Genomic DNA, 57,671 nt, shown 5'->3' on the forward strand with positions numbered 1-57,671 from the left:
CAAAGTGTGACTGGCTTTAGCGCCACCGGTCTTGTCAATGGTGAAACCGAATCCGTCTTAGCTCAAGTGAGCGCAGGAACAACTGGCACCAATGCCGGCAGCTATACCAGCACCGCTAGCGGTACCGACAACAACTACGATCTCACCTTTATCGATGGCAGCTTAGACATCGCCAAAGCACAGATTAAACAAGTCAGTGGTATCACAGCAGACAACCGTATCTTCGACACCAGCACCAACGCCACTCTAAACACACAATCTGCACAGTTCGACGGCATATTTGGTACAGATGAGTTAACGGTCGGCTCTGCTACTGGACAATTTGAGAATTCGCTTGTCGGCGTTGATAAAACCGTCAATATCACAGGGATCAGTTTGAGCGGTGCGGATGCGGCAAACTATGACTTGATCAATACCACAGCGACAGCACGTGCGGATATTTATACTTTAACGCCAACTGATTATCTGCAAGCCCTACCAACCAGACAAGTACAGGCACGACCTGTCGCTTCTAGCCTTACCATAGCAGCCATAGACGTCATCAATGGCGGTGTTAATTTGACTGGCCTTACTACGCTAACTGGAGTGCGTTAATCCATGAAATCACATTATCAATACAGCACCCTTGCTTTATCCATCACGGCTTGTTCTATGCTTATGAGTACCATGAGTCACGCAGCGCCCGTACCTAATTCAGGCCAGTTGCTACAGCAGCAGCAACCGCCTGTCTTTGCGCTACCACAAACTGCTGTCGATGTTGAACGCACACAATCTATCCCAAGTACAACAGACTCCACTTTACAGATACCCGTACAGAAGATTACCATTGAAGGCAATCGCCAGTTTAGTACTGCCCAACTACACGCACTTGTTACCGATGCCGAAGGTCAACGTATGAGTCTGGCCAGTCTTCAAGCCTTGGCCCAGCGCATTACTGACTTCTATCAAAGCCAAGGTTATATCTATAGCCAAGCGTACTTACCACAGCAAACACTGAGTGACGGTGTGGTACGCATTGCTGTCCTAGAAGCCGTGTATGATCAGACCCAAATAAACAATCAAAGTCGAACGCAAGACTGGCTGCTTGATGCCACGGTTGCACCTCTAACACCTGGTAGCCATATCGAACAGCAACAGATGCAGCAGCAGCTCAAAGGGCTCAATCGTCTGAACGGTGTCACCACTCGTAATGTACTAATGCCTGGCACCACCACGGGCAGTAGCCAGTTGAACATTGACGTGCAGAACACCCCTTTAGTGACAGGCTATGTGGGTGCAGATAACTTTGGTAACGAGTACACCAACGAAGCCAGACTAACCGCAGGTATCGCAGCCAATAATCTTGCCGGACTGGGTGATCAGCTGAGCGTTGAAGGTTTGACCACAGGGTCAGCGCTTAACTATGGCAGAGTTGGTTACGAGTTTGTCTTTACAGGTATGGGGACACGTGCAGGTGCAAGTTACTCTTATCTAGATTACGACCTAGGTGATGAGCTTGAGGATATTGGGGCCGAAGGCAGTGCGGCTCAAACCAGTGTTTGGTTGTCACAACCTGTCTTACTCAGCAACTCAGCTGAGTTGTCAGTGTCATTACAATATGATTATAAGCAACTCGAAGATGACATCAATGTCAGCCAGTACTATAAACACCGCGACATCGATCTGATTACAGCTCGTTTAGACGGGTCGCAGTATGATCAGCTCTTTGGTGGTGGTCTGAGTCAATATGGGGTGTTTAGCAGTTACGGACAGGTTGACTTTAAGAACGATGATGCTAAGGCGTTAGATGCGCAAGCCGCTGATACTCAGGGCAGTTTTTATCGCATCGGAGCCAACCTTTCTCGTTTACAAAATCTCGGCAGTAAGGGTACCCAAGCTTATGTAGGAGTGTACGGCCAATACAGTCCTTATAATTTAGATACGTCAGAACAGTACATTGGGGGTGGGCCATTTAATGTCCGTGGTTATGACTCTAATGTATTGGCAGGCTCAAGTGGTTATTATGCCACCTTAGAGCTGCGTCAAATGCTCATAAGTGATGCAAGCAATCAGCTTGGTGCCAAAGTCTTTGTCGATACGGCCGATGTGACGCTCAATGCTGATAAATGGACGGGATTAACGGGTAGTAATACAGGCCGATTAAGCAGTGCTGGAGTGGGATTCAATTGGGATAGTGCCTCAAACATTCAGGCCAGTGCTGAGGTAGCTTTTCCTATCGGTAGTTTACCGGACCAACTTCAAAGCCGTGATGATGGGCAATACTGGCTGAGTGTGCGTAAGACTTTTTAGGTAGGCTGTGGGTGAAGGGATGCCAATAGCTATAGCATGGTTATTGGTAGGTCAGTTAGGGACATCGATTGTTTCTATAAATCAGAATTATGTCAAAGCAGTTGCCTTTAGCGCTCATTGAGCCTGTAAACTAATGCTGCCTGATAATCTTGTGATACGCACGGCTGCAGTGCTGATCACCTCTATCAGAGTGAACGATTAGCCCTTTGCTTGGACGTTTGTTTTCGATCACCATATTAAGAGCACCGCAGACCAAATCTGCGGTCATACGTTTATTGATGGCATAGCTAACTAGCTCTTTGGTGTACAAGTCTTTAATTCCTACTAAGTACAGCTCATCCTCGTTTGTCCAGATATAAGTATTATCACTGACTCAAGCTTGATTCGGTCTTTGCATATCAAACTGCTGATCTAAAACATTGTCATAAACTAACTTATTATGGTGTGAGTCGGTGGTTACTTTCAAAGCGCTTATGACGAGGGCCTTTGATGCCATGTTCTTCTTTGTTACTTCTGACCATATAAGAGCTGATATCATGCCCATGCTCGGTTAGGTGAGCATGCATATGATCTATGACATAGCGCTCACACGTCTGGCTATGAGCTGCTTTGACAAGTAGTTCACACTGGTTGCGATGTATCTGCTGGTCGCTAATGCCGGGCTCTGACTAGTCGTGGTAGCTTGATGCTTTTACATGTAATACAAGGCACATACAAGTGATACTAAAGAGCTGCTGGTTGTCTTTGATAAAGGCTTGATAAAACGTCTCGTAGAATGAAGTAGATATTGTAGTTTTTAGTAAATAGTATATGGTTCAATTTCCTTAGAAAGCAGTATCTTAATCTTTGTTTTTCAATAGCTCTAAAACCTTATCCTCTCCCAGCTGATCGATCAATGCTTTCAGTTGCGCGGTAGAGTCAGCTTTATTCTGTGCATCTGCTCTAAACTCTGTCGTATCTCTACCTTCTCTCAGCGCATCTAAGTAGTCTGCCCATTTCTGCATCATATCACTACGATCATCAATGTATTCAAATCGACCATATGCCGTGCCATTAGGATCCTTAGTCGTATGACCCAATGCCATCTCTACAAGCACAAGCGGATACTTTAATTGCTCTTGTAAGAGTGTTTTTGCTGTTGCTCTAAAGCCATGAGCACAATGTATGTTTTGATAGCCTAAATCCTTGAGGCGTTTGTTTGCCGTATTTTCAGATATGATCTGGTGCTTTTTTGCCGTCTGACTAAAGAAGACATATTCGGTATGCCCGTTTATTTTTTGTTGTTTATGTAATATAGCTACGGCTTGATCAGGTAGGGGAACTACCTGATCTTTGACCATGTTTACCTTACCTTGGCCTTTTAATGGTTTTAATTGCCATCTACCAGTCGCCAACTCTACATCAGCCCATCTCATACGGCGTAGATCACCGTTACGCACGAATAGTAATGCCAATAGCCTAAGGGAGTTAATCGTGTTTGGATCGCCTACGATTGTTTCAATAGCTCGCAGTAGCTTAGCAAAATCTTTAGGATGAGTGATGGCAGGACGATGACCATAGCTAGACTTAGCCAACTGACTCTTGATAAGCGCCGCAGGATTGCTGCTACAGAAGCCTCGTGCCCCAGCATAGATAAACACATCACTAGCAATGCCAGCACAGCGTTCAGCCTTATCCGTGGGCTTGCCAGCTTTATTTAATGAGTTAGCTTGGATGTCTAGTAACACTTCGAGCATTCTAGGTGAGCCAATTTCGCTAATAGGTTCATTACCAATATAGGAGCATATAAGCTCTAAACGGCCTTTCTTGCGAATCAGCGTATTACCTTTTTGAGTCTTCTCTAATCCTTCAAAATACTCCCAAGCAAAATGATTAAAAGAGTTTTTAGTTTTACTAATAAGACTATTTTTTTAATTCTTCACGATGATTTTTGGGGTCAATGCTACGGCTTAGTAGCTCTTCATAATCACGCCAAATTTCACAGGCACGAGCGAACGATACGTTTGGATACACGCCAAGCGATATGCGTTTGTTTTTTGAATGAGTAGGGGACAGGTAGCGATAAACCCAAGACTTAGTGCCATTAGGTCTGACCATGAGATACAGCATGGGATGGTTTCTGACAGAGACTAGGTATTCTTTGTCATCGGCTTTATGACTACTGATGCTGCGATCGGAGCTGATAGGTTTACGTGCTTCCATGACTGATACCCCAATGTACATTTAAAAACCAGTGTACATAGTAGTGTACATCAGATGCATGGATTGGGATAGATAGAGCAGGACAGTATAGAACACCAGATACAACAAAGCCCCTGATATCAGGGGCTTTAGCTATTCTATAAGATAGTATAGAACTATGTATTGGTACCAGTGGTCGGACTCGAACCGACACGCTTTTAAAGGCAACGGATTTTGAATCCGTCATGTCTACCAATTCCATCACACTGGCATGTTAGGTGATAATAGTTATTGACTAAATATTATCTAATTGGGCTACAGTGTTGACTGTATAGGCTGCGTATTATAGCAGCCTATTTACATGCGTCAAGTATTATTTTATACAATTTTTCATTTATTCTAATGATGCTAAATAGCATCATTCTAGCCGACAAAGGCACGCTCAACTGCGTAATCTGCTTGCACACCCATACGTGGTGAAACAGTCAAGCCAAAATCATCTAAAATAGCAGAAACCTCAGCATTAAATGGCATGCTGCCACAAAGCATGACACGGTCGTCATCTTTATTCATTGGCGGTAAACCAATATCTTCGAACAGTTTACCTGATTTCATCAAATCAGTGACACGACCTTGGTTTCTAAACTCTTCACGCGTAACGGTTGGATAATAGATAAATTTTTCGCGATACCATTCACCAAAGATTTCATCATTAGGCAGCTCATTTTCAAACATTTCACGATAAGCCAAATCATGAACATGACGTACGCCATGTACTAAGATGATTTTGTCAAAACGTTCATACACTTCAGGATCACGTGCTAGTGACAAGAATGGAGCAAGACCAGTACCAGTAGAGAGCATGTAAAGGTTCTTACCTGGTAGCAGATCGTCCAATACTAGTGTGCCCGTTGGCTTTTTGCTGACTAACAGCTCATCACCTACTTTGATATGTTGCAAGCGCGAAGTTAATGGACCATCTTGAACTTTAATAGAAAAGAATTCTAAATGATCTTCATAGTTAGGGCTAGCAATTGAATAAGCGCGTAATAGTGGCTTGCCATCAACAACAAGTCCAATCATCGCAAATTCGCCATTACGAAAGCGCAAGCCATCGTCACGAGTGGTTTTGATACTAAATAGAGAGTCATTCCAGTGATGAACCTCTGTGACCGTTTCGGTGCGAAGTTTTGACATAAAGTCCTCGTTAATAAGTTGTTATTTGTGTGTTAAGTTTGAATAAGTATTAAATCAGAATTTTCAATGTTAAATTGAACATTATAAAAACGTATCAGTCTTTTAATCGTTGTCGAAACTGCTATTTTTATGAACGAGTAAATGATGAGTAAGCGTAATACAGCTGGTTTATCAGCTTATATATAGCCAACTATTACGTCATTAGACATAGTAAATTTGCGTCAACGATGACAGCATTAACGGTCATATCGCCCAAATGTAAATGACTCTCATCAAATTTCTTGCTCATAATACCAAACTTTAAAATAAAAATCCGTCTAGCAGTGATTGTCTAGCATGATAAAATGGAATATCGTTAGTGAGTAATTTTGTATCATTTGGCAAAACTGCTTTATAAGGGCAGTTTTGTATTACTGGAGTTGGTCTATGCTTGATGAGAACCCCCTGTTAGATAACTACCATCAAGCTCCTGTTATTGGCTATCATCGTGCGCCGCTTTCGCAAAAATTTGGTGCGCCACGCCAGCCAAACCTGGTCGCTTTGACTAGTGTCATTGAGATGTTAGCGCCATATGATACGCCAGCTGCATTTGATGGTTTGGATAAGTTTAGTCATATATGGGTGAGTTGGCAGTTTCATCATAATTATCGATATAAAAATAACAATGAAACCAGTAGTGGCTTTCGCGCTCAAGTACGCCCACCAAGATTGGGTGGTAATCAAAAAATAGGGGTGTTTGCCAGTCGCAGTATGTATCGTCCTTCAGGACTAGGCCTATCTGTTGTCAAGCTCGAACAGGTCAAAATAGTTCAAGGCCGTGTGTTATTGATTATCAAAGGTGCTGATATGATAGATAGCACGCCAATCATCGATATAAAGCCATATGTGGCCTATAGTGATGCGCTGACACAAATAAAAAATGGATTTGCGCCAACCGCTCCAGAGTTATTAAACGTAACCGTGACCGATGTTGCTAACGAACAGTTTATGATGCTAGTAAGCGCAGGCGGGCCTAGTAATGCTAACAATGATACAAGTATCAAAGACGCAAACACTGGATTGAGTAACACGACAGTTGCGTCTACGATTCATCGTATACAAAATCAACTAGTAGCCTCAGATATGAGCATTATCAAAGCATTAATTGCCCAAGACCCGCGTCCAGCTTATCGTCGGACAGAGATAGCCATGCCATTTGTTATGCGTTATAAATCCGTTGATGTGAGTTTTCAGTTGATAGAATCAGGACAGCTACAGATAATCGCTGTGGTTACGGTGTAGCTGGCTTGCATCGATATCGTTTTTAACAACACGTTTTAAAATAATAGAAGAAGAGAGATATGTCTGCTCAACAGTACTCGATAGTGATTGATTTGCGTTGGTGTCTAGATGAGCTATTGGCAGATAAAGTGATTGACCAACGCGGCTATAACCTAGTCATCACTAGCCGTCGCGACAAAGCGCAGCATCCTTTACTAACGATTAGTGAATTTGGCTTGCCTAATGGCCATGCGACGGACAATAGCGCTGAAAATAAATTAACTTTGGCTTGGCTCAACCAGTGGTTGGCGGCTAAAGCAGATATGTCTCTCATTCGTATTGACCCTCTAAAAGTTGATGTCCCTGCAGTCACACAATTGATGTCATTTGAATATGCACGTTCACAGCATATTTTACCGATTGAGGTCGCTATAGACGAAGTGGTTATCGGAACGGATCAGCCTTTTTATACTGACTGGCACTCAAGTATTGAAAAATTGATCAAATCAAAAAGCTATCGTACGGTCTATATCAATCCTGAGCAAATCAAACGCTATCGGCAAGAGTTCTATCAAGTCACCCAAGCGATTGCAGGCGCAAATAGTGTCCATAAGCGTGCAGCTGCCGATGTGACCAATGTCGAAGCATTATTGCAATTGGGTGACAATACCAACCCTGATGCCAATGACCAGCATATTGTTAGAGTCGTTGACTGGCTGTTGCAATATGCCTTTGAGCAACGAGCTAGTGATATCCATTTAGAGCCACGTCGTGAGACAGGTAAGGTTCGCTTCCGAATTGATGGTGTACTCCATACGGTGTATGAGATGCCATTGGCAATCATCGTTGCGGTAACCGCACGTATCAAAATTCTAGGACGGCTAAATGTCGCAGAAAAGCGTAAGCCGCAAGATGGCCGTTTAAAGACGCGAACGCCGAAGGGGTTAGAGACAGAGCTTCGTTTATCGACTATGCCAACCGCGTTTGGTGAAAAGTTGGTCATGCGGGTGTTCGATCCTGAAGTACTGGTGCGCTCCTTTGCTCAGCTTGGTCTATCCGGCAAGCAGCTTGAAACGTGGCATGAATTGACTGCTCATCCAAACGGGATTATTTTGGTCACTGGGCCTACAGGGTCGGGTAAAACCACGACCTTGTATAGTACCCTCAAGCAGCTAGCGACTGAACAAGTCAATGTCTGTACCATTGAAGATCCTATTGAAATGATTGAACCTGCATTTAACCAAATGCAAGTGAATCCAGGTGTCGATTTAAACTTTGCTGACGGCATTCGCTCCTTGATGCGTCAAGATCCTGACATCATTATGGTAGGGGAGATTCGTGATGCCGAAACAGCCAATATGGCAGTACAAGCCTCATTAACAGGGCATTTGGTGCTCTCGACACTACATACTAACGATGCGCCAAGTTCAATCACTCGCTTGCATGATTTGGGTATTCAGCCATTTCTGACATCAGCAACTATCTTAGGCGTAATGGCACAGCGCTTGTTACGTACGCTATGCCCGCATTGCAAAAAAGCAGTAGACGTTGTGCCAGATAGCGAGGTTGCCATTCAATGGCAGGAGTTGGTACAACCTTGGCGTGCGCCTGCCCCAGCACAAATTTATATGGCTCAAGGCTGCGAGCATTGTCGACATACTGGTTATCAGGGACGAGTCGGCCTATACGAAATTATGCCATTGTCTAACGAATTAAAAAAGCTGGTCGCAGCCGATACAAATTTAGATGTACTCAAACAACAAGCCTATCGTGAAGGTCTACAGCCATTACGTCTATCAGGGGCAAAGCGTATTAGTGAAGGCGTGACAACCATAGAAGAGGTGATGCGAGTCGTGCCTCTTAATTAGTCTCATGTATTAGGACATGTATTAGTGAATAGGTTTTTAAGAGTAGGAAATACGATGCCACTTGAAAACAGCTTCCTTCACAGCAATCAATGCAAATAAGATTTAAATTTTTAATTCCCAGACTTTTAATTGAGAAAGTTTCAACAACGAGATTATTTATGTTTACAGATACTCATTGTCACCTCAACCGTTTAGATTTGACGAAATACGATGGTAAATTATCTGGTGCGATTGACGCCATGAAAACTGCTAATGTTACCCGTGCGATGGCGATCATGTGTGATTTTGCAGAATATGACGAGATTGCCAATATTGTGAGCACCTATAGCGACGAGACACTAAATCTAGGGATGAGTGTAGGTATTCATCCCTGTGAAGATATCGATGTACTGAAATCAGCGACAGTTGAGCGTTTAATCGAGACTGCTGATAAAGACCATGTATGGGCAATAGGCGAGACAGGGCTAGATTACTACTGGTCTACAGAAAATAAAAAAGAGCAACAAGCCAGTCTTGCACGTCATATCCATGCCAGTCAGCAACTAAAAAAACCGCTTGTCATACATATGCGCGATGCAAAAGAAGATACGATCGATATCTTAAAAAGCGAAGGTGCTGAGCATGGCATTATTCATTGCTTCACTGAAGATTGGGAGACTGCGAAACGTGCTTTAGATTTAGGATTTTATATTTCCTTCTCAGGCATTGTTAGCTTTAAAAGTGCCCAAAATATCCAAGATGCTGCAAGGCACATGCCTAGAGACAGAATCTTGATTGAGACCGACAGTCCATATTTGGCGCCTGTGCCTAAGCGTGGTCGTCCCAATGAGCCTGCCTACGTACCTTATGTCGCGAGCTTTATCGCAGATATGTATGGTTGTGATAGTAACGAGGTCGGAGCATTAACCGCAAAAAACTTTGAAAATTTACTGGCACAGTATCGCTAAAATGGTTATGATATGACCAGTCAGTCATTTATGTGATAGTCGTATAGTTCAATCCCCCTTAGTATTTGATTTACTAAATGTAACTATATGATTATCAATGACTATTTGTAAATATAAGCATATCCCTTTTATGGTATTTCAGCAGTTCTTGTATAGTTTTATACGCTCATTGCCAAATGTACGCACATAATTGATGGTCATATGCTTAATCTTGTCATGTTTTAGGAGAGATTATGAGTCGTCAGCACCAGTTCAAGGCACGAGAAGAGAACATCTTAGCGATGGCAGAACAATTGCTACTTGAGTCAGGCGATGGTGATATCACTTTAGACAGTTTGGCAGATCAACTCGATTTGGCTAAAGGCACCCTGTACAAGCATTTCTCCAGTAAAGATGAGCTTTATCTGCGTATTATTATTCGTTACGAAGAGCAATTGTTTGAGATTAACCGTATTGATGACTGCCCCTCAGCAGGCGTTGCCCGTATGATTTTTCAGCAGTTATTCAACCCGCAAAAAGCCATGCTATTGAACCAAATCGAAGAGCGTTTGGCAGCATCAGTGACTGGTCTCAATCGTTTGTTTGGTGAGTTATATGATATCCGTCGCCAGCGCATGAAGCGTTTGATTGATATTATTAGCGCATACCTAAAAGATGAGCACAGTAATTTGAGTACTCGTGATTATCTATCGTCTATTTGGGCGATTGGTCAGGGCGGTGCAGGGCTCTTAAACTCAAGCTTTTACCAACGCTATTTAGGTCGCCGTGATACGCTGCGTTATGCTTTTGTTCAGCAAGTGCTAGAGTTGCCAAGCCATTATCCTGCTGATGATGAAGAGGTCATGGATGAGGATATGCAAGAGCTGGTAGAGCAAATCGATACTGAATCAGAAGAGCACCGTAATACCAATTACTAAAGTAGTTATTGGTAAAGTAGCTCTTAGTAAAGGAACTATTAATAAACTAGCAAGTAATTTTTGGGTTGTGAACCTTTCTTGGTTTTAATAAATCGTGTTGTAATGCTTACTATTGCAGCACGAATTCATATATCTTTTAATATTCTTCAAAAACTTTTTCTCATTCTGCGACAATTAAAATTGGGCTTATAGGTGCAATATGCCGGTCACTGTCAAGACTCAGTCCAGTTCAGCGGCTACTTGCTCTTTCACTTTAATTAGTCAAACGTCTCAGTCAAACTGCTTAGATATAAGACCTACAGACCGTTGTCGAAGCTGCTTCTCCATATCAACTGATATCCATCACTTATCATCATTCTCATCAATAAACAGTCGGACACAGGCTGGTTTTACATTGGTAGAAATCGTGGTGGTAGTGGTTATCTTGTCTATATTTGCTGGCATAATGAGTTTGTCTGTCGGTAGCAGTGAATCCCGCAAAAACCGCGCTTTTTATGAGCATCTGACCGATTCATTGAGTTACGTTCGCCTATTGTCGGCTGAACGTATGCAGCCGATGGGTTTGCGTATGCAGGCAGATAAGCAGGGGCAGGTAGAGCCGGTCATCGTTACATTATCAAATCCATATGTCGCATACCAGACAACGGAGATGATGTCAGATAGCACCGACAGTCAGCCTAAAAATGCTATGGAGCTGTCGGCAGAGGTTGCTGGTCTATCAGGCTCTACTGATGAGCAAAAACCAACGCCAAGTTGGGAAGTCGAGTCGGATATCAATTTGCCTGAACTGCCCACTGGCGTGAGTATTAGAGTTCAAAGTTTGGATTCTAGCGGTTTACAGAGTACGGGACGAACCCAAACGTTACAGCCTTGGTTTAGCGATCAAAATGTACCGCAGGTATTGTGGTTTGGTACAGGACAAGCAACGCCTGTCACCATTGAAGTACTTCACGATTCGCGTTTAGTGGGCGAGGTGATTACCATAATGCCAGATGGTAGCATGCGAATCGGACAGGGGTTATAGTGACTAAATTATACAAACCTCCTATGACAAGCCAGCCTATGTCACCAAAATCTATATCACTCAAGTCTGGGCGCGAGAGCGGCTTTACCCTTATCGAAGTGATGGTTGCTCTGGCTATTTTTGCAGTGGTAGCAGTCGCGGCGAGCCGTGCCAGTAGTGCATATCTGAGCTCAGTTGATATATTGCGTACTCGTACGCTTGCTCACTTCGTCGCTCAAAATGCCGCCGCTGATTTACGTATTCAAGAAACGTGGCTGACAGCCAACCGCACCCAAACCGTTAATGCACAAGGGCGCAATTGGCAAATAGAAATGACAGTCAGTGACGCCATCACACCTGCCCTAAAAGAAGTAAATATCGAAGTTTCGCCTATTATAGATGGACAGACGCGCACATCGGTCACTGATATCACTGTGATGCTAAGTAATACTGAGCAAGATACGGGCAGTTTGGATTTAAGTGGTCTAAGCACAACAGGCAATAGCGAGCAGGCCGGGGGCGGTCTGTGAGATGTCAGCGTGGTTTTACACTGCTTGAGCTAATGGTTGCGATGGCAATATTTGCGATGCTAGCCGTTGCAGGCTGGCAGGTATTTGATGGGGTCAACCGTGCCCGTGAGCGCGCGCAATTTCATGCTGACAATCTGGCTGTTCTGCAGTACGCTTATTTACAGTTACAGCAAGACATGGGTCAAATTATCCCTTATCAAGCGCCGACTACTCAAAGTGTCAGTGCGGCGAATAACAGTCCAAGCGATAGTACTAACGCGAACACTAGCTCCCAATCAAGCGAGCAAATAAACAAAATGGCACCTGAGCCATTTATGAGCTTAGATGGCGAGCATGTCAGCTTTGTACGCTTTGCCGATCCTGATCCAAGATATCAGAATAGTAATAGCATCCAACGTATCGAATATATTTTTGCGGATGAGCGTTTGATACGTCGTCAGTATACTAGTATGGAAGGCGGGCGTGACAGCGTCAGCCTAGACAGCGTATTGCTCGAAGGTGTCACAGCAGGAAGCTGGCAAGCTTATCTACCAGAGCTAAGTAGCAGATTTCCAAGCGATGACGCGAACAGTAGTACAAATACAGCGGTGAGACAATCAGCGAATACTAAGCCCACAGCTGTTTTATTACCGAAAGGAATCGCGGTCAGCTTTACATACCAAGATATGCCAATCACTTGGCAATGGGCACTCGCCCCGCAACCGATATCGCCTAGCAATAGTCAAAGCACAGCCAATAATACAGATGATAGTAGCAGCAATGATAATGCTAATAATGACAACAGCGGTAGTAGTAGTGGTAGTGACAATAATAGCAATGTAGAAACGAATAATTGAGAAGGTAGTAGTTAAAATGCATCAATTGCTCAACAACAAAGGCTATGTATGTCGATGACTGCGAACTCTCAACGCGGTGTTGCACTGCTGACTATCTTATTATTGGTAGTGAGTATTACTGTGGTTGCAGGGTCGATGCTTGCTAGCCAAAAAATTGCAATTAGGCGTAGTGGTCTGTTATTCGATCAAAATCAGTTGCTGCAAGATATCGATGCAGGTCAACAGTTAGCAGTGACGATGATTCGCGCTGATAGCAACCTCAATGATACGGATAGTGCGCAAGATATCTGGGCGCAGCCTATACCACCTTATACATTGGCTAGTCACAGTGTCAGCATCGAGCTACGCGATGAGTCTGGTCGTTTTAACATTAATAACTTGTATCAAGATGGGTCGGCCAATACCACTGCTTTAGCAGTATTCCAACGACTACTCACGCAACTAAATCTAGAGCCTGATATCGCTATTGCTATACTTGATTGGCAAGATGCAGACGGCGAGGTATATCAAGATGGTGGTGATGAAAGTACGGTATATGCGCAGCAGTCAAACGCTGTAGCAACAGATGCTCTGTCAAATCAGCCTTTTGTCAGTATCGATCAGCTACTAGAAGTAAAAGGGGTGAGCGTTGAAACTCTAGCCGTATTACGACCTTATATTACCGCAGTGCCTTATTATGTGCCTATTAATATCAATACTGCCAGTCCTGTATTGTTAGCCGCACTAATTGATGGTGCTAACAGCCAACAGATGCAAGCCTTGGTAGATATGCGTGCACAGCAGGCGCTGACGTCTATTGATGCAGTATGGCAATTACCGATATTTGGCAGTGTAAATGATGAGCAGCGAAAGGCTTTAACACCCATGCTCGCCGTTGATAGCCAAGCATTCATGGCGCTTATCACAGCGACTGATAATGCAACTGTCGGTCAAGCGAGAGAGCGTTTTGCTACTGTTTTGATTAGTAAAACTGTCGTTGATAATAATCAAGTAGTTAATAGTAGTGAGGCTGCTAGTAATAATCAGGCGAGTAACAGTAGTGAGGTAGACGGTAAAATGCCCAAGGAAGTCAAAGTAGTGACACAGCGACTATGGGCATTTCATCCGAGCTTTTAGCAGAGAGTATTGGGATCGACATTTAGTCTTTTAGGCGTGTTTCTTCGCTAGACTTCCAGTTATAAGCCCCGTAAAAAAGCATCTGTGCTTGACGAGTACAGTTATGCAGCATCAGCTGTTTGTTCTCTTCGATTTCGTTTAGATCAATCTCATCATCATGATCTTCTGTATAAGTCAGCTCTAGCCAATCGATAATCCAAGAAAAGAACATATTTACGCCAGCCTCCGCCAATAGGCGACGGTCATAAGCATTGATATGGGTAAACGCTGGCTGTAACGCTAAGTCGTCTGCCAACCCTTGAGCATGTATCTTAATCAACTCATTGATGGCTTTTCGTACTGCTTCTGACCCACCATAACGCTCACTGACCAAGAACTGCCAGTAATAAGGCTGATCGCTGACCATATACAAGAATAGCTGAATACTTTTTGCGATTTGACGATCAAAGCTACGTTTGCGCCCAATCTGCAGGCTATCACTTAACGTGGCTAACGTACCGCCCAATTCCTCAATGACCAAAGCGCGCCCGAGTGACTCCATATCATCAAAATGGCGATAAAACGCAGTCGGCACAACGCCAACCTCGCGTGTTACTTGTCTGAGACTGATAGAGCTAAAAGATTGCCCTGTCATACATAAATCGAGCACAGCATTAAAAAAGGCGTGCCGAGTTTGAAGTTTTTTTTGTTCGCGACTGCTCATAATATTTCAAAATTGTCCGGTAGGTGTTTATCATACTCATTTCAACGCATAAATACGACTGAAATACGTCATTCGTGTTAATTTACTAAACCTGTACTGGTCTTTTAAACCACTGTGCCCCAATGACCCTGCAATTCTTGCGCCAGTCGATAAGCTTCATGGTCATTCATACCTGTAATAAAATCCAAAATATTTAAGACATTATGATAGATATCGTCAGACAAGATGCGGCGATGTTCGTCAAGATGGGGCTGTAGTAATCTTAACAGACGTTGCTGCTCAAAAGACATCGGCGGCTGCATAGTAGCAGATTGCGACCCTGTCCAAGCGAGTGGCATAAAGGCATTCAATAGGCTATGCAAGCACTGATTGGCCATCAGCTCCATTCTTACTTTACTCGGATGGTTGAATATTTTTTCGCGTGCCAGTTGCTTAGCTTGATTAATACCATTCTGTACGCTGGTATCGCAATGGGCAAATAGGCTACCTTGCAACGTGCCAGCTAGCAATGCATCACTGTTGGCGACAAAAGCATCGGTAACTGTATTGACCAAACGCATCATGGCTCGTGCCCGCAGAGAGGCAAGACTTTGTCTGACAGACATATGCGCTGGCAAGTTTACGCTGCTTGGACGCTCACCAATCAGCTCATAAAATATCGTGGCAACTTCGCCATAGGTTAGCATATTCAGATTGATACCATCTTCTAAATCGATTAGCGCATAACAGATATCATCTGCTGCTTCTAGCAGGTAAGCCAATGGATGGCGCGCAAAGCCATCGTGTTGCTCCGAGCGTGGCAAATGCAAACACGCCGCTAACTCTTCTAACTGAGAAGCCTCGCTATAAAAGCAGCCGAATTTTTGCACATTATAATGGTTGTCATTGACATTGTTACTGTGAGTTGCCAACCACGGATATTTCATAAAGGCGCCTAGCGTGGCACAGGTGAGCCGCATGCCACCCTTGTCAGGATGATGCTCATTACGTGCTAATAGGCGAAACCCTTGAGCATTGCCCTCGTATGCCAGTAAATCCAGTCGCTCGTTGCTGCTTAAGTTTTGCAAAATCGCTTGCGGTTCAGGCTGCCGAAACCAATCACGAATCGCATATTCTCCAGCGTGGCCAAAAGGCGGATTGCCAATGTCATGAGCGAGACAAGCTGCTTGTACGATCACGCCGACGTCTGCAGGTGAGACTCCTGCTGGTAGGCCGCTACTTAGTGCGTCATGAATTTTTTCGGCGGCCATCATTCCCAAAGAGCGACCAATAGAAGAGACTTCTAGCGAGTGAGTCAGGCGTGTATGAATACCGAGCTGATTGGTCAATGGATGGACTTGGGTTTTCTGATTTAACTGGCGAAAAGAGTGAGAAAATACCAGTCTGTCATAGTCTTTGTGAAACTGAGAACGAGTACTGGTATTGGCGTTAAATTTTTTGGAAGCACCAAGACGTTGTGAGTTGAGAAGATGTGACCATTGTGTGGTAGGGGACGACAAGGAAGTTGGTTTATTTAGCATATTGAAACATCCGGAACCAAGGGAGCCTCTAGCATAGCAAAATAGCGCCCTTGGTACAGCTATATAGTCAGAGAACTACTAAACGGCTACGGCGTTCCCCTTCTTAGAGCTACTATTTGTACAATCTGCAGTCGGCTGCCTTGTACCTGTTTTAGACTTCTTTGACTAGAGTTGATGCCCTATAAATTGGGTACGGTGCCAGTTTTGCTTAGCCTACTATTGGTAGTGCTTTCACTCGCCTTGCTTGTATTCAAATTATATTGAATTAACTATATTAAGACTTTTGACAGTTAAAAAGTACGTCTTCTTTGTCGATAGCTACATCGCTGTCCAGTGTCTTATTGAGCAATGTGGCTTTGTCTCCATTTACTTGCCATATGATGCCGTGGGTATTGTCTAACCCAATGTCGCTGGCATAGATGCCTTTATCAGTATCAGTTTCACTATTAGCAGTAGCTGTTAAATCGTATTCGATACCGTCGATGAGCAAATGCGCTGTCTGTGGTGTACTGTCGCTATGATAAGAAACACCGATAGTAGCAGTAGGCTCACAAGAGAAAGGAGTGCTGCTGCTGGCATGAGCTGCATGATCGTGACCTGCGTGCGCATGCTCTTCGTGGCCGTGATCTTCATGCTCTTTATCATCATGCATTTCATGACCTTGTTCATGATTGGCGTGAGCGTCTACTGATTCTTCTTCAGATACCACTGCATCGGTATCGTTGTTCGGCTGACAGCCCAGTAAAGAGCCAGCCATCACACTACCTAGTATAGTAATACCTGCAAGTTTAGAAAAATAAGCCGCCATAATATAATTCCTCAAATAAGCAAAATAAAGATATGTTATAATATAACAATATAATGACAAAATAAAGCCGATGATGGAGAATATCCAACATCGGCTAATTAACTTTAAACAAGCTATACTATTTAAAGTTACACGTTAAATCTAAAGTGCATCACATCGCCATCTTGTACGATGTAAGTTTTACCTTCTAAACGCGATTTACCAGCAGCAGCAGCGCCTTTTTCACCGTTGTATTCGATAAAGTCATCATACGCAATGACTTCAGCACGAATGAATCCGCGCTCAAAATCAGTATGAATCACGCCAGCTGCTTGCGGCGCTGTCGCACCAATAGCGACAGTCCAAGCACGTACTTCTTTTACGCCAGCGGTAAAGTAAGTCTGCATATCAAGTAAGTCATAGCCACCGCGAATGACTTGATCAAGACCGGCTTCTTCCATGTCCATTTCAGCTAGGAAGTCTTTTTTATCGTCTTCATCAAGCTGGGCAATTTCAGATTCGATCTGGTTGCATAGGGCGATGACGATAGAGTCTTCACCAGTGGCATAGTCACGAACAGCGTCAAGGTATGGGTTATTTTCAAAACCATCTTCAGCGACGTTAGCGATATACATGGTTGGCTTTAGCGTAATTAAACCATAGCTTCTGATCAGTTTTTTCTCATCAGCGTCTAGGTTAGCAGCACGAGCCGCTTTACCTTCTGCTAATAATGGTTCAACTTTTTTGAACACATCAAGCAATGCTTGCGCGTCCTTATCACCACCTTTAGCCTTTTTGGTTTGGTTGTGAATTGCGCGCTCAACAGCTTCTAAATCTGCAAGTGCCAGTTCAGTGTTGATGGTTTCGATATCATCAATCGGGCTAACGCGGCCATCAACGTGTACCACATTGTCATCATCAAAACAGCGTACAACGTGAGCAATTGCATCGGTCTCACGGATGTTGGCTAGGAACTGGTTACCCATGCCTTCGCCTTTCGACGCGCCTGCGACCAAACCTGCGATATCAACAAACTCCATGGTCGTTGGTAGAACGCGTTCAGGATTGACGATATCAGCCAGTTGCTTTAGGCGTGGGTCTGGTACTGGCACGATACCCGTGTTGGGATCTTTGGTACAAAATGGAAAGTTTTCAGCGGCGATACCCGCTTTGGTCAACGCATTAAACAAGGTGGATTTACCCACGTTTGGTAGGCCGACGATGCCGCAATTAAAACCCATAACATTCTCTCAATGTATTAATAAAATCAGTTGGTATAAAGTTTGGTTAAATGATAAATCAAAATTGGGCACATTGTAGCAAATTTACCTGAATAGGGGTGAGGTTGTTACGGTATATGCTCAGGTTTTTACCTGATAATGATAAGCAGCTTTATGATAAAAGCAGGTTGTATTAGGGGCTTAGAAATGAATAAGGCGAATCAATACGAGTGACACATAGCTTATGTGGGCTAATAAACCCTATTTTTTAATATGCTAAACTGTCACGCATAGATAAGGGCTTAAAGTGCACGTAAATTCAGCACATATACTCTGCTAGGTTTAACAAGTCATACTTATTCTAAAGCTATAAACAGTCAGACATACGCTGATAATATCGCCAAAATAAAATGTAAGGCAATTTTAGACAATGACAACCTCGATTTTTGACACACGCCACTATAAATATCCGCAGAACTTCCTTGAGATGAAGCCTAAACTGACTCGACTTGAGCAGGCTATTAAGAAGCTAGAGGCAAATTTAATTGATACTGCTGAGACGACAAATATTAAGTTGTTAAAGCAGAGGCTAGATAATGGATTGGGGTTAAAGGTCGATTATGCCAGTGAGCTAAATCCCGATCAGTTAATGGCCGCGACTACGATCAAGGGCAAAGTATTGGTCATTGCTGGAGCTGGCTCAGGCAAGACCAAAACCTTGACCTATCGGACCAGTTATCTATTGGAAAACGGGGTGTCGCCTAAAGAGATTTTGCTACTGACTTTTACGCGTAAAGCTGCAAATGAAATAAAAGATAGAGCTAAGTCCTTGCTGGCTAGCAGTCTTTCAAATCAAGAACTATCAGACGAAGAGCTGGCTGAGGATAAGCTGCCAACTGATAAAGCATTAAATAGCATCACTAGTGGTACTTTTCACTCGTTTTGTAATATGTTACTGCGTCAATATTCAGGGCTGCTCGGTATCAATCCAAGGTTTACCATTTTGGATACGGGTGATAGTGAGGACGCTATCGACTTGGTGCATAAAGAAAAAAAGTATCCTGCTCAGACCAAGTCACAAGCCTTTCCACGCAAAAAAACGCTGCAAAATATCATCTCGACGTCTAGAAATAGACGTATACATATTCGCGACTTAATCGAAAGTAACTACCCAGATATTGCCGTACATATTCCTATTATCGAGCAGCTGGCAGTTGACTTTCATGAGTATAAGCGCGCCAATCACTTATATGATTTTGATGACATTATCAGCCAAGTCGTACGTCATTTAAAAACCAATGACACCTTTCGACAGCTACTGCAAAACCAGTATCGCTATATTATGGTTGATGAATACCAAGACACCAATATTCCGCAAAAGCAGCTAATTGACTTAATATGTGAGCCTGAGTCGGTATCGCTGATGGTAGTCGGTGACGACAATCAAAGTATTTACGCGTTTCGCGGTGCCAATTATGAAAACATTTTGCTATTCGGTGAGACCTATCCTCAAGCCAGACTTATTAAGCTTGAGCAAAATTATCGCAGCTCGCCGTCCGTTTTAAACTATATCAATGCGTTGTCCGCGCAAATCACGCTAGGCTATCAAAAGCAGCTGTATTCTGATGCGCCAATAGAAGGACACAAGCCAGTATTTCGACGACTCAGTGATGAGCCAAAAGAAGCGGGCTATATCACTGATAAGATTGTCGCGCTAAAGCCAGAGTATGACTACAACGACTTTGCAGTATTATGCCGTACGTCATTTCAATCCAATTACATACAGCTAGAGTTTATGGCGCGCAACATTCCCTTTATCGTCGTGGGTGGTATCAAGTTCATTGAAAGACGTCATATCAAAGACGTATTGGCCTTTGTCAAAATACTCTACAACCCAAATGACACAATTGCTTGGCATCGTATTTTGACCTTGTTCAAAGGGGTGGGTGCAGTGACGGCGACGCGCTTAACCCAAGCCATTACTGCTGACAATAATGCATTTGAATCCTTACTGGCCGCGCCTTTTGCAAAAAAGAGCAATCAGCTAGAACCTCTATATCATGCGCTTACCAAAGCACAGCAAGCTGAATCGGTCGAGACAGCTATTGAGCATATTCTTGAGTTTTATATTCCAGTGTTAAAGCTGATTGAAGAAAATTGGCGTGAGCGTACCGAAGATTTTCGGGTGCTAAAGAACTTAGCGACAGAGCACACAAGCCTTGATAGTTTTTTAGAAAATCTCGCTTTAGACCCACCTAATGATTCAGTTGCTGTGATGGGCAATTCGGATAACGGGCAAGACAGTAGCAATGACAAAGTCACTATCTCGACCATTCATAGTGCTAAAGGGCTTGAATGGCCAGTAGTATTTGTGAATTCTTTAGTAGATGGCATCACGCCGCATTATCGTTCTTTGGATGACTTTGAAGCATTAGAAGAAGAGCGTAAGCTGTTTTATGTTGCCTGTAGTCGTGCAAAGACACAGTTGTATCTGACAGCACCAAATTACTTTTCTAGTTATTCTGGATACTTTGACAAACCGTCACGTTTTATCGCTGAGCTATCTGCGGACGAGGTAACAGTTGAGACGACAAGGCGAACCATGATAGAAGACGATGATCCCATTTGGTGGTAATGTTCTATGTTTAGTTGATTATCCAATCAATTAAACATAAGCTAATAAGGCTATTCAGTAATATAGATAAGTGAGCTTTCGAATACTTGAACGTTTTATAACTAAAAACATTGGATAATTTGACAATATTTTCATCAAATTTGTTGCTAGATTATTGCTCAAAGCTAGTATTATTCCTATCAAAAATACCTTCTTAAAAAGCCCATAACCAAAAGTATGTGACGCGAAAATATTTCTCAGATAAGGGTTTCAAATTTATCCTAATGCGTTACTATTACCACCTAATTTGGTTAGACCCTTATATTTGATACTCTGTATTAACACCCTAAGAAAAGGATAGGTTATGCGCTACGAAGTTATCGTTATCGGTGCAGGTATGGTTGGCACGTCAATCGCGTGGCATCTACAAAAAAATAACTCAAATGTATTATTGTTAGACAAAAAATTGCCAGGGTCAGAGACCTCATATGGCAATGCAGGATTGATTCAGCGCGAAGCCATTCATACACATCCTTTTCCTCGTCAGCTGACAGAAATGATCAGAGTATTGCCAAACCAAGGGACCGATATTCGCTATCGTATCCCGGCCATTTTGCGTTATCACCAAGCGCTGCTTCAGTATTGGAAATACTCTACGCCGGCTTCAGTCAAAAAAATTGAATCAGAGTGGCAGACGCTGATTGAGCATTGTACCAGTGAGCACCAAACCATGATTAGCGCTTCTGGTGCTGACGAGCTCATTACTCGTGATGGTTGGTTGCAATTGCATCGCTCAGAAGAGACGTTCAAAGAAGCGCAAGTAGCAGCCATTGATGCACGTAACCAAGGTGTTGAGCATAACGTACTAAACCTTGAAGCGCTAAAAGCAATGGAGCCTAGTGCCAATTTTGAAGGTTTTGTTGGCGCAATTCATTGGAAAAACTCTTGGCAAGTATCGAACCCAAGCTCGCTCGTGAAAGCTTATGCAAAAAACTTCCAAGATATGCAGGGTACGATCAAAGAAAGCGATGTGAAAGAAATCGTTCAAGATGGCGAAGGCTGGAAAATTATCACTGATAACGATACCTACTATAGTGATAAATTGGTTATCGCAGCAGGCCCATGGTCTAATGATTTGATCAGACCACTTGGCTATAATCTGCCGTTGTTCCCAATGCGCGGTTATCATCAGCATTTCAAAGTGACAGAAAAGAACACCATCAATCACAGTATGTTTGATATGGACAAAGGCTTTGTGATGGGGCCAATGCAGCAGGGTATCCGTATCACCACTGGTGCTGAGATGACCACGATGAATGCGCCAAAGAACTTTGGTCAGTTAAAAACTGTATTGAAGCTTGCTAAAAAAATCTTGCCATTAGAAGATGCGGTTGAGAGTGAAGCATGGGCAGGCTCTCGTCCTTGTATGCCTGATATGAAGCCAGTAATCGGTCCTGCTGACAAGCATGACAAACTATGGTTCGCATTTGGTCACAGCCATCAAGGCTTCACTTTAGGGCCAATGACAGGGCGTCTGGTTGAAGAAATGATTCACGATAAGCCTACATTGGTCGATCTTGCACCATTTAGTGTCCAGCGTTTTTCTAACTAAGCGCGTATCTGATATATAGTTGATCCAATTTAAGAGCGGTACAAGGCAACCGAGTGCAGATGTATATGTCATACTTCAAGCGAGGTTAACGCTGTAACGCTTTTATAGTGGATTGACTATAGTTAGCACAGAATTAAATTAAGAAATAAAAGGTATAGACATGATTAAGAAGCTACACAGCAATCAACGTATGAGCAAAACCGTAATCCATAACCAGACGATCTATTTGTGTGGTCAGGTAGGTAATGCAGAAGACGATATCAAAGCGCAAACATTGACTTGTCTAGAAAAAATTCAAACGTTGCTAGAAGAGGTAGGTAGTGATAAATCAAAGCTACTATCAGTAACGGTTTGGATTAAAGACATGGCTGACTTTGCTGCTATGAATGAAGTTTATGACCAGTGGTTTGAAGGTATTCAGCCACCGGCTCGCGCTTGTGGTGAGTCAGCTTTAGCACGTCCTGAGCTATTGGTTGAAATGATCGCTATCGCTGCTGAGTAAAGACTGCTCATAGTACCTATAGCACCTGTATTAAATAGAAATGAAAAAGGCCATGATAATGATATCGTGGCCTTTTTTATGCTTGGCAATAAGCAAATTTAATTAATGCAAATCGGTATGCTAGTTTTCTGAACTAAGCATATTCTGTATGATATCAGCTAAGCAATATAATGATTATTATTATAGGAATTAGCACCCTTTCCATACCGCTCGGCGCTTCTCAATAAATGCATCAATCCCTTCGCCCACATCGTCTGCCATCATATTGCCCGTCATAATTTCACTGGCATAATCATACGCATCTTCGATGTTCATGCTCAGCTGCTTATAAAACATATCTTTGCCAGTTCTCACCGCTACCGGAGACTTGGCAGTGATTACTGTTATCAGTGACTGTAGTGTCTGATCAAGTTGCTCTACTGGCGCAACTCGATTGATCAAGCCATATTGCAAGGCAGTATGCGCGTCGATAAACTCACCCGTAATTAGCATTTCAAACGCTTGCTTACGAGGTAGATTACGGCTGACGGCTACAGCAGGTGTGGAGCAGAACAGTCCAACGTTTATCCCAGAAGTAGCAAATTTTGCATTATCAGCGGCAACGGCTAAGTCACAAGCGGCGACCAGTTGACATCCTGCAGCGGTAGCAATGCCTTGTACTTTTGCAATGACGACTTGTGGCATATGGTTGATGGCAAGCATCATTTTGCTACATTGCTGGAATAGAGCGCGGTGAAATGCTGCATCTGTGTGCGCGCGCATTTGTTTTAGATTATGACCAGCACAGAATGCCTTGCCTGTCGCTTGAATAACCACGACTCTGATCGTATCGTCTTGAACGATATTATCCAGTTCTGCTTGCATGGCAGATAGTACTTCAACGGACAGGGCATTGAATTGTTTGGGTTGGTTTAAGGTGAGCGTGACGACGCCACTGTCTTTATCGTCTTCTCTAATAACCAGAAGGTCGTCTATGTCTAGAGTAATGTCAGATTGAGTCATTTATCATCCTTGATAATGGGTTGGTTTATAGTTTTATATATAGCTGACTAAATAGTAGCATGGCTCACATTCTATACAATAGATGGAGCACATAGAAAGCGCACGAAAAAATAGCGCACTCAGATGATGAGTACGCTATTGGTTTTTCAATCAGATATAAGCTAACTCTATACTAACTTAAATTTATACTAAGCTGTATTTATACTGAACTTAGTATGCGCCTTCGCTATAGATAAGCTCATAGCTATGGCTGTATATCTCGACGATGTTACCGAACGGGTCTTCCATATAGATCATGCGATAAGGTTTTTCGCCAGGGTAGTAGTAGCGTGGTTTTTCCATACGCTTTTTACCACCTGCTGCAACCATACGCTCAGCCAGTTCTTCAACATTTGGATCTTGAACGCAGAAGTGAAAGATACCTGTTTTCCAGTATTCAAAGTTGTTTTCAGGGTTTTCTTGATTTTTAAATTCAAAAATCTCAACACCGATACGGTCACCAGTAGATAGGTGAGCGATACGAAAGCTGCCCCAACCTGCACCGAATACTTCAGTACACATCTCACCAATCGGGCTGTCATCTTCGACAATCTCAGTTGGTTCCATGATGGTGTACCAACCCATCACTTCAGTATAAAATTTTACGGCGGCATCTAAGTCAGGGACTGACAGACCGATGTGCGAAAAGCTTCTTGGATAAACGTTGTTCATAGCTTGTGTTCCTGTTTGCTGTACTCTTGTTTAACGTGAGGCCAGTATACAAATGCACCGTCATTATGTAAAATTATCAAATACTATATAAATAAGTATGAAATATAATGATAAATATCACATGGCTACGAACTTTCTGTACGCTTGCCGAAGTTGGACACTTTACTCGTACGGCTGAACGTCTATATATGACGCAGTCTGGTGTGAGCCAACACATAAGTAAGTTAGAGGAGCAGCTAGATACAGACTTGTTAATTCGACAAGGAAAGCAGTTCTCATTGACCAATGCAGGTGAGCAGCTTTATAAAGAAGCAGGCGAGATATTGCAGCGATTATCAAATTTAGAACAGCGTATCGGTGAAGATCCGCCCTATGAAGGATTGGTGCGGTTGATGTCACCGGGGAGTGTGGGACTCAAGTTATATCCGCAGCTTTTGTCTTTACAGCAGCAGTATCCAAAACTAGTGATTGATTACCGTTTTGCACCCAATTCTGATATTGAGCGGGCGCTGGCAAATCACGAGATTGATATTGGTTTTATGACTGATATCTCAGATGATGAAACGGTTAGTTGCAAACCTATGGCGCAAGAAGCATTGATACTAGTAACTCCTGCGGCTACAGCAGAGCCTAGCTGGGAGCAGCTTATCGAGCTTGGATTTATCGATCATCCAGATGGCGCCCATCATGCAGGCATGCTACTGACCGCCAATTACGATCAATTCCAGCATATCAATGACTTTGAGAAAAAGGGCTTTTCGAATCAGATCGGCCTGATACTAGAGCCCGTCAGCAGAGGAATCGGCTTTACTGTTTTGCCAGCACATGCAGTGGCTGCCTATCCGAAGCCTGAGCTGATTAGCAGTCATCATTTACCAGTTGCCGTTAGCGAAACGCTATATCTTGCTGTCAGACGACAGCAGGCACTTTCTAATAGAGTGCATACGGTCCTTGATGAAGTAAAAAAATGGCTATAGACATGTTGAGAATGATAAATGCACAGCTGACAAAGGGCTAATAAAACGCTCGATAGCTGTGCACTTAGTGGAGGATGCTATTGATAAATTGCGACTATGAAAGATTGCGGCTATTTTAAAGTCTGCCCAAGTTTGATACTTGCAGCAATATTAGCAGCAGTAGTTTCAATATTGTTATAAGCAGAGCCTAACACGTTATCAATCGTGTCTACTTTTTGGATACTCGGCATGACCACATCGAACTGACTGGTCTGAGCAGGTTTTAGTCCATCGACGCTGCCGCAGATAGCGATGACAGGTGTACGGCTAGCCTTAGCGATTTGGCTGATACCGCCTGCCACTTTACCCATGGCGGTTTGCGCATCAAGCTTACCTTCGCCAGTGATGACGAGATCTGCCTCTGCGATATGCTGTGACAGGTGAGCCACTTCGGCAACCGTATCAAAGCCTGACTTTAGCTGAGCTTGAAAGAAAGTCATCATCGCATAGCCAAGACCGCCAGCAGCGCCAGCGCCTTCAACGTATTGACAGTCTTCATAGCCATGCTGTCCACATATGGTCGCAAAGTGACTGAGTGCCTTGTCCAAAGTATTAACCTGCTCTGGGCAAGCGCCTTTTTGTGGCCCAAACACTGCGCTTGCACCCAGCAGACCGCATAACGGATTGGTCACATCACAAGCAACTTCAAATACCGTGTCTGATATCCTTGCATGCAGGCTAGTATTATCGAGCTTATGTAGGCTGGCAAGTGCGCCACCACCATGAGTGAGTAGGCTATCATTGATGTCATGAAATGTTATGCCTAACGCCATTAGCATACCAAGTCCTGCATCATTGGTTGCGCTACCACCCAGACCAATGACGATACGCTTAGCACCTTCTTCTAACGCATCTTCGATCAGCTCCCCAACACCATAACTACTCGCAATAACGGGATTACGCTCATCAGCTGTCAGTAGGTGCAATCCGCAGGCTTGAGCCACTTCGATAACAGCAGTCGCGTCAGGCAATAACAGATACTTTGCCGTAATCGGTCTCATTAATGGGTCATGTACTCTGACTTCTTTCCAGCGCCCGCCCAATACATAAGACAATACCGCTGAGGTACCTTCACCGCCATCGGCCATTGGCAACAGCTTGTAGTCAGCATCTGGAAACACTTGACTAAAGCCAGATTGAATGGCGTGGCACACGTCCAGTGCTTCTAAACTTTCTTTAAACGAGTCAGGGGCGATCAAAATTTTCATACGGCTCTCTTTGAATATCTTAATGACACGATCATTGCGATAGTGTCATGTTTTAAAACGTTTATTTAGCAATCATCAAATAAACGTCTGTACAAGTACCCAATCTCATGAACTAGATAAACACTAGGGTCAACAACCAGATAAATACGATGCTAGTCACACCCTGGATACCAGTAGCCATTGAATGAGCCTTGTACGCTTGTGCGACACTCATGCGACTAAACTGGCTAACAATCCAAAAGAAGCTGTCATTGGCATGTGAGATGGTCATGGCACCGGCACCAATTGCCATCACGCAGAACACACGTCCAAGTTCGCTGTCTAGGCCAATCTGACTCAATAGTGGGGCAACCATAGCAGAAGTAGTAACCAATGCAACTGTGGTTGAGCCTTGTGCTGTTTTTAGCGCAGCAGAAACGATAAATGGCATGAAGATACCTAAACCCAAGGCCGATAGCGTCGAACCTAAATAATCGCCAATCGGCGTCACTTTTAGCATGGCACCAAATGCGCCACCAGCACCAGTGATCAATAGGATAGGGGCTGCTACTACCAAACCTTGCGAGATACTATCGCTGATTTCTTGCGTTTTTTGGCTTGATTTAATCAAGAAAAAGGATAAGAACAAACCGATAAGTAGTGCAGTAAGCGGATTACCAATGAATATCAAAATCTCCGCTACCATGCTACTACCAAACGGTGCGCTTGGGAAATTAGCAACCGAAGACAGGCAGATTAATATGATAGGAACGATAATCGGCAAGAAAGCCATTGTCGCTGAAGGCAAATGGCTGTAATCGTCACGAGTTTTCATTCCTTCAGGCATTGCTGCTGGAGCATCTGCCGCATTGATATTGTCAGGAGTAGCGTTAAGGAAGCGATTAGACCACCACCAGCCAGCCAGTACTGCAACTGCTGTCACGACCACACCGACCATGATGACTAAACCCAAATTTGACTCTAGACCTAAGTTACCTGCCGCTGCGATTGGGCCTGGCGTCGGTGGGACAAAGGTATGGGTGGCATATAGACCAGTTGCCAAGGCAATGCTCATCGCGACACTTGATACATGTAAGCGCTCAGCTAAAGACTCTTTTAGAGAGTTTAAGATAATATAGCCAGAGTCACAAAATACAGGGATCGAAACGACCGCACCGACGATAGACATGGTCAAAGTAGGGAAGCGTGGCCCCAATACTTTAATAACGGACTCTGCCATTACGATAGCAGCACCCGTTTTTTCAAGAATTAAGCCAATAATCGTGCCAAATACAATCACAAGACCGATATAGCCTAAGATACCACCGAAACCATCAGAGATCGTTTTTGCGACCGTGTTAAGTGGTACTTGATAAAATAGCGCGACCAAAAAAGCAGACAAGATCAATACTAAAAAAGGATGCCACTTTAGTTTTGCGGTAGCGAAAATAATAAAAAGAATGGTCAGCACAAGCCAAAATACAATCATCACTGTCTCAATATGGTTTATATCTTAATTGATTACCAATGCAATATAGTCAATTATATCGAGATTAAATACGGTATATAGCTTGCTAATTCTACTTTGCGTAGTGCTTGCAAGTGCTTTTACCATATCTACATTTAAACGATATTGGACCAACTATCTGCATCACTAACGATACGAAATTTTAAAGGGGCATATTTTATAGCAAATAGACGCCGCTAGGAAATAGATTCGTTAAATAGTTGGCGCTGTTGACAAAAAATTGAGAGATACTTAATTTTAAAATGACGGAAATCAGTAAGAAAACGTCGAAGAGGTGTGTGGAAATACTTGTATAACTAGCAATTGCTAATACTTCAAACCAAAAAAAACTGGCCATCTATAATGACCAGTTTTTGTCTAAACAATATTTACCTACCTGAGTAATGATTATTTTTAGAATAGGTATTCTAAGGAGTGCCCTGATTGACAGTTAGGCAATCTTATCAAAAAAAGCTTTGTTATTGGTAGCAGTTGCAGTATCAAAGCTGACGTAAATGCCTTGATCATCCAACGTGGCATACCAATGATCATCATTGCCACTGGTCAGCAGCTGAAAGTATTTGTCATTGACTATTCTGCCAACTGTATACACCTCACCTTCGGAGTAGTATGCATTACCTTGAGTACAGATAAGCTTGTCATTGGTATGAATGTTATGATTTTCTTTCATGTTCTTGCGCCCTATTAGTACATTAGATAGCAGTAGATTATCAATTCTGCTAATAGTAATAAAGATGATTATATAGGCAGTATCTTGTTGTTTGGTATAGCGTTTTTAAGGCAATTGTTGCATTCAGTTACTACAGTATTGCATAGATAACACCGTTATCATAGCAATAGATTTTTTGAAAATCCTAAGCTGTTTAGGAATATATAAAATCCTAATTTATCGAGATAAAGGAGTGCAAGTTAGTGATATAAGTAGTCTAAATACATAGACTCTAATGTCAAAAATGACGCACGTAAAAAGCCAGCAACCTAAGTTGCTGGCTTTTTGCATACTGAGTCTAACTATATAGAAGATTACTCTTCAGAATAGTCCTCTTCAGCAGCTTCTTCGTCAGCTGAATCTTCGTTGTTACCATCTTCAGAAAGAATAGTAACTAAGATGCTAGCAGTAACGTCATGATGCAATTGGATATCAACATTGTATTCGCCAACTTGACGTAGAGTGCCTTCAGGTAGCTTGATTTCAGCACGGTCTACTTCTAGACCTGAGTTAGTCAATGCTTCAGCGATATCGCGAGTACCGATAGAGCCGAATAGCTTGCCTTCGTCACCTGATTTAGCACGCATGATAACATTAACGTCAGTCAATGCATCAGCACGCTCTTGAGCAACAGCGATCTCTTTTGCTTCTTCAGCTTCAAGTTCAGCACGACGTGCTTCGAACTTTTCAATGTTAGCTTTAGTAGCAGGTAGCGCTTTGCCCTGAGGGATAAGAAAGTTACGTCCGTAACCTGGTTTTACATCGACAGTTTCACCGAGTTTACCAAGGTTGACGATACGCTGTAACAAAATAATTTGCATGAGTCATTCCTAGTTAGCGGTTAACCTTGATGGTTATCAGTGTATGGAAGTAGCGATAAATAACGAGCTTGCTTGATAGCAGTCGCTAATTGACGCTGATATTTAGTAGATGTACCAGTAATACGGCTTGGTACGATTTTACCATTATCACTAATGTACTGTTTTAGCAATTCAACATCTTTATAGTCGATGTGAGTGATGCCTTCAGCAGTGAAACGGCAGAATTTGCGACGGCGATAGAAACGTGCCATGAGTATTCTCCTTTAATTAGTCTTCACTGTTGTCGTTGTCGTCATTATCGTTTTCACGATTATCTGGACGACGAGTAGTTGCTTTGCGTGCGCGTTTTTCATCGGCATTCTTGGCTAACTGCGACTCTTCAGTGACAGCTTCGTCACGGCGCATAACTAGACTACGAATGATCGCGTCGTTATAACGGAATAATTCTTCAAGTTCAGCTAAAGTTTCACCGTCAGTTTCAATGTTGAAAAGAACGTAATGAGCTTTGTGAATCTTGTTGATTGGATAAGCCAGTTGACGACGGCCCCAATCCTCTAGACGATGGATAACACCGTTGTTGTCTTGAACTAACTTGATATAGCGCTCAACCATGCCGACCACTTGGTCGCTTTGGTCTGGGTGTACAAGTAACACCAGTTCGTAATGTCGCATTATGACTCCTTACGGATTAGTAGCTATTAACCCTATGTTAATAGCAAGGAGATTTATAAGGTAAGCCCAATTCTAGTCATATTTTATAAAAAACAATCAAGAATAAGCTTAGTTTATAAAGCGCCGTATTATAACAGTACTCGGCAACTAACACAAAGGTTAATCACTAAGCTACTGCCAATAAAATATAAAAAGAGGCTAAATAGGCTTTGATAAATAAAAAAGCCGCGATAGTACGCAGCTTTTTTAAGTATAACGAGCTATAAAACCAATAGCCAAATCAAATACTGTTATTCAGATTTTGACTTCTTTGCCAATTGGCTACTGTCTGCTTTGACCACTAAGGTTTTGGCAAGTTTGTCATGCCAACCAATATTTTCAGGGCTTTTAGATGCCATATAGTAATGAATGGCTAAAGGTATCAGTACTATAAATGAAGTAGAAAGGGGGATATAAAGTAGTGCTAGAAAAAGAGTACGTATCACAACCAATCTAAGAAAAGAAGGTAAATGATGGGTGGTTTGATCTACAACACGAATTCCCGTAATCAATTTACCTAACGACTGGCCCCGCAAGATAATAAAAAGTAATTGCAAAGCGATAAGGCCGAAAACCATCGCATTGGATATTAATTGTGTCGCTTGCGGAATACTTTCAGAAAGACTCAAAGAATATTTAATTACTGCTTCCATATTCTGTAAGTCTGTGGGCATGTCTCCCAACTTTCTCATAGCTAGCATTAATGGAAGAAACGCCATTATTAGTAGCAGCCAATCAAGCGCGGTTGCCAATACGCGTGACATAATTGGCGCAAGTACCACGTTGCCGACGACTTTATCATTGTCTGCAACAGCTTTTTTGAGAGTAGACTTATTCAGTGAGACATTGTTGTGCGGCGTTTGATGACGATTGGTCGTCATGTCGGCTTTCACGTTTTTAGGACGTTCAGGCTTGCCATATAGTCTGTCTAACGATACTGACTTATCATCTTTTGCTTTATTGGTATCTTCAGGGAAGACGGTCACGTTATTGATGATAGAGTCGTTTACTTCAGGCGTGTTAGCACTGGTCGGGCGATACACCGTTTGGTTATTGGTAAGATCACCTATGCGCTGCCACTGAGCTAAGCCTTCATGCCACATCAGATCATCAAGCAATACTTCACCAGATGCCAGCATGATATTCAGCTGCTCCAACTGATATGGGCCAGCTTGTACGTTATTTCGAGCAAGGAAAATCTGCATAATTGCCTGCATAGTTAGTCATGTCTTAGGATATTATATTAGGGTCTATTTGAAAAAATCAAATAGACCCTAATAGTGGTATCTTTAATGACTGTGTGAATGACCGCTGTGACTAAACGTAGCGGTTTACTTCGCTTCTTCACCAGCTAAGAAGAACCAAGTATCTAGTACTGAGTCAGGGTTCAATGACACTGAGCTGATACCTTGCTCCATTAACCAAAACGCTAGATCTGGATGGTCTGATGGGCCTTGACCACAGATACCGACGTATTTGTTTTGCTTACGGCAAGCTTCGATAGCCATAGATAATAGTTTCTTAACAGCAGGATCACGCTCATCAAATAGATGCGAGACGATACCTGAGTCACGGTCAAGACCAAGCGTTAACTGAGTCAAATCGTTAGAACCGATTGAGAAACCATCAAAGTACTCTAGGAACTCTTCTGCCAATAGGGCGTTGGTTGGTAGCTCACACATCATGATGACGCGTAGACCATTTTCGCCACGTTTTAGACCATTTTTCTCAAGTAACTCGATGACTTCTTTGGCTTCGCCAACAGTACGTACGAATGGAATCATGATCTCAACATTGGTCAAGCCCATGTCATCACGTACACGTTTTAGTGCTTTACACTCAAGCTCAAAACAGTCACGGAAGTTATCAGACACATAACGGCTAGCACCGCGGAAACCAAGCATTGGGTTCTCTTCTGATGGCTCGTATAACTTACCACCAAGCAAGTTAGCGTATTCGTTCGATTTAAAATCTGACATACGAACGATCACTGGCTGATCCATGAAGGCAACAGCTAGCGTTGAGATACCTTCAACCAATTTATCAACATAGAAGTCAACAGGTGATGCATAGCCTGCGATACGCTCTTGGATTGCTTGCGCAATTTCACGTGGCAAGCTGTTCATGTTTAGCAAGGCTTTTGGATGCACACCAATCATACGGTTGATGATGAACTCTAAACGTGCAAGACCAATACCTTCGTTTGGCATTTGGGTAAATGAGAATGCGCGATCTGGGTTACCAACGTTCATCATCACTTTAAATGCTAGCTCTGGCATAGATTCAACAGAGTTAGTCTGTACTTCAAAATCAATCTGGCTTTCATAAATGAAACCAGTATCACCTTCAGCACAAGAAGCAGTTACGTCTTGACCATCAACCAATAGCTCAGTTGCGTTACCACAACCAACGATAGCTGGCACACCTAGCTCACGTGCGATAATAGCAGCGTGACAGGTACGGCCACCACGGTTAGTGATGATAGCAGAGGCGCGCTTCATAACTGGTTCCCAATCCGGATCAGTCATGTCTGATACGAGTACGTCGCCTTCTTCTACTTTGTCCATCTCGTTTAGGTTGCTAACGATACGCACTTTACCTGAACCGATACGTTGACCGATTGAACGACCTTCACACAATACTTTTGCGCCAGTCGTGTCGATGACATAACGTTCCATTACGTTGCTATCTTGACGGCTCTTAACAGTCTCAGGACGTGCTTGAACGATAAAGATTTCGTTAGTATCGCCGTCTTTTGCCCACTCGATATCCATCGCTTGGCCATAATGCTGTTCAATCGTTACCGCTTGCTTGGCAAGTGAGGTCAGCTCTTCAGTCGATAGAGAGAACTGCATGCGATCTTGTTTTTCAACATCAACGGTTTTAACTGATTTAGCCGTGCTGCCTTCATCACCATAAACCATTTTCTTATGCTTGCTACCTAGGTTACGACGGATAACTGATGGCTTACCATTGGCTAGCAATTTCTTAGAGATGTAGAACTCATCTGGATTAACCGCACCCTGTACAACCATTTCACCTAGGCCATAGCTTGAGGTGATGAATACCACTTGATCAAAGCCACTTTCGGTATCTAGCGTGAACATAACACCAGCAGCACCAGTCTCTGAACGTACCATACGCTGTACGGCAGCAGATAGTGCAACACCTTCGTGCTCAAAACCTTTGTGTACACGGTAAGAGATTGCACGGTCGTTGTATAGAGAAGCAAATACTTCTTTAATAGCAATTAGGACGTTATCAATACCGCGAATGTTCAAGAAGGTTTCTTGTTGACCAGCAAATGACGCATCTGGCAAATCTTCAGCAGTGGCAGAAGAACGTACAGCAACAGCGATATCTTCGCCGCCACTCATAGTTTCAAATGACTGACGTACTTCTTGCTCAAGATCTTTTGGCAGTTCTTGTTCAATAATCCAAGTACGAATCTTTTTACCAGTAGCCGCAAGCTTATTAACATCATTTACGTCTAGTGTTTTTAGCTCGCTGTTGATTTTGTCAAGCAAGCCTGTTTCAGTCAAAAAGCGGTTGAATGCATTTGAAGTGGTGGCAAAGCCGCCTGGAACACTAACGCCTAAATCAGAAAGATGGCTGATCATTTCGCCAAGCGAAGCGTTCTTACCACCAACCATTTCGATGTCGTCTTTTCCTAGCTGATCAAGATTGATTACAAGTGCTGTAGATTGCGCTGCCATGATAACTCCAGAAAATAAGGTTATTTAGTAAAGATTATAACGGTGAATTATACCGCCATATTAGGACAATTTCGAGGGTTTTCACCAAAAAACTTGTTAAAAATATACAAATTGTGGGGTTTGCTACATAAATTAGAGCTAGTCCGATCAGGTTTCGTATTTACTCGGATGAAAAATATCATTGTTAGTGACGATGTTATACGGTTTCAAAAGCCAATTACTGCATAAAATAGACGTATTCAAATAAGCTACATCTAGAGCATTTCCATAACTTATGTTTCAATCTTATGTATCTGTATAAAAGAAGCATAATAGAAGAAGCATAAAAAAAGCCTTAATGAGAGGTGGATTAGCCATGACGACAATATGAAAAACAATGTTGGTGCTAAGTGTACGCCTGTAACATTGATTTCTATTAAGAAGCTAATATGCGTATAATGTAGCGCATAGATAGTTGATGCACATTGCATAATAAATGTGCGGTATAGGTACTAAAAAAGGCTCGTTTTAAGAAGGCAGTTATAAAACCTAGTTATACGAGTTATAAGGGTAACTATAAGAAGCCGAGTAAAAGTCACGCTATTAATAGTCAATAACTGCTAAACATCTACCAAGTCTGAATTATTACTAAGATCTATACCAAAAACTAAATGAAGGTCATTATTGAGTTTTCAACCGAGGTGTCAACGATATGTACTCAAGCAATCTATCTGAACAAGTTAAGTCCACTATCCAAAATCGCCATGCGCTAAACTTGGACAGCTCACAAGCCATTAGAACGGCGTTTTTTATCTCAGATGGCACAGCTATTACGGCTGAGACACTTGGACGCGCTATTTTGAGTCAGTTTGCCTCGGTTCCTTTTGAAACAAGAGTATTGCCATACGTCGATAGCTTAGAGCGTGCGGAAGATGCGGTTGAACAAATCAATATGGCGTATCAGCGTGATGGTTCATTGCCATTGGTGTTTGATACGATCGTCAATCCAGAGATTCGTGAAAAAATTAACTCGGCACACAGCTGTAACTTAGATATGTATGAAGGTCTGATTGGCCGTGTTGCAGAAGAGACTGGCGTAGAGCCAGATGGTCATTCAGGGCATGCACATGATGATGTCGATTCTGAAACCTATAAAGAGCGTATCGATGCAGTGCATTTTGCCTTAGACAATGACGATGGCGCGCGTACTCGTCACTATAATGCAGCCGATATTATTTTGGTGGGTGTGTCGCGCTCTGGTAAGACGCCGACTTCTTTATACTTAGCATTACAATTCGGTATTCGAGCGGCTAACTATCCTTTGACCGAAGATGATTTGTACGACAATCAGTTGCCGAAAGCATTGCGTGAGCATAAAGACAAGCTGTTTGGTTTGCTTATTGATACTGATCGCTTAGTAAAAATCCGTCAGGAGCGCCGTGCAGGCAGCCGTTATTCAAGCTATCAGCAATGCCAGCAAGAGCAGCGCGCGATTCAGGGTATCTATATCACGCATGGTATTCCAAGCTTAGATGTATCAGAGATGTCTGTTGAAGAGATTGCCACGCGTATTTTGCAGATGACAGGTCTCAAACGCCGTATTGGATAATTAGAGTTTTTGGTAGTAATCGCTCTATGTCAATGTTGTAAAAACCACACTTACGGCTTATGGTGAGCTGAATTTCAATAGCTTGCCTAAGTTTAAGCATATTAACTCGTACATAAATATATAAATAGAATCAACAAATAAAGAGGACATCATGGTAAGTAAAAGTGCAAGCGACGAGACCAACGATACTGGTAAAGATATTCATACCGAAGTATCAAATAAATCTAGTGGACACGTGCCAAGCCCTGAACATACCGAAGGTAAGAACAAAAAAGAAAAGATAGAGCAGACCCACGAGCAAGTGACCGATGATGTTATGCATCATCCTGACTTAGTGAATCCGCTCGATGACACACGAATCGATATTAAATCTGGTTTTACCAAAGACTCTCGTCGTTTAAAAAGTGACGACCATGAGTATGAGTATGATGCCGTTGTTTTAGGGGCGGGACCTGCTGGTGAAGCCGCTGCCATGAAGCTAATTAAGTCTGGTAAAAGAGTCGTGGTCGTCGATCCGCGTGATCAAGTAGGGGGTAACTCTACTCACGTTGGTACAATTCCAAGTAAAGCATTGCGCCAATCTGTATTTAACTTGATTAATTTCCGCCGCGATCCAATGTTTACCAAGGCGATGGAATATAAGCAAGTACCGCTAAATGAAGTACTCGCCAAAGCGCGTCAAGTTATCCGTCGTCAAGTCAGTACGCATACACGCTTTTATGAGCGCAACCGTATCGAAGTCATTCAAGGTTGGGCAAGTTTCATTGACGCACATACGCTACGTATTGAAGTCGATGAAAATGTTTATGAAACCATCACTTTCAATAAAGCCATTATCACTGTCGGTAGTCGTCCTTACCGCCCTGAGATTTTAGACTTTAACCATCCACGTGTATTTGACTCTGACAAAATCTTGCAAATGGATTATGTGGTCAAAAAAATCATCATTTATGGTGCAGGGGTGATTGGTTGTGAGTATGCGTCTATCTTTACTGGCCTTGGCTACAAAGTTGATCTAATCAATAACCAAGATCAATTGCTCAACTACTTAGACAGCGAAATCAGTGATGCCATCGCGCATGACTTTAGACAGTTCGGTGTGCTTATCCGTAGTAACGAAGAGATTGATCATCTAGAAACTCATGATGATTATGTAGTCTTGCACCTAAAGAGTGGTAAGCGCATCAAATCTGATGCCATTCTTTGGTCAAATGGTCGCTCAGGTAACACCGAAGGCTTAAACTTAGAAGCCATTGGGCTAAAAGCAAATGGCCGTGGTCAGTTAAAAGTAGATGACACTTACTGTACTGACGTCGACAATATTTATGCTGCTGGTGACGTAATCGGCTGGCCATCACTAGCCTCTGCTGCCTATGACCAAGGTCGCTGTGCCGCTGCCTTTATGGTTGGTGATAGTGATGCTGAGCCAGTATCTAGTGTACCGACGGGTATCTATACGATTCCTGAAATCTCTTGTATCGGTAAGACAGAGCAAGAGCTCACGGATGAAAAAGTTCCATATGAAGTGGGTCAGGCGTTCTTTAAACATCTGGCACGTGCCCAAATTATCGGTGAACGTTCGGGCGTATTAAAAATATTGTTCCATCGTGATACGTTAGAAATTCTAGGTATCCATTGCTACGGTAACCACGCTTCAGAGATTATTCATATCGGTCAAGCAGTGATGAAGTGCAAGAGTAACAATACGCTTGAATACTTTGTAAATACGACTTTCAACTATCCCACGATGGCAGAAGCATACCGTGTGGCAGCATTGAATGGTTTGAACCGAGTGTTTTAAACCACCGCTATTTATATTGTATAAATAAAAAAGCGCCTACTACTATTAGCAGGCGCTTTTTTTATGCTCATAGATTTCATTAATTTGAGGATTTATAAATAGGCTTTTCTTTGCGGAATACGCTTGCGTAAAAATAGCAATAAAACAAAATAGAGCAACCACAAGCCAGCCAACGCATAAAATCCTATAGCGACTTGAGAAACACTGGCACCCATTTGGTTAAGCTGTACAGAGGTATTGATTGCAGGCGTAGTCGGTACCAGCCAACGTAGTACTTGTAATACTTGAGGCAATTGGTCTGCTGGCCAAGGGTAGCCGCTTAAGAAGAATATCGGTAAGGAGATAAAAATTAAGATCTGCATACTGCGCTCACGCTGCCGGAACCATAATCCGAGCACGCAGCCGAGCGTTGCGACTGTCGGACAAAATAGTGCTAAAAACAGCAGCGTACCAAGCATGTTTTGTCCGCGTGGATAATGATGTAGCTCAAACGCCCACCCATAATAAAAGCAGCCAACGATAAAGCTAAGTGAGCTCAAAGCCCCAATACGTCCTAACCAGCCACGTACACTCGTACTGTGACGGCGCTGTTCATACCATGTGCCAATCAGCATCGCAGTCGCCATTAAAAGTGTCTGCTGTAAGATAATAATAGAGACAGCTGGTACAACATAAGCACCATAGCCTTCGGTTTGGTTATACAGTGGCATAATCCGTAGCGGTACGGCTTGAGTATTCTGTGCTGCGGTAGGTGCATAAGCGCCTTTCGCAATGCTTTTCTTTACCTTGATACCAGCCGATACCGTACCTACTGCTTGAGAGAACCCCAGTTGGACGTTTTTATTTAAAATAAAATAACCGCCATTACCCAGTACGCTGACGTGCGCTTGCTCTCCAGACTGAACTTGCTCTTCGAGACCAGCTGGGATCACCATATATCCTGCAATTTGATCTGACCATATGGCTTCTTTGGCAGCCTGCTCATTGATAAATCGTTCAGTATCTAAATATGGGCTAGCACTCGCATAGCGAACGAGAGTACCCGATAAGTTGCTGTTGTCATGATCAATGATACCTACTGGCACATGGTTGACTACCTCAGATGAGTAAGGCCAAGGATAGAAAAACCCATAGATAATAGGAGCAATAATCAACATCAAAAGTACGCCTTTATCGCCAAAGACGTCTTTGAAAGTTTGAATAAAGCTGTTCCAAAAACCTTGTGGGGCGGGGGTGACTGTTGATTTGGTTTTTGAGTGTGTATTGTTTGATTGTGCAGACATCAGCGTGCTCCCCAACGTTCAGGATGCGCCAATGCGCGTTTGGTTAATAGTGCTGCAAATAGTAGCGCTATTATAGCTGCAAGCATGAGGCCATAGACGATAGGTAAAGATATGGCGATCGGGGCTTGCATTTGTAACTGTGCAATATGGAGCTTTAGATAATGCGTTAGCGGTAGGGCATTTGACCAATATTGCGCGCTATCACTAATCGCAATATATGGAAACGTAACACCGGCAAAAGCGTAAGAAGGCGCTGAAATAAATCCAGTAGTCGATAGACCCATACGTAATGAAAAAGAATTCAAAGTAAAAATAGCACCTAGCCAAAATGACAATGTCATTAAGCACAAAAACCCAGCATAGACTGCCATGAGAGACATGATGTTGATATTCTGATTGGACGTTGCCAGCCACAATATCAACGCTGACCACAAGCTATATGCCAGTATTGGCCAAAAGTATTTACCTAATAAGCCAAATACTAAAACTGATAAGCTGACCGAATGGGGCATTTTTGCATTCAATGATGCTTTGTTATCGCTGCTATCTTGTTTGGTTGATAGCGAAGCTGTCGTTTTTGAGGCTTTAGATAAAGTTAGACTAGGTTTGCCTGTATCAATAAAACGGTACCAGCGACCGATATTCTTATCACGTAACTCGCGGCCAATCGTAGTTGCGCCAATGACCATCGCCAATATATGTAATAAGGCAGGTATGACAGTCGATGCCAAAAACTGCTGATAATTGGTCGCAGCATTGAATAAGCTAATACGCTGCACACTGATAGGCGCATAAGCCGTCATCGCTTGTGATGGCGCTACGCCTTGTTTGACCAATCGCTTGATCTCTACACCTGCGGATAATGTACTAGCGACCGCTTGGACACCTGCCTGAATAATACCAGAGTGCGTACCGTACTGTGCATTAACTTGTAGAGTCAACGGAGCAGGCTGGCTCGATAAGATATTACGAGAAAAGTCCTCTGGGATAATGACGACAGCGTAAATATCGCGCTGTAAAATGGCAGCCTCTGCATCCGCTTGGGAGTAATACAACTGTCTGACCGTCAAAGTAGGACTGGCCTCTAAGTAACGGACGGCAGTATTGGCAACAGCGCTGTTGTCTTGATCGATGACTCCGATAGGCAAATCGGTAATTTGAGTCTGTGAAAATATCCACCATATTAGCAGCACCGTTGCCAGTGGTATCCATATCACCATGCTAAAGTCCCAGTGATTTTTTGCCAAAAAACGGCGCTCGTAGGCTGCACTTCGTAAAAAAGCCTCACTTAACTTAGTCAAGTGCATGGCTTACTCTTGGTTCTGATTGACAGGAGTAGGATTGATACGTACGACCACACTCATACCTGAGCGGATACGGGCATCGGGCTTAGATGGTCGTGCCTTTACCTCAAAAGTACGCACATCAAAACCATCATCGTTGTTGGTCGGACGCCAAGTGGCAAAGTCTGATAAGGTCGATGTCGCATAGACGGTAAACTGTTTTGTATAAGGCTTATCCGCTGATGACAGCGCTGGGATAGTACCGGTAAATGTCTGACCAATAGCAAATTGATTTAAATAAGACTCAGTGACGTTAAGTACCACCCATTGGTCGTTGGTATCCACCAACGTCAAAAGCGGAACCCCTTGACCGATGACTTCTCCAGCACTCACGATGACATTATCGACGATACCAGCGATAGGACTTCTTAGGTTCGCTTCCTCTTTTGCTACTAGCGCTTCATCGAGTTTTGCATCGACCTGTGCGACTTGTGCAGTGGCCGCTGACTTATCTTCAGTACGTGCGCCTTCTAGCGCCAGATCATACTGCAAGCGGGCTGCTTCGGTTTGGTCTTGAGTAGCGAGATATTGCGCATACGCCTCATCGCGCTTTTGTCGCGCCATCAGTCCTTCTTCGTAAAGGCGATTGACACGCTGATAGGTGTTTTCTGCCAAGTCAGACGCCGCTTTATTGGCTTGCCAAGCGGCTTTTGCTTGGGCGATTTCTTGCGGGCGCGCACCATTTTCTGCTTTGTCTAATTGGCTTTGCGCGATTTGTTTACCAGCACGTGCTTGATTAATCTTGGCATTAATCTCAGGCGAATCCATCTCAACTAATTGCTGACCAACCGTTACTGTATCGCCCTCTGTTACCATAATTTGGGCAATACGCCCTGGTACTTTTGCAGCGATCGACGTTTGCTGCATTTGCATTTGACCCTGCAGCGTAATAACTTCTGGCTCGCTATGCGCATTACTTTTGTATAGGCCATACGCAATCGTACCGAGGACAATCAGTATGAATAGTGCAAGTAATCCTTTTTTCATACGTGCAGATTTGTCAGTTTTAGAGGCATCACGATTATAAGTAGGTGTCGGTTGCTCTGGTTCAATATCAGACACGTTTTCTACAGGATCGACTGAATTTTGTGTATCTTGAGAGGTCACTGACTCGGTTGCATCAGCTGATTTATTTGAGTCGTCTGATTCGCGTGGTAATTCTGTCATGACAATGAGATTCCTAAAGCAACAAAGTTGAAAATAAAGGGCTTATTACTAGTACACTCGAAACGCATAAGGCTTGGCGTTGTCTATGGTTTCAGAATTAAAAATAGCACCAAGAGCGACGATAAATGCTGAATAATATAGCCACAGCATAATGACCACAGCAGCTGAAAGCGCGCCAAACTCAGCACTATAGTTATTAAAATTTTGCACATAAATTGAAAACAAGATGGACAATATAATCCATAAAACCGTTGCCAGCGCAGCGCCCGGCATTAGTTTCTTGAGAGCGACGGCATCACGATTTGGGGCTAGACGATAAAGGCCCAAAAAGCTTAAGAATATGATACCTGTCAATATGGGCCACCTGCTCCAAAGCGCAATTGTTTTAGCTATCTGAGGGAAAGGAAAGTAGGCCGCCCCCAAAGGAATAATCGCGATAGAGGAGACCGCGATAATCAATACGACTACTGCTGCAAAGGTCAAACCAACTGCGCGAATCATGCTTTGTACAAAACTACGCTCCTGAGTAATATGAAACGCAAGGTTAATAAGAATAATTAAAGACTTAATACCTTTAGAGCCCGCATAAAGTGCGAGCAAGGACGAGATAAGCAGGCTAAAAGTCAGAGCAGACGTAGTCGTAGAAACCAACTCGCTCAGACGGGAGTTGAGCACTTCATATACTGTATCAGGTATAAATTGACTCAAAAGCGCGATTTGCTCTTGCATCTCGGCAGGAGAAAACGCAAGACCATAAAGTAGGACAAACACAGCCATCACGGGAAAAATTGATAAGAATCCAAAGAAACCTACGCTTGCGCAATGCGCCCAAACATTAGAGTTATTGGCAATACGCCACGTTTCTAGTAACGTCTGTAGCCAGTTTTTTACCGATTTAGAGGTCAATTTTTTCATAAAAGCAGCTGTTCATAATAGGATTGGTAATAGTATTTTCGATGTGACTTTAGAGTAATACAAAGCGTTTATCATCATGACTTATGGCTTCTCGCGTTACATCATTGCTCAGTATATAAAGTAGGCAGTTGAATGTCAGCGGCATTGAGATAAGCATTAAAAGCAAGTGGCGTACCACAGCTTTGCATGAGGGCAGCCAGTGACTGTACATAGTCATTAGCAGCCTGTGCTTGCTCGGTACGTGCTTTAAGCGATTGCGTTTGTGCTTGCACTACGTCAACTGTGGTATTTACACCTTCTTGTAATCCTAAGCGACGTAGTCGTAATACTTCTGCTGCTAAATCAACATTACTTTGCAATGCCTGATAGCGTGATTGAGCATTATTGACATCGTGCCAGTTTTTTTCTACCAGTAGCAATAAATTGTCACTGACTTCAATCTCAGAGAGGTCGGCCTGACGTATTTTGGCACTACTGGATGCTAATGATGCGGCTTTATCGAGTCCGCCCCATAGTTTCCAACTGGCAGATATACCAGCGACCCAGCTTGGATCTTTCTCTACCTGACCATAACCGTATAGCAATACCGTAGGCTTGTAGCCCGTATCTGATAGCGCATGTAACTGCTGAGCCTGTGCCCGCTTGGCTGCAACTTTTTGCAGTCCGGGATGGTTATTTAGTGCCAAGTCCTGAAAGTAGCTTACATCTGGTAGAGGGCGACTAGAGACAAACAAAGGCGTGGTTGGTTTGATACGATAGTCGGTACGCAGTAGACGCTGTAGCGCAATCATAGCTAGGCGCGCGTCATTATTGGCATTGACGGATTCACTCTTGGCATCCGCAAGCGCTGACTGTGCTTCTAGTCTATCGACACGTGAGATAAAACCTTCTTCAAACAGACGCTCGGCCATATGGTCGGTCTGTTGCAATGTATCGTAAGCGTCTTCTCGTAAGTAAGCAGCGATAATCGCTAGCTGTGCCTTAAAATAACGCTCAATTAACGTATTATAAAGCTCATTTTTATCCAGTACGCTATCAGCCATCGCTTCTTGTGTACGTGCATCCGAGGCGCCAGTCAATGCGTCTGTACGCCCAGCAGTATAAATAGGCCAAACGACACCAAGACCTGCACCCGACGTAGAGCCTGAGCGCTTGAAGTTATAAGAGTCGGGAATACGCTCACCGACCAGCTCACCAAAGTCTGGTAGGTCTGCTGTCGGAGGGACTATGTTATCTACGCCATTGTTTACTTCGTTCACGATACCGCTTCTGAGAGAAGATAAATCTATATCCTCATCTAAATGATAGGCACTGGCAGATACTCGAGCAAATACGAGCGGATTGTCGATGGTTCTGAGTGCGTCAGTTTGGTATTCGCTGGCAGCAATCGCTGCTTGATTGGCAGCAATTTTAGGTGATACTTGTACCAGCAGCTTTTGCGCTTGCTCTAAGCTCAAAAAGCTTGAGACGTCTAGTGCGTAGCTGTTATCGACTGTTTTATGTGTAATAGGGTCCACAAGCGTAGACAGTGCCTGCGATTTAGCCTTATTAGGGTTTGGTACTGTAAGAAAAGGCGCGACAGCTGGTTTATCATTCTCAGTCAGACTATTAGCATCTATGATTTGTGTCACAGCCACTGGTGTAACATCATCTGACACTTCTATACTGTCAGCGTCAGTGCTTGCGTAAGTCATGACAGGCACGCTCATGACTGCAACTGTCATCATAGCAGTCGGTAGCGCTGATAAAATGAATTTCATAAGTCACATAAGCCATTAATTAGAATGTAAGGTATTATAAAATAAGGAACAGCACCGATAGGTTTCATTGCTCAGGATATAAAGTTGCTGAACTATTATAGACTATTTGCTAGCTAGCGAAAGAATGATGCTTAAATAAATCATTCATATTCTAATATAAAAATACGTCTATATTAAAAGTGCTAACAAGCGGTCATTCGTCATAAGAGGTACACTGTAGAGCCACAATGGTGACGGGTCAATGCTCAGTATTTTGCCGTTTTCTATTGTGCGACCAGTAGCGGTATGATAGAGGATTGATTTAATTTTTAAATATCTGTTTATAAGTAACAACATAGCCAACAAGACGTTTTCAATTCAAGCAATTTATTTTTAGTTAGATTTTGTTTTTAATCTCATTATGAAAAATTTAGGCAGTAATTAACAAATAGAAAATGCTCAATAAGCATCAGTCAATCAGTCAATCAGTCAATCAGTCAATCAGTCAATCAGTCAATCAGTCAATGAATAGTCACTAAATGGCTATCAAACAGAATAAACAATATTAGCAGAGGATGTGTCATGGCAGGGTATATTTTAGCGTTGGATCAAGGGACCACATCGAGTCGAGCGATATTGTACGATGATCATGCGCGTCCTATCAAAATGGTACAACAGCCAACGACGCTGCAAACACCAAGAGCTGGATTCGTTGAACAAGATGCACAGCAGATCTGGCAAACTCAGATTAGCTGTGCACATGATGTTATTAATCGGGCAGGGTTGCTTGCCACTGACGTTACCAGTATCGCGATTACCAATCAGCGTGAGTCGATTGTGATGTGGGATAAGCAAACTGGTAAGCCACTGGCTCCCGCCATTATTTGGCAAGACAGGCGTACCGCAAATTACTGTAAGACGCTCGCTGCTGAAAGCGCTGGCAATAGTATGAATGACCCTGTGCATCCGAGCGTTGATAGCGTCAACATGGCACATGAGGTTCAGCGTATTACAGGTCTGCGTTTAGACCCATATTTTAGTGCCAGTAAGATTGCTTGGTTACTCGAAAATAACCCGAAGCTGAGTGTACGAGCCAGCAGAGGGGAGATAGCGGTTGGCACGATTGATAGTTGGCTGATTTATAAGCTCACAGGCGGGGAGCATGTCATTGATGTGACCAATGCTTCTCGCACATTGTTATTTGATATCCATAAGCTGGCGTGGTCAGAGGCACTCTGTGACCGATTTGCTATACCTATGCATATATTGCCTAAAGTACTACCATCCGACGGTGATTTTGGCAAAACTAAAAAAGGCCTGTTTGCAAAGCAAATACCCATTCAAGCAGTATTGGGTGATCAGCAAGCAGCGCTCTTTGGACAAGGTTGTCTTGATGCAGGTATGGCCAAAAACACTTATGGTACAGGCTGCTTTATGCTAATGAATATTGGGCAGCAGCCAAAATTGAGTGAGCATAAGCTGCTAACCACCATCGCGTGGCAACGTAAAACCTCACCAATTCGTCCTGATAATTTGTCATTTGATCAAATTGTACAGTCAGGCAAACGCATGCTACAGCCACCTAAAAAGGAAGTCACTTATGCCCTAGAGGGCAGTGTCTTTATGGCAGGGGCTATCGTTCAATGGCTGCGTGATAATTTGGGTATGATTCAGCAGAGTAGTGACGTCGAAGACTTAGCCCGTCAAGTAAACAGTAGCGAAGATGTCGTTCTATTACCTGCTTTTACTGGATTGGGCGCGCCTTATTGGCGTTCTGATATCAGCGCTAGCATCACTGGTATGAGCCGTGGCACTACTAAGGCACATATTGCACGCGCTGCATTGGAGGCCGTTGCTTATCAAACCTATGATGTGCTTATCGCTATGCAAAAGGACAGCCCTCATCCTTTGACTGAGCTGAGAGTAGATGGCGGCGCTGCAAATAATGATTTACTCATGCAGTTCCAAGCAGATTTGTTAGGTGTTCCGGTATTACGTCCTAGAGATACAGAGATTACGGCAAAGGGTGCAGCACTCCTCGCAGGACTGAAAACTGGGCTATATGACGAATCGACCATGAAAGCTTCATGGCAGGTAGATCGCGTGTTTGAACCAAGTATGTCGGCTGATGCTCGTGAGCGACATCTTGCTAAATGGCAACAAGCTATCAAAAGGTCTCTAATGCCGTTATAAGATTGATTTACTTAGTAAATTCATTGTGATCGTACATTTATAATTACTCAAAGTATGAGGCTGCCGTACACAAATGTGATAAAGATACAGGCTGTAACGCAAGATAATCGTAATATGGACACAGTTTACATAATCGGCCTATCTGTCCTTACCTATAAATTTTTATACTTCAATTGGATTTAGTAAGACCGCTAGTTTTTAGCAGATAAATAATTCAATAAATAATAAATAATTTAAGGACAATACTATGAGTAACCATGATGCTATCGATCGCAGTGAAGTAAAACATATGTCAAAAGAGACAAAAGAAGATTTAAACGCAGACATCATTACCGGTGAGCCAGGCTCACATCCAGTAGGTACGGGTATCGGCGGTGTAGGCGGTGCAGCGGCAGGTGCAGCTATCGGCACAATGGCAGGTCCATTAGGTACGCTAATTGGTGGTGCTATTGGTGCTATTGTTGGTGGCGGCGCAGGTCATGCAGCAGCAGAAGCTATTGACCCAACTCACGAAGAAGCGTATTGGCGTGCAGAGTATGCAAACGCTGACTATCATAGAGAAGAATACGATTTCGACCGTGACTTGCATCCAGCATATGCAGTCGGTTATGCGAACCGTGCTCGTTATCCAGTAGATGCTCGTTTTGAGGATCATGAAGCAGATTTAGAGCGTTCATGGCACGAAGTAAAAGGTGAGTCTCGTTTGGAATGGAATGAAGCACGTAAAGCATCGCGTGATGCATGGCACCGTGTATCATAATAAACGATAGGTAGTACATGGAGCTGTATGTTAGATATCCTAGTAAACGTGCGGATTAGTAATTGGCTAGTATATGAGATTACTATTTTATTGCACAATACAGCTCGATTGTTTTCTCGGCTCTATTAATAGAGTTACCTATCTACATATATGTTATTTTAAAACTTCCAAGGCTTAACTTTGGGAGTTTTTTTAGGCATAAAATTTGCAGCGTATACACATACGTGAATATTATGTACTATAATAATGAGAACGATGGGGAATATATGAGTAATAACACTGAAGGCAATAAACAGTTTTATATCGCAACGGCAAACTTGCTGAACTTTGCGAACCCTAATCGAACTTATTATGAAAATGCGCCAGCTTATAACGATAAAGCCTATGAACATAAGCTGCGAGGTCTTACAGATTTATTGGCTAAAGCGCATGCTGACATTATCGCAGTACAAGAGGTTTGGGATAGTGATGCATTAGAAGCGCTGGCTGTTTCACTAGGTTTCAAGCCCGAGCATGCGGTCATTCCACTTGCTAGTAATGATAGCGCCAGTATATACACCAAAGGCATGGGTGCACAGAATACACCTGCTGTCGGTATTATCAGCCGATTTGAGCAGTTAGAAACCAGTTTGCTAAAAGATATAGCACCAAAAGCCATTATTGATGTACCTGATATCGGTCCTTATCAACGCTTCAACCGTCCTCCATTAGTGCTACGTGTTGACGCGTACGGGCAGCCCATTACAATTATTACAGCGCATCTAAAAAGCAAACGTGCTTTTTTCTTACGTGATGAAAATGGTGACCTATTAGAAGACATGGACGATCCAAATATTCGAGTTCGCGCTAAGCTTCGTAGTTTATGTATGCGCGCGGCAGAAGCGGCCTCTATCCGTATGTCTATCATAGAGCGATTGCAACATACCCGTGAACCATTGATTCTATTGGGTGATATGAATGATGTCACAGGTAGCGTGACTACTCAGTTGATGACAGAAACTGGGGAAGTCAATTACGATAAAAGTATGCGTGATGTTGCACTTTTTGATGCTGCTCGTATTCAAGCACGATATGGCTGGATGAAGGATGTTGCCTATACCCATATATATCAAGGTATGCCAGAAGTTATCGACCAGTTATTTGTCTCAGAAGAGTTTTTGCCCGATAGTAAATTTTCGCTCGGTTATGTCGAACGAGTTGATTATTTTAATGATCATTTGAAGTGGGACTATGCCGATAGAGTCACTGATCATGGTATTATAAGGGCGAAAATAAAACTCAAAGATTAACTTTATAAAATTAGACGGTTAGCTCTATTAAATTGCTGATCGTAGTATTATTTTTCAACCTATTCATGTCCCTTGCTTGATAATGTGCAAGCGTTTATGATGCCTCTACATTGAACATAGTAGTGACCATATAGGCTTTGTATTTTAGCCAACAGTCAACCATCCTTTATCTGAGGATAAATACTATTCAATGAAGATTATATTTATAAAATAGGGCGCAACATTAAGAGATTCACAATGAGTGATAACAAAGACGAAAAGATTGAAGATGTGTTGGTAGATTCGGAATTGGCAAAGAAGCTTGTACCTAATAAGTTTAAGTTTACTAGCCAGCAAGGCCGTGCACGTCGTCAAAAACTATTGGCTGGTGCCAAAAAATTGAGCGAAACGCATGCTATTAACGATATTACGTTAGCAGCTGTGTGTGAAGAAGCGGGCATACCAAGAGCGTCTGCTTACCATTTTTTCCCTAATATTGAAGCAATATTTTTAGCATTGCGTTTTTTGAATGCGATTGAAATATTAGAGATGGTAGAGACGGTCGATATTGGCAACTATGACAGATGGCAAGGGTATCTAACGGCACTTATCGATCGTTGTATTACGATATTCCATAACGATGAGACAAAAGCCAAGCTTATATATGACACCAATACACCTGATTTTGAAGGTGACAGCTTTGGTGAAGATATGGATCATCAAATTGTTGATCTGGTCTATAAGCGTTTGTCAGAGCGTTATGAGATGCCAAACTTTCATGATATCCAAGATACCTTGTTGATTGCTTATAGCATCGTAAATGCTATCTTTACGTTGTCTTATCGCCGTCATCAGGGTATCACTGAAGAGTATATCCAAGAAGCAAATACAGCATTTATTGCTTATTTACGTTGTTACCTACCAGAAAAGTTGCCACGTAAAAACCGATAATTGAGCTTACTTTAAACATAAAAAAGCCGACAAATATGTCGGCTTTTTTATGTTTAATTTTTAGTATAGGATTGGAAGTAATAAAGATTAATATCTCCAATAAAACAGCGACTATTTTAACGGTTAGATGTCAAATCTTGTCCACGGCAAGTATCATCGCTCGCGTCTAAAGGCGAGTACTGCTTATGATAACTGACTATTGACTTCTCTAGTGCTACATTGGTCTGTGAGTCATTGGCATTGACGTAAGCTTCGCGGGCCTGCTCAAGCCAGCGATCAGCCATGCGAAAATGCATGCCAGATTCGCGCCAGCCTCGTGCGCATTGATTGGTTGCTGCCCAAATCAAAGCCACTTCACTAAAAGCCATCTCACGTGGTGCTGACGCTATGCCATCGCCGTCTTTAAGTGCGCTTAAAGTTGCCCATAGATCAGGACGCATTAGAGCAGAGGTAGACGGAATATCTTGATGCAAGCCCAAGTCTTGTACCGTGTCATTATCTAGCGCTTGCAATATAGGCTCTGCCATTTCTAACGCAACTTGACCAGCAGATGAGCGGCTATTCATACTGTTTTGATGAATAGCATAGTTCAACCACGCTTGCGCTTTATATGCGAAATACTGTTGAGCTACTGTCTTGTCTTTTTGTTGATAAGGTTTTAACTGCGTTACCATACAATTTAACAGGCGCTGCTGTTCGCTTTGATATCTATAAGAGCGTGTTTGAGTCTGACTATCATCGCGGCAATATTCACCCATGCTAGTTGAGTGAGCCACTTGGACAGTCTCACTCTTAGCTAAAGCTGGCTGCATAAAGGTCAACGAAAATAAAGCTGATAGTGTAACGCATATTGAGCGCTTGAAAGGTGCTGCATTGATGGATGAATCAAACATGGTGTAAACCTTATGTTAAGGTAATAAACGTTGGTATTATTTACCATTACTAGGGCTGACTTAATTGTTTATTGAATGACAAAATAATTCATCATAAGACAATCATGATACTGTCTTAAAGATGTACTTACGACAGTATCATTAGTATCAAACAATTAAAATGCAGAATTGCTGCTTAGACGTTGGTTCTTACGTGGGTCTTCACGTTTGAATAAATCTTCATCAAATTTAAAGCGCAATCTAAAGTAAGCACCTTGCTGAGTACTGTCATCATAAGCAATATCTTCATCTTCAAAGCCCATGAAGTTATAACCAAGTGATAACCAAAGGTTGGTCATTGGGCTATAACCCACTTCTGCACCAAGCATATAAGCCAAGTCATTTGCCTGATTATTCCAGTAAGTACCTGCTTGTAAACCAATATCCCAACGCTCACTGATATCATAAAGACCGCGGCCATAAACAGCATGAGCCGTGTTATCGCTGGTTAAGCTATCTGCTTCGTATTCTGTATACTTACCAGCATAACGTCCAGACAACGTCAACGGACGCGTAGGATGGTAATTACCATTCCATGACCAAACCATGGTGTCTTTTTGGTAAGCGTCATCGCCAGTATTATTATCATCCAAACGATATTCGAATTTTGCAAGCATATCTAACTGATTGCTATCGTAGTCACGATACGCAGCACCTAGCTGAAAACGATTGATAGTGCGATCGCCATCACTATAGTCAGTGCGTGAATAGATGTCTTTGGCTAAGAAGGTAACCTCATCGGTATAGCGATAGGCGATACCAGCGCTACCAAGTAGCGTATCACTTGTTTCGCCCCAACGTTTTTCAAAACGTCCCGATGCCTTATAGTTCTCTTTGGCAAGATACTCAACACCGATACCTGCCGCTGTTGCAGTGTTACTTTCTTCACCTTCCAGAGATTCAACACGCTCAAATAGAGTGTTTAAAGTTAGACCTTCTTGAACATACCACTTATTTTTTAGACCAATGGCTGCTTCTGCCTCACGTGCACTAATGGCATCGCGCATGCGGTATTCGCTATAAACCTTACCATCTTTCATGTAAGTCGCGTCAAAACCAACAGTGGTACGTTGACGCTCATCTGTATCATCAAGACCATAAGTACCAGATAGGCTGTTGATCAAATCATGACGAGCGTATAGACGACCCAAGTCCCCAAGTGCTGTCTCACCGCCGATAGAAGTTGCATTACGTGAGCTATTTTCGATATCTTGCTCATATTCTGCAAATACCAAGCTATCATTCAACTTAGGTAGACGAGAGGTAATACGAGCACGAACAGTCGTACCTTCAATATCTTCTTCAGCGTTACTAACGCTGCTTAACGCTGACTGATTGATGATGTCATCATTAAACAGAGTGTCGTCTGTAATATCTACAACGTCTGTCGCCGCTTGAGTATTACGTGAGGCAGCAGTCGCGTCTTGTTTATAATAACGAACCCCAATTTCACCAACGATGTTTTCGCTTAAACGATGCTCAACGCTTGCTTGCACGCCTTCGCGGCTAGCGTCAGTAGTATGCTCTTCTGTGCGTATGCCTTCTAACTTAAGAGCAGTTTTCTTATCATTTAAAGTATGAGTAACCTCTACACCAGACTCAGTACGTCCAGCCGTAAGCGGTGATGCACCAGTGACAAAACCTTCATCAGCATCATTATAATAAGCTTTAGCTCGTGTATTTTTCTTATTATCAAAATCAAGCTCAATACGTAGTGCGTTACCTTCAACATCACTATCAGTCAGTTCTGTCGCGTTGATTTGATTACTTGACTGAAAATTTGGGTTTTCAGCTTTGTTCATCGCATATTCAGCGACCAGCTTTAGCTTATCATTGAATTTAACAACACTATTAACACTAGCCAACTCTTCTTTGTTCAATGGGTCATCGCTATTCACATAGCTACCACCGATGGCGACTTTATCCGTCAGTTGCTGTTTCGCGGCAATACCACCAACCAAATAATCTTCACCACCCTCATCAACTTCTACAGTGACACGGATATAGATAGGATTGCCTTCGATATCCTGACTAGCAATTGGTGCCGTCAAGAATAAGCTACGGCTGATAGGGTCGATCTCATAATCAGCAAAGCGAGTAAGCGTCTCACGATTGATAATCAACCCAGGGTTGTTGGCATCACGAGTAATAACTTCAACCGTTTCAGAGTTTTCTAATACCGCATCGAAGTTCTCAGCCAATGGATATGGGCCTGAAATGCCCAAACCACGAGTCTCATTTACACGTTGGCTAGTACTGGTCTCTGCTAAAAAGGCAGTAACGCGAGTATTGCTATCTTCAAATTGAGCTTTTAGACCAGTTAATGTACGGTTGTATTGACCAAGCTTTATGCCTTCGTCATCATCAATTTGAGTTTTCAAATCACCATACATAGCGAACGAACGACCTTTATCAAGGCGCACGTAAAGCTTGCTAGTAGACTGCGCATCGAAGCCTTTAGCTGATGAGTCGCCATAGACAGGATAGTATTCGCCAGGATCGATATCACGGAACAAACGCTCGCCTTTTTTATCACTATCATAAGCAAGCGTTAGCAGATAGTCGCCGCGTATTTTTCCTTTTAGGAACATAGCGGCGCGGCCTGAAGCGGCATAATCGTCATTACCTGATATCTCATGAAGCTCTTCTTCAAAAGCGCCTTGAGCGTCAGTGATTTGACCGCCATCAAAGTCTTTAAGCGAGATCGCACCTTCGACAATACCGACCGCGATCAGCGGACGTAGCTGCGCGGTAAACTGTAGCGGAATCACTTGTTTTCTGCTACCGGTATCGATGACCAGCTCGCCTTTACCCGGTACGCTTGGCGCGGTGACGGGTATCAGTAGCTCACCACCATTGACGGTAATCTGGGTGCCTGCCGCTTCTTTACTACCGTCTTTCAGGTTGATACGACCGATATTGGTATCGATAGTAATCGGCGTAGAAGCGACATAAGGACGACCATCACGATCCTTTAGGCTGATGACGATTTGATATTCACTCATGCCATCGGCTGGGACTAAGCTATCTTGAGTACGATAGTCAATCGCTTGCAAGCTATCTGGCGTCAAGACGTTGATCGTCTGTTCAGAGATGACTTTGCCATTGACGTCAGTTGCCACACCGCGCAAGGTGTTCTTGCCGCGCTTCAAATCAACAGCATAGTAATCGAAAGCTACAACACTCTGCTTTTTCTGCTCAGCAGTTTTACCGATTTGCTGCTCTGATACGGCTTTGCCATTAGCATAAAGGGTAAAGCTGCTGCCTAGTGGTGCCTGAACTTGGACCATTTGTTTATAAGTGCTAAGCTGCTGACCTTCATTTAAGTTAATGAAGGTAACATCGTTATTAGCCACTTCTTTTAAGTATTCTTCGAGCTCTTTTTCTACTGGAGGTGCAACCGTTGTCACGGCCATGTCTACACGATCGGTCGCATCCCCAATCATATCGTTGACAATAGCAGAGTCACAATTATTACCAAGGTCTAGGTCGCCATTGATATTACAGCCGCTAGCATTTACATTATCAGTCGTGTTGTTACTATAGTCAGGCTCCAAAGTCAGCTCAGATTTAACCGCTTGTTCAAGCGTATCATTCTTAGCACCTACTGACTTGCTACGAGCGATAAGCTCTGCATTTAAGCGCTCAGTACTATCGCCCATGCCGCCAACGATAGCAAAATCTGCACGATGTAGCTCACCGTATTTCAAATCAACAAAACGACTACCGGCATCACCAGCATTGCGATTGCTTTGGGTAACCAGTTCAGTCTCTCTAGGGATAGTGGTACGATCGACCTTTAGTACGTGTGTTTTGGCACTGATACCATAGAAGTTATATTTACCTTCAGGGTCAGTTACAATGAAGTTGCCGTTCTCCATGTAGATACGTACACCAGCGACACCAAGCTCGCCGTCTTCTTTTTGCTGAATACCATCGCGATTGATATCATGATAGACCTTACCGACGATAATACCATCAGTATTCATAACGCCGCGCTCAACATCAATCTTCCACTGCGCTTCTCTTGAGCCTACGCTTTGACCTTGGTCATTTCTAGCAACTGCGGTAGCGCGGTTAATACCATCGCCGCCTAGCGATGACGCACCGATGAGCACACGATAAGTAACTTTTTTACTTTCGTTAACTGCCATGTTTCCTAAGTTCAATACCTGATATTTACCATCAGCTTTAAACTCGGTAGTCTGCGCTTGGTTGATATCAATATCAATCTTTGGACTAACACTTATACTGTTCTCAACGTAGTCAAAACCACGCGGTAAAGCGTCTTTTAGTTGTACATCATAAGCAGTCGATTTGCCGTTATTGGTAATATCGATGGTATAGCTGACATAATCACCAAGCTCTGCAGTTTTGACATCGCTTTCTTTGGTGACGCTTAAAGAAGGAGTGTCATCGACGATAGCAATACTGCTGCTGATATCAATGAGAATGGGGTCAGCGCTAGGTTCAACGCAGGCATCTAGCGTAGCAGTTAAGATGTCACCTTTTAAGGTTTGGATGATACTGTCGTTAATAGCATTAGCATTGTTCTGTGTAGGGGCATCTATACGATACTTACCAGTATTGTTTCCCGTTTCAATAGCCTTCAGGGTATAGCTATCACCACTACCAACGGGCGGGTTAGCTGACTTAATAGTGAGCCATACTTCGTCGCGGTCATTAGAGTTAATATTACATTGTACATAGCTGGCATCGATATAGACGTTTTCATCGATTTGTGAAGTGGTTTTATTCTCATCAAACTTAGGAGTGGTGAATTTGATGCCAGATTCAACGATGACCAAGCTGTTGGTAGTGTTATCGCTTGCTGCTGTTACTGACTTATCTTCTACGACAACTGCACCGATCTTGATGTCAGTAGTATCACCATCTTTACCATTAGCATCTGATAGAGCTTGTACGATAAACTGAATGCTTTCACTCTGACCGAGCTTAATCTGAGCACTCATGTTATCAAAAATAAGCTGTCTATCGGTGCTGTCGACGATGCCGTTTTTATTCAGATCTTGATAGACCTTCAAATTAGATAGAGTTGGTGATATACCACTTAGCCTTAGCTCAACAGTCTGATTACTATAACTAGTGTTGCTTAATACGTTGACCCAACTTACCTCTGTATTAGGCATGACTGTGCGTAGAGCATGCTGAGTCAAACTGATACCATATTCAGGTAAGGCAGAGGCTTTTACTTGTACTTGGTTTGAGTCAGTACTGATAGTCGTACTGGTATCACTGTCAACGTTATAGCTGGCCTGAGCAGTATTATTGATCAGCTGGACCAATGAATCAGTTGCAGCAGACGCGGTATTTGATTGCATAAGCAACATTGCAAATGACAGCGCAGAGATCTTCGTTGTACACAATGTGATGCTTTTAGACGTATTGATTACAGTAGATGTCATAATAGGTCGCTTATCCAATAAAACACGAAGGGGGTAATAAGTCTCTAGCTTGAATAATATGTGCACAATTCAAGCTAGAGGGTATAACTATAAGCAGCTATTGCCACTCACATGGAGGTTTGAAAAAATCATTACTATTTAGTTTTGCTTAATTTTAACAGCGAATTGTAAGTTTGCTTTTGCCTGTGGTGATAAAGTACCAACATTATTTGATACTACTAAATTATTAGTAGTTGTCGGCGCTGCAACTATCCCTGTAGTAGCTGTACCAGAGGTATTCTTGTTATTTACAGTACCTGGACTATAATCAGCATTTGTCGAAATGCCATTTTTAATAAGGTCATCTGAAATTACTATACCAGTGATGTCTCTAAACCCAAGTACGTTACTATCGAATGTGTTTATTGCCTCAATGTTATAAACTACACATTCACCAGCGCTAGCAGTTAAAGATTTGATATCAAACGTACCAGTATAGGAACCATTGCATTTGACATCTAATACTTGTTTCTTATCGAGTTTGATACCGCGAATCAGTGTTTGATCAGTAATAGGTGCAACGGTTGGTATATTACCTGGCGTAGCACTAGGAACTAAAGTGACAGTAGTTTTTTCATCCTGACCAACTTTTGCATTGGTTGATGTAACTACATAAGTGATGTTGATGCTAGCTGTAGGGGCAAGCGTGCCTGGAATAGTATAGACACCATCAGTATTGGGCGTTAACACCGTACCAGTACCACCAATCTGTACATTACTTACGTTGACAGTATCTGCTGTATTGCTCTTAGCGAGGGTAAAAGTAAGATTCGATTCAGTGTCACGACCACCATTAGTCACACTAACCGAGTGATTGGCTTGCGTCGTACCATTAGTAACCGTAGGAATTTGAATAACTTGGGGATTTGCTAATGTTAATACACGCTGAGTAGAGTTTAATGGCTGAGTAGAGTCATTACCGTTGGTGCCATCAGCGACTGCACTACCATCAGTAATATTTTGATCATCGCCTGTAGGATAGAAGTTGATATTAGCTTGTTTAGTGGTATCAGTACTATCTATTAAGGTGTTAGAAGTATTTGCATTATCATCCAAATCGTCAGTAACGGTGATATGGTTAAGAGCATTTTGCGCCAACGCCTCGCCTTGAGCTTTTTTCGCCTTAAATGTGATAGTCACTGTTCCGCCTTTTGGAATACTAGTGGCAGTAAACGAAAATCCTTTATTAGTAGTAGGAGTACTAATAGTACCGACACTGATGGTAGCGCTACCAGTAGCTACAATGTTAGTACTTGCCAATGGCGCAGACATAATTAAGCCTGTAGGTAGAAAGTCTTCAATCTTGACATTAGTTGCATCTGCAGAATAGCCATTTGTAACGTCAACGTTCTTTACTACTACTTGGTAGGTCACTTCAGCATTAGAGTTGGTAACATCGAAAGTACCTGAAGTAATAGTTTTAGCTATGCTAAAGATAGGTAAGATAGTTGAGGATTCATCAGTATTAGTCACAGTTGATTTTGCACCATTAGCTGGTGTTGAAATTGCTGCAATTTTGGCACTTTGAACACTTAGCTGTAGGCTTTGAGTACTACCACCTTGATTACCTTTAGACTTAGCACTAATATTGATTTCTGCTGAATAACCTGCTGGTAATGAAATGCTGCCAGTAGTAACTCCATTAACAGTAGATGAACTTTGTTGTACCCCATTCTCATTCTTGATGATGATAGTGGCATTAGATCCAGCTAAGTTATACTTACCACCTGATAAATCAGTTAGGTTATATGTGTAGGTATCAT

At 42.8% G+C, this 57,671-nt stretch carries 45 protein-coding genes, 1 tRNA gene and 1 pseudogene (1 of these 47 running past the window's edge); 20 read left to right on the top strand and 27 right to left on the bottom strand.

The genetic code is table 11. The features are described from left to right. Both CXF61_RS14025 and CXF61_RS03395 read left to right on the top strand, forming a co-directional pair. Positions 1–594: YDG domain-containing protein (locus CXF61_RS14025; protein WP_227526582.1), on the top strand; the 594-nt coding region annotated here is incomplete at its 5' end. A 3-nt stretch (positions 595–597) separates the two neighbouring features. Beyond that, entirely contained in the window at positions 598–2,289 is a 1,692-nt protein-coding gene (locus CXF61_RS03395) for a ShlB/FhaC/HecB family hemolysin secretion/activation protein (RefSeq protein WP_165597149.1), read from the top strand. 133 nt (positions 2,290–2,422) lie between these two features. Here the strand turns inward: CXF61_RS03395 and CXF61_RS03400 are convergent. The 5 genes and pseudogenes from CXF61_RS03400 to CXF61_RS03415 all read right to left on the bottom strand — a co-directional run. Next, positions 2,423–3,044: pseudogene (locus tag CXF61_RS03400) on the bottom strand (IS3 family transposase); the annotation flags it as partial. Positions 3,045–3,128: 84 nt separating this feature from the next. Next, on the bottom strand, positions 3,129–4,187 hold the full coding sequence (locus tag CXF61_RS03405) for a tyrosine-type recombinase/integrase (RefSeq protein WP_413775322.1): 1,059 nt from the start codon (positions 4,185–4,187) through the stop codon (positions 3,129–3,131). 4 nt (positions 4,188–4,191) lie between these two features. Next, complete coding sequence (locus CXF61_RS14125; protein WP_227526584.1) at positions 4,192–4,491, bottom strand: Arm DNA-binding domain-containing protein; 300 nt, start codon at positions 4,489–4,491, stop codon at positions 4,192–4,194. A gap of 163 nt (positions 4,492–4,654) precedes the next feature. Further along, positions 4,655–4,741, bottom strand: a tRNA-Leu gene (locus tag CXF61_RS03410). A 152-nt stretch (positions 4,742–4,893) separates the two neighbouring features. After that, complete coding sequence (locus tag CXF61_RS03415; protein ID WP_101205461.1) at positions 4,894–5,667, bottom strand: ferredoxin--NADP reductase; 774 nt, start codon at positions 5,665–5,667, stop codon at positions 4,894–4,896. Between the two features lie 426 nt (positions 5,668–6,093). Here CXF61_RS03415 and tsaA point away from each other — a divergent pair, with 426 nt between their 5' ends. The 8 genes from tsaA (at position 6,094) to gspK (ending at position 14,144) form a co-directional block, all read left to right on the top strand. Then, positions 6,094–6,948 carry a tRNA (N6-threonylcarbamoyladenosine(37)-N6)-methyltransferase TrmO gene (tsaA, locus tag CXF61_RS03420; protein WP_165597150.1) on the top strand — a complete coding sequence of 285 codons (855 nt, stop codon included), beginning with the start codon at positions 6,094–6,096 and terminating at the stop codon, positions 6,946–6,948. Positions 6,949–7,007: 59 nt separating this feature from the next. Then, positions 7,008–8,795, top strand: a complete 1,788-nt coding sequence (locus CXF61_RS03425; protein ID WP_165597151.1) for a type IV pilus assembly ATPase TfpB — start codon at positions 7,008–7,010, stop codon at positions 8,793–8,795. A gap of 158 nt (positions 8,796–8,953) precedes the next feature. Further along, positions 8,954–9,742 (top strand): TatD family hydrolase, encoded by a 789-nt coding sequence (locus CXF61_RS03430; RefSeq protein WP_165597152.1) that lies wholly within the window; start codon positions 8,954–8,956, stop codon positions 9,740–9,742. Positions 9,743–9,975: 233 nt separating this feature from the next. Next, complete coding sequence (locus tag CXF61_RS03435) at positions 9,976–10,659, top strand: TetR/AcrR family transcriptional regulator (RefSeq protein ID WP_057759351.1); 684 nt, start codon at positions 9,976–9,978, stop codon at positions 10,657–10,659. A 199-nt stretch (positions 10,660–10,858) separates the two neighbouring features. After that, positions 10,859–11,683 carry a prepilin-type N-terminal cleavage/methylation domain-containing protein gene (locus tag CXF61_RS03440; protein ID WP_165597153.1) on the top strand — a complete coding sequence of 275 codons (825 nt, stop codon included), beginning with the start codon at positions 10,859–10,861 and terminating at the stop codon, positions 11,681–11,683. A gap of 38 nt (positions 11,684–11,721) precedes the next feature. Then, the gene (gene gspI, locus CXF61_RS03445; protein WP_227526585.1) at positions 11,722–12,192 is read left to right on the top strand and encodes a type II secretion system minor pseudopilin GspI; all 471 of its coding nucleotides are present in this window, start codon (positions 11,722–11,724) and stop codon (positions 12,190–12,192) included. Further along, positions 12,189–13,028, top strand: coding sequence for a type II secretion system minor pseudopilin GspJ (gene gspJ, locus CXF61_RS03450; protein WP_165597155.1), 840 nt, complete (start codon positions 12,189–12,191; stop codon positions 13,026–13,028). Before gspI ends, gspJ begins: the two co-directional genes overlap by 4 nt. 54 nt (positions 13,029–13,082) lie before the next feature. Further along, complete coding sequence (gene gspK, locus CXF61_RS03455) at positions 13,083–14,144, top strand: type II secretion system minor pseudopilin GspK (RefSeq protein ID WP_165597156.1); 1,062 nt, start codon at positions 13,083–13,085, stop codon at positions 14,142–14,144. A 22-nt stretch (positions 14,145–14,166) separates the two neighbouring features. Here the strand turns inward: gspK and CXF61_RS03460 are convergent, their stop codons facing one another. The 4 genes from CXF61_RS03460 to ychF form a co-directional block, all read right to left on the bottom strand. Next, positions 14,167–14,847, bottom strand: coding sequence for a TetR family transcriptional regulator (locus CXF61_RS03460; protein WP_057759356.1), 681 nt, complete (start codon positions 14,845–14,847; stop codon positions 14,167–14,169). A 104-nt stretch (positions 14,848–14,951) separates the two neighbouring features. Continuing rightward, positions 14,952–16,367: a deoxyguanosinetriphosphate triphosphohydrolase gene (locus CXF61_RS03465; RefSeq protein ID WP_165597157.1), complete on the bottom strand. Its 1,416-nt coding sequence runs from the start codon at positions 16,365–16,367 to the stop codon at positions 14,952–14,954. Between the two features lie 274 nt (positions 16,368–16,641). Beyond that, on the bottom strand, positions 16,642–17,175 hold the full coding sequence (locus CXF61_RS03470; protein ID WP_165597158.1) for a hypothetical protein: 534 nt from the start codon (positions 17,173–17,175) through the stop codon (positions 16,642–16,644). A gap of 128 nt (positions 17,176–17,303) precedes the next feature. Further along, on the bottom strand, positions 17,304–18,395 hold the full coding sequence (ychF, locus tag CXF61_RS03475) for a redox-regulated ATPase YchF (protein ID WP_101205452.1): 1,092 nt from the start codon (positions 18,393–18,395) through the stop codon (positions 17,304–17,306). Between the two features lie 409 nt (positions 18,396–18,804). Here ychF and CXF61_RS03480 point away from each other — a divergent pair, with 409 nt between their 5' ends. From CXF61_RS03480 to CXF61_RS03490, 3 genes are all read left to right on the top strand, one after another. Next, a complete protein-coding gene (locus CXF61_RS03480; RefSeq protein WP_165597159.1) occupies positions 18,805–21,009 on the top strand; it encodes an ATP-dependent helicase in 2,205 nt (734 codons plus the stop codon). A gap of 343 nt (positions 21,010–21,352) precedes the next feature. Then, a complete protein-coding gene (locus CXF61_RS03485) occupies positions 21,353–22,600 on the top strand; it encodes an NAD(P)/FAD-dependent oxidoreductase (RefSeq protein WP_165597160.1) in 1,248 nt (415 codons plus the stop codon). A 163-nt stretch (positions 22,601–22,763) separates the two neighbouring features. Then, positions 22,764–23,102, top strand: coding sequence for a RidA family protein (locus CXF61_RS03490; protein ID WP_055124581.1), 339 nt, complete (start codon positions 22,764–22,766; stop codon positions 23,100–23,102). 189 nt (positions 23,103–23,291) lie between these two features. On the opposite strand, the gene CXF61_RS03495 is transcribed toward CXF61_RS03490, so the two are convergent. Continuing rightward, positions 23,292–24,104 carry an enoyl-CoA hydratase gene (locus CXF61_RS03495; protein WP_165597161.1) on the bottom strand — a complete coding sequence of 271 codons (813 nt, stop codon included), beginning with the start codon at positions 24,102–24,104 and terminating at the stop codon, positions 23,292–23,294. 210 nt (positions 24,105–24,314) lie between these two features. Beyond that, positions 24,315–24,815, bottom strand: a complete 501-nt coding sequence (locus CXF61_RS03500) for a lactoylglutathione lyase family protein (RefSeq protein WP_101205448.1) — start codon at positions 24,813–24,815, stop codon at positions 24,315–24,317. Positions 24,816–24,922: 107 nt separating this feature from the next. Between CXF61_RS03500 and CXF61_RS03505 the strand changes: the two genes are divergently transcribed. Further along, complete coding sequence (locus CXF61_RS03505; RefSeq protein ID WP_165597162.1) at positions 24,923–25,792, top strand: LysR family transcriptional regulator; 870 nt, start codon at positions 24,923–24,925, stop codon at positions 25,790–25,792. 110 nt (positions 25,793–25,902) lie between these two features. On the opposite strand, the gene CXF61_RS03510 is transcribed toward CXF61_RS03505, so the two are convergent. From CXF61_RS03510 to ppsA, 8 genes are all read right to left on the bottom strand, one after another. Then, positions 25,903–27,039: a glycerate kinase gene (locus CXF61_RS03510; RefSeq protein WP_165597163.1), complete on the bottom strand. Its 1,137-nt coding sequence runs from the start codon at positions 27,037–27,039 to the stop codon at positions 25,903–25,905. 112 nt (positions 27,040–27,151) lie between these two features. Further along, complete coding sequence (locus CXF61_RS03515) at positions 27,152–28,507, bottom strand: GntP family permease (RefSeq protein ID WP_134292465.1); 1,356 nt, start codon at positions 28,505–28,507, stop codon at positions 27,152–27,154. Positions 28,508–28,976: 469 nt separating this feature from the next. Next, positions 28,977–29,216 carry a hypothetical protein gene (locus CXF61_RS03520; RefSeq protein ID WP_101205444.1) on the bottom strand — a complete coding sequence of 80 codons (240 nt, stop codon included), beginning with the start codon at positions 29,214–29,216 and terminating at the stop codon, positions 28,977–28,979. A gap of 353 nt (positions 29,217–29,569) precedes the next feature. Next, on the bottom strand, positions 29,570–30,076 hold the full coding sequence (gene rplI, locus CXF61_RS03525) for a 50S ribosomal protein L9 (protein ID WP_057759378.1): 507 nt from the start codon (positions 30,074–30,076) through the stop codon (positions 29,570–29,572). A 20-nt stretch (positions 30,077–30,096) separates the two neighbouring features. Continuing rightward, complete coding sequence (gene rpsR / locus CXF61_RS03530) at positions 30,097–30,327, bottom strand: 30S ribosomal protein S18 (RefSeq protein WP_010198808.1); 231 nt, start codon at positions 30,325–30,327, stop codon at positions 30,097–30,099. A 16-nt stretch (positions 30,328–30,343) separates the two neighbouring features. Then, complete coding sequence (gene rpsF / locus CXF61_RS03535; protein WP_101205443.1) at positions 30,344–30,748, bottom strand: 30S ribosomal protein S6; 405 nt, start codon at positions 30,746–30,748, stop codon at positions 30,344–30,346. A gap of 290 nt (positions 30,749–31,038) precedes the next feature. Further along, positions 31,039–32,004 carry an RDD family protein gene (locus tag CXF61_RS03540; protein WP_165597164.1) on the bottom strand — a complete coding sequence of 322 codons (966 nt, stop codon included), beginning with the start codon at positions 32,002–32,004 and terminating at the stop codon, positions 31,039–31,041. Between the two features lie 114 nt (positions 32,005–32,118). Then, the gene (ppsA, locus tag CXF61_RS03545; protein ID WP_165597165.1) at positions 32,119–34,503 is read right to left on the bottom strand and encodes a phosphoenolpyruvate synthase; all 2,385 of its coding nucleotides are present in this window, start codon (positions 34,501–34,503) and stop codon (positions 32,119–32,121) included. A 691-nt stretch (positions 34,504–35,194) separates the two neighbouring features. On the opposite strand from ppsA, the gene CXF61_RS03550 reads away from it, so the two are divergent. Both CXF61_RS03550 and sthA read left to right on the top strand, forming a co-directional pair. Further along, on the top strand, positions 35,195–36,091 hold the full coding sequence (locus CXF61_RS03550) for a posphoenolpyruvate synthetase regulatory kinase/phosphorylase PpsR (RefSeq protein WP_057759387.1): 897 nt from the start codon (positions 35,195–35,197) through the stop codon (positions 36,089–36,091). A 151-nt stretch (positions 36,092–36,242) separates the two neighbouring features. Then, positions 36,243–37,892 (top strand): Si-specific NAD(P)(+) transhydrogenase, encoded by a 1,650-nt coding sequence (gene sthA / locus CXF61_RS03555; protein WP_165597166.1) that lies wholly within the window; start codon positions 36,243–36,245, stop codon positions 37,890–37,892. A 92-nt stretch (positions 37,893–37,984) separates the two neighbouring features. Here the strand turns inward: sthA and CXF61_RS03560 are convergent, their stop codons facing one another. The 5 genes from CXF61_RS03560 to CXF61_RS03580 all read right to left on the bottom strand — a co-directional run bounded on the left by CXF61_RS03560 (position 37,985) and on the right by CXF61_RS03580 (position 44,360). Further along, positions 37,985–39,175, bottom strand: a complete 1,191-nt coding sequence (locus CXF61_RS03560; protein WP_165597167.1) for an ABC transporter permease — start codon at positions 39,173–39,175, stop codon at positions 37,985–37,987. Further along, a complete protein-coding gene (locus tag CXF61_RS03565; RefSeq protein WP_165597168.1) occupies positions 39,175–40,482 on the bottom strand; it encodes an ABC transporter permease in 1,308 nt (435 codons plus the stop codon). The genes CXF61_RS03560 and CXF61_RS03565 overlap by 1 nt, the downstream gene beginning before the upstream one ends. A 3-nt stretch (positions 40,483–40,485) precedes the next feature. Beyond that, positions 40,486–41,685: an HlyD family secretion protein gene (locus tag CXF61_RS03570; RefSeq protein ID WP_165597169.1), complete on the bottom strand. Its 1,200-nt coding sequence runs from the start codon at positions 41,683–41,685 to the stop codon at positions 40,486–40,488. 48 nt (positions 41,686–41,733) lie between these two features. Continuing rightward, complete coding sequence (locus CXF61_RS03575; protein WP_165597170.1) at positions 41,734–42,600, bottom strand: YihY/virulence factor BrkB family protein; 867 nt, start codon at positions 42,598–42,600, stop codon at positions 41,734–41,736. A 101-nt stretch (positions 42,601–42,701) separates the two neighbouring features. Beyond that, complete coding sequence (locus CXF61_RS03580) at positions 42,702–44,360, bottom strand: TolC family protein (RefSeq protein ID WP_165597171.1); 1,659 nt, start codon at positions 44,358–44,360, stop codon at positions 42,702–42,704. 561 nt (positions 44,361–44,921) lie between these two features. On the opposite strand from CXF61_RS03580, the gene glpK reads away from it, so the two are divergent. From glpK to CXF61_RS03600, 4 genes are all read left to right on the top strand, one after another. Further along, entirely contained in the window at positions 44,922–46,532 is a 1,611-nt protein-coding gene (gene glpK, locus CXF61_RS03585; RefSeq protein WP_165597172.1) for a glycerol kinase GlpK, read from the top strand. Between the two features lie 247 nt (positions 46,533–46,779). Then, the gene (locus CXF61_RS03590; RefSeq protein WP_165597173.1) at positions 46,780–47,292 is read left to right on the top strand and encodes a hypothetical protein; all 513 of its coding nucleotides are present in this window, start codon (positions 46,780–46,782) and stop codon (positions 47,290–47,292) included. Between the two features lie 266 nt (positions 47,293–47,558). Next, entirely contained in the window at positions 47,559–48,581 is a 1,023-nt protein-coding gene (locus tag CXF61_RS03595) for an endonuclease/exonuclease/phosphatase family protein (RefSeq protein ID WP_165597174.1), read from the top strand. Positions 48,582–48,818: 237 nt separating this feature from the next. After that, the gene (locus CXF61_RS03600; RefSeq protein ID WP_165597175.1) at positions 48,819–49,511 is read left to right on the top strand and encodes a TetR/AcrR family transcriptional regulator; all 693 of its coding nucleotides are present in this window, start codon (positions 48,819–48,821) and stop codon (positions 49,509–49,511) included. A gap of 116 nt (positions 49,512–49,627) precedes the next feature. Here the strand turns inward: CXF61_RS03600 and CXF61_RS03605 are convergent, their stop codons facing one another. From CXF61_RS03605 to CXF61_RS03615, 3 genes are all read right to left on the bottom strand, one after another. Beyond that, positions 49,628–50,404, bottom strand: a complete 777-nt coding sequence (locus CXF61_RS03605; protein WP_165597176.1) for a hypothetical protein — start codon at positions 50,402–50,404, stop codon at positions 49,628–49,630. Positions 50,405–50,559: 155 nt separating this feature from the next. Beyond that, positions 50,560–55,869 (bottom strand): DUF11 domain-containing protein, encoded by a 5,310-nt coding sequence (locus CXF61_RS03610; protein WP_165597177.1) that lies wholly within the window; start codon positions 55,867–55,869, stop codon positions 50,560–50,562. A 138-nt stretch (positions 55,870–56,007) separates the two neighbouring features. Further along, on the bottom strand, positions 56,008–57,671 hold the 3' portion of the coding sequence (locus tag CXF61_RS03615; protein WP_165597178.1) for a beta strand repeat-containing protein. It continues 361 nt past the right edge of the window; the window shows 1,664 of its 2,025 coding nt (coding positions 362–2,025); the start codon falls outside the window, past its right edge — the gene reads right to left on this strand; the stop codon is at positions 56,008–56,010.

Source organism: Psychrobacter sp. 4Dc, from assembly GCF_002836715.1.
Lineage (GTDB): Bacteria > Pseudomonadota > Gammaproteobacteria > Pseudomonadales > Moraxellaceae > Psychrobacter.

Coding starts and splice junctions, on each gene's coding strand:
- CXF61_RS03560 (WP_165597167.1), bottom strand. CDS start 39,175: ATGTCTGCACAATCAAACAATACACACTCAAAAACCAAATCAACAGTC.
- CXF61_RS03565 (WP_165597168.1), bottom strand. CDS start 40,482: ATGCACTTGACTAAGTTAAGTGAGGCTTTTTTACGAAGTGCAGCCTAC.
- CXF61_RS03470 (WP_165597158.1), bottom strand. CDS start 17,175: ATGGCGGCTTATTTTTCTAAACTTGCAGGTATTACTATACTAGGTAGT.
- CXF61_RS03540 (WP_165597164.1), bottom strand. CDS start 32,004: ATGCAGGCAATTATGCAGATTTTCCTTGCTCGAAATAACGTACAAGCT.
- CXF61_RS03465 (WP_165597157.1), bottom strand. CDS start 16,367: ATGCTAAATAAACCAACTTCCTTGTCGTCCCCTACCACACAATGGTCA.
- CXF61_RS03520 (WP_101205444.1), bottom strand. CDS start 29,216: ATGAAAGAAAATCATAACATTCATACCAATGACAAGCTTATCTGTACT.
- CXF61_RS03460 (WP_057759356.1), bottom strand. CDS start 14,847: ATGAGCAGTCGCGAACAAAAAAAACTTCAAACTCGGCACGCCTTTTTT.
- CXF61_RS03610 (WP_165597177.1), bottom strand. CDS start 55,869: ATGACATCTACTGTAATCAATACGTCTAAAAGCATCACATTGTGTACA.
- gspK (WP_165597156.1), top strand. CDS start 13,083: ATGACTGCGAACTCTCAACGCGGTGTTGCACTGCTGACTATCTTATTA.
- CXF61_RS03440 (WP_165597153.1), top strand. CDS start 10,859: ATGCCGGTCACTGTCAAGACTCAGTCCAGTTCAGCGGCTACTTGCTCT.
- ychF (WP_101205452.1), bottom strand. CDS start 18,395: ATGGGTTTTAATTGCGGCATCGTCGGCCTACCAAACGTGGGTAAATCC.
- CXF61_RS03425 (WP_165597151.1), top strand. CDS start 7,008: ATGTCTGCTCAACAGTACTCGATAGTGATTGATTTGCGTTGGTGTCTA.
- CXF61_RS03480 (WP_165597159.1), top strand. CDS start 18,805: ATGACAACCTCGATTTTTGACACACGCCACTATAAATATCCGCAGAAC.
- CXF61_RS03595 (WP_165597174.1), top strand. CDS start 47,559: ATGAGTAATAACACTGAAGGCAATAAACAGTTTTATATCGCAACGGCA.
- CXF61_RS03605 (WP_165597176.1), bottom strand. CDS start 50,404: ATGTTTGATTCATCCATCAATGCAGCACCTTTCAAGCGCTCAATATGC.
- rpsR (WP_010198808.1), bottom strand. CDS start 30,327: ATGGCACGTTTCTATCGCCGTCGCAAATTCTGCCGTTTCACTGCTGAA.
- CXF61_RS03575 (WP_165597170.1), bottom strand. CDS start 42,600: ATGAAAAAATTGACCTCTAAATCGGTAAAAAACTGGCTACAGACGTTA.
- CXF61_RS03570 (WP_165597169.1), bottom strand. CDS start 41,685: ATGACAGAATTACCACGCGAATCAGACGACTCAAATAAATCAGCTGAT.
- CXF61_RS03515 (WP_134292465.1), bottom strand. CDS start 28,507: ATGATTGTATTTTGGCTTGTGCTGACCATTCTTTTTATTATTTTCGCT.
- rplI (WP_057759378.1), bottom strand. CDS start 30,076: ATGCAAATTATTTTGTTACAGCGTATCGTCAACCTTGGTAAACTCGGT.
- rpsF (WP_101205443.1), bottom strand. CDS start 30,748: ATGCGACATTACGAACTGGTGTTACTTGTACACCCAGACCAAAGCGAC.
- CXF61_RS03430 (WP_165597152.1), top strand. CDS start 8,954: ATGTTTACAGATACTCATTGTCACCTCAACCGTTTAGATTTGACGAAA.
- CXF61_RS03600 (WP_165597175.1), top strand. CDS start 48,819: ATGAGTGATAACAAAGACGAAAAGATTGAAGATGTGTTGGTAGATTCG.
- CXF61_RS03550 (WP_057759387.1), top strand. CDS start 35,195: ATGTACTCAAGCAATCTATCTGAACAAGTTAAGTCCACTATCCAAAAT.
- CXF61_RS03485 (WP_165597160.1), top strand. CDS start 21,353: ATGCGCTACGAAGTTATCGTTATCGGTGCAGGTATGGTTGGCACGTCA.
- CXF61_RS03395 (WP_165597149.1), top strand. CDS start 598: ATGAAATCACATTATCAATACAGCACCCTTGCTTTATCCATCACGGCT.
- CXF61_RS14125 (WP_227526584.1), bottom strand. CDS start 4,491: ATGGAAGCACGTAAACCTATCAGCTCCGATCGCAGCATCAGTAGTCAT.
- ppsA (WP_165597165.1), bottom strand. CDS start 34,503: ATGGCAGCGCAATCTACAGCACTTGTAATCAATCTTGATCAGCTAGGA.
- CXF61_RS03415 (WP_101205461.1), bottom strand. CDS start 5,667: ATGTCAAAACTTCGCACCGAAACGGTCACAGAGGTTCATCACTGGAAT.
- glpK (WP_165597172.1), top strand. CDS start 44,922: ATGGCAGGGTATATTTTAGCGTTGGATCAAGGGACCACATCGAGTCGA.
- CXF61_RS03580 (WP_165597171.1), bottom strand. CDS start 44,360: ATGAAATTCATTTTATCAGCGCTACCGACTGCTATGATGACAGTTGCA.
- gspI (WP_227526585.1), top strand. CDS start 11,722: ATGTCACCAAAATCTATATCACTCAAGTCTGGGCGCGAGAGCGGCTTT.
- CXF61_RS03590 (WP_165597173.1), top strand. CDS start 46,780: ATGAGTAACCATGATGCTATCGATCGCAGTGAAGTAAAACATATGTCA.
- CXF61_RS03510 (WP_165597163.1), bottom strand. CDS start 27,039: ATGAAAATTTTGATCGCCCCTGACTCGTTTAAAGAAAGTTTAGAAGCA.
- sthA (WP_165597166.1), top strand. CDS start 36,243: ATGGTAAGTAAAAGTGCAAGCGACGAGACCAACGATACTGGTAAAGAT.
- CXF61_RS03495 (WP_165597161.1), bottom strand. CDS start 24,104: ATGACTCAATCTGACATTACTCTAGACATAGACGACCTTCTGGTTATT.
- tsaA (WP_165597150.1), top strand. CDS start 6,094: ATGCTTGATGAGAACCCCCTGTTAGATAACTACCATCAAGCTCCTGTT.
- CXF61_RS03435 (WP_057759351.1), top strand. CDS start 9,976: ATGAGTCGTCAGCACCAGTTCAAGGCACGAGAAGAGAACATCTTAGCG.
- CXF61_RS03500 (WP_101205448.1), bottom strand. CDS start 24,815: ATGAACAACGTTTATCCAAGAAGCTTTTCGCACATCGGTCTGTCAGTC.
- CXF61_RS03505 (WP_165597162.1), top strand. CDS start 24,923: ATGATAAATATCACATGGCTACGAACTTTCTGTACGCTTGCCGAAGTT.